Below are 40,966 nucleotides of genomic sequence, written 5' to 3' on the forward strand. Positions count from 1 at the left end.
TTAATTGGGTCAACAGGTAAAAGATGAGTAAAATTACTCATTGACAATAGTGCTTTTAGCTTAACTTGTGAGTAATGTTACCGAGGATATGTTCGAGTTCTGAAGAGAGTAGATAAAAAACTTATTATTTTTAATTCTCAATAAATACTATGTAGCTTTTTTGAAGAAATTATGAACTGACTTAGAGAGTAAAGTTTTGTAAAGAAAAGAAAAAAAAATATATGCGCGCTTACTCAGTAATACGGACTTTTTAGCACATTTATAAAAATTCGATAAAGCAATGGTGAATAATAGGTCGATTTTTATAAAAATTTAGATAATAACTAATCGAAGGAGTAAATCGTAGGATACATTTAAAAGAACACAAAAAGCTCAAATTCTTCAATAAAGTAACCTACGTGAATCAGGAAGATGTAGATAGATTAGCGGCCCAAAATTTATTTCCCTCCCAGGGGGATTTAGTGGCTAAATTCAGCAAGATCGATTTACCCAAAACCATTGAAATGGGCGATCGAGGTAAAGTCAATGTGAAGCTGACAAATCAAGGTTCCGCACCAGTTACAGGCCCCGTCACGGTCAAACTCTACACTTCCACAGACGAGATTATCGATCGCGCCCCAGACGGCAAATTAGTCAACGATTGCTTGAGACTGTTGGCGAATGTCTGAGGGGTGAAACCCCTCAGACATCGCCGTCCTGAATAGGCAGAATGATTGTGTAATCACGCAGCATATTAAATAATCTATTATGACTCTTCACCCCCGCAACTGGTCATCGATTCCAGAAATGACAGCAACTGTTGCACGAACCTCCTTTCCCAAAGGAAATCCATATATGAAAATGCGCGACGAACTCGGAGTGTTGTACGAAGATACTGACTTTATCACCTTGTTTCGAGCCGACTGTGGTCAAAGTGCTTTATCACCAGGGCAATTAGCATTAATCAGTGTGATGCAATTTGCCGAGGGATTGACTGACCGACAAACAGCAGAAGCAGTGAGAAGTCGTATAGATTGGAAGTATGCTTTGGGACTAGAAATTACTGATAGCGGCTTTGATTATTCAGTTTTAAGTGAATGGAGAAGTCGGTTAATTGCTGCGGGACGTGAAAGTCAATTACTCGATAAAATGCTAGCACATTTTCAAGATAAGGGATGGCTCAAAGCCAGAGGGAAAGCCAGAACAGACTCGACCCATGTCATCGGAGCCATCCGTAAAATGAACCGCCTCGAATGCGTTGGAGAAACTTTACGTCATGCTTTAAATCAGCTAGCAACTGTGGCTGATGAATGGTTATTAACAGTAGTTAATCAGGATTGGTCTGAGCGTTATGGCACGAGATTTGAGCAATATCGCTTGCCGAAATCTGAAACCGAAAAACAAAGCTTGCTATTGACTATTGGCTGTGATGGTCATCACTTATTGTCGGCTTTGTATGACCCTTTGAGTCCTGAATGGTTACGTCAGCTCAAAGCTGTAGAAATTTTACGCTGTGTCTGGATACAGCAATATGGGTGGTCGTCCGGCAAAGTTTATTGGCGATCAGCTGATAATTTACCGCCCCACAAGCAGTTAATTACTTCCCCTTATGATATCGAGGCTCGCAATCGGACAAAAAGAGATACCAATTGGACAGGTTATACAGTACATCTTACAGAAACTTGCGATCGAGATTTACCTCATCTAATTACGAATGTTGAAACGACACCTGCAACCATTGGAGATGTCGAAATGACTCAGGTGATTCATCAAAGTTTAGCTGATAAACACTTGTTACCACAAGAACATATTGTTGATACTGCTTATGTTGATGCTCAGCACTTGCTCACGAGCGAAACACAATTAGGTATTGAGCTCCTTGGCCCTGTACCGCCTGACTCTAGTTGGCAAGAACAAGCTAAGCTGGGCTTTGAGCTTTCTTGTTTTAAGGTCGATTGGGAGCATCGCCATGCTACTTGTCCGCAGGGCCACATCAGCAAATCTTGGCATCAACGCTCGGATAATTATGGCAATCCGACCATTCAAGTACGCTTTCGTCGGCCCGATTGCGCTGCTTGTCCTGTTCGCTCTCAATCTACTCATTCGCCGACCCATGCCCGTGTTCTGACTCTCAAACCTCAACCTCTTTATGAAGCTTTAGCCAAGGGTAGGGCCAGACAACATACCCTCGATTTTAAGCAGCGTTATGCCTTACGGGCTGGTGTTGAAAGTTCCCTATCTCAAGGAATTCGTGTTTTTGGTTTGCGCGACGCTCGTTACATGGGTCTTGCCAAGACTCGTCTACAACATATTGTGACTGCTGCGGCGATGAATCTGTCAAGAATGTGGGCGTTTTGGCGTAACATTCCGATTGGCTTGACCCGTGTGTCTCGTTTTTCGGCTCTTTTTCCCTCTGCCTCATTGTAGTTTTTTTTCCATGATTATGGGATGTTTGGTTTCACCCTTTTTTAATTCGCCAACAGTCTCTTGCTTGCTAAACTCCACTGTCCAACAAGTCAACCTGCTTCCGGGACAATCCACAACCGTTAAGTTGAACTATGCCAACATGACCTCGGTTGGGGCTCCGGGGGCTTGCAACCTGATTGCCGAAATTGACCAGAACAACAACACCAAGCAAATCTCGAAACTGGTTTCGGCAATCGGAAGCGATGTCGTCCTCGACTGGAATGCGACCGCTTTAAATGCGATCCAAGCTGAAGGGAAAGCAGGACGGGGCGTGCCACCTACTGTAGGGTCGCGCCTGATGGCGATTACTTCCCTCTCAGTTTACGATGCGGTGAATGCGTTCGATCGCACTCACACGTCCTATGCTGTCAACACTCCCGCCCCCGTTGGCGCATCCGAGGAAGCAGCAGCAGCAGCAGCAGCCCACAAAGCGTTAGTAACACTGCTGCCAAATCAAACTCAATTATTCGATCGACAACTCGCCCGATCCTTAGCAGAGATCGACGACACACCGCAAGCCGAGGCCGATGGAGTCGCCTTTGGGAACTTCGTTGCTGATACCATCCTCGCCTCCCGCGCCAACGACGGTTCCAGCAACAATGCCCCTTACGTTCCCCCAGAGGGTGATTACGTTTGGCGACCGAATACCGAAGGCCCCAACAAAGGCGCGGCACTCGGGCCAAACTGGGGCAAAGTCAAGCCCTTTGCTATCCCCAACACCGCAGCCTTTGCCCCGAACGGTTTAGATGGCGTACCGGGAACCGATCGCTTCGTGCAAGACTTGGAAGAAGTTCGACTGTTGGGGGGGAAACAGAGTACCGCAAACACCACCGTGACGCGGACTCCCGACCAAACCGAAATCGCGATTTTCTGGGCGGACGATCGCGCCGACACTTTCCGGCCTTACGGACAATTGAACCAAATTGCTGAAGAAGTCGCCATGCGCGAGGAAAAAACCGTCCCGGAAAATGCCCGCTTGTTTGCTGAGTTGAACGTCGCTTTGGCCGATGCTGCAATTGTGGCTTGGGATGCCAAGTACAACAGCAAAGTCATTCAACCGCGCCCTGACGATTTGATTACCGGCGGGTTTGCGACCAAAAACGGCATTTCAGGAACAGTGGCTGACCCGGAATGGGAGCCCCTACTTAATCCCACGCCGCCGTTCCCAGATTACATCTCTGGACATTCGACTTTTGGCGGTGCATTTGCCGGGGTGATGACCAACTTTTTTGGTGAAAACTATTCTTTTACGGCAGTTTCCCAAGAAATGCCCGGTGTTACGCGCACTTACAACAGTTTTTACGATGCTGCTTATGAGGGTGCCATCAGCCGGATTTACGGCGGCGTGCACGTGCGCGAGGCAACGATTGATGATGCGCTGCCAACTGGTTTAGCAGTGGGCAATTTCGTCGCGCAAAATCTGTTTAAAACCGTAGGCTGAAACCTTTTTTTAGCAAGTGGCGATTGAAATCGCTTCTTGTATCTTCACGCATCCTGTAGGGGAGGGTTTTACCAACAATATTGAGGACCGCAAACAATCTTGTAAACCCGCCCCCACACAACCGATAACCCAGATTAACCTGATGTTCGATCGAATCCAAAAAATGTAGATTCGGATTTGTCGTGTTCGTGGGGGCGGGTTTATTATATTGTTGCTTTCTGACATAGATGATTGGTGAAACCGCCCCTACACTTAACTCGTGACTAATGACTACTGACTGATGACTAATTTAAAATCGCTGCTTTGTACCGAGTATAAATTTGAGGTCGCCGGAGTCGCTAACAGCCATATCTAAGCGAATTAATCCAAAGGACGATCGCACCCTCACACCCACCCCAACACCCGCCCCAGTCCCCGGTTTGTCCCTGACTACCGCCGGTTTCCCCAACACGCTATCTCCCGTTCCCAAATCCGACGCAAAATCAACAAATATCACGCCACCAACATCCTGACCCACAGGAAACCGATATTCGCCGGAAGCTAAAAAATAACTCCGGCCACTGCCAATATCCCCGCTATCGTAACCCCGCACAGAATTGCGGCCGCCGAGGCGAAAAGCTTCCGTTGGTGGCAAATCCCCAATTACCGTACCCCCTTGCAAGTTAAAAGCCAGCATTTCGGGCAAGGCTTCGGACTCGCTGATGCCCAACAAAGTTACTGGTACATACTGTATATAATTCGCTAACAGCCTGTTACTCACAATATTACCTCGACCCAAAGGTATCGACTGCTCGGTGCTGAGGCTGAGAATCGAGCCGCTGGTAGGGTTGAAGGGATTGTCCCGCCGATCGAGCATCGCACCAAAAGAAACAGTGTATAACTCGTCAACGCCACTGCCGCTGAATGTGAGAGGATTGCCGAGTTCGTCACGGCGGGCGATATTTAAGTTGCGATCGCGCGTACTGATATTTGTATAATTCAGTCCCAAAGTCGATTGCCAATCGCCCAAAGGTCTGGTAAACCTGAGATTTCCCCCCACCCGAATTTCCCGAACTCGGTTCCCGTTGGGCAAATCAATATCTTTGTTGAAAATTTCCGATATTCTACGATCGCCAAAAGCTCTCACACTGTATCCCAAACGGTCTTCGGCGGCAACGTAAGGGCTGACAAACTGGACATCGTACTGGATACCTCGGAGGCTGGGCTGAAGATCCACCGCCAGCCGCTGCGGGGTTGTACCGAAAGTTCGATCGGTATAGGAAAGAGGAACCGCAACGCCAACATCATCACTCAGACTGGCACTCACGCTAAAAGAGCGAGCCGATCGCTCTTGAACGTTGTAGATTACATTAACATCCGTGCCAACTTCTTCGATCGAAACCGTAACCTTGTCAAACAATCCCAATTGCTGCAACTGCTGCAAATCCGATCGTACAACTTCCCGGCTGTAGTTATCCCCCGCCTTGAGTTTGAGCTCACCTCGGATAAAATCTTCCGAAATTCGGCCCTCAACCGGATTCCCCTTTCTATCAACAGCTTCGCCTCTGGAATTGACAAAGCGAATTTTCACCTCAGCAACGTAAACGCCCTCAGCATTGCCCGCTTGACTGATTTGTAGAGTACCGCCTAGCTGTCGGGCGTTGCTGTTTACTGCTTCGGGGATTTCGGCTTGTGTCGCGATCGTCGCCGGAGTTTTTAACAGAGATGTAAAATCTTTATTGTGGCTCGACTTGAGTGATATCAATTCCGGTTGCACCGTCAGGTGATTGTTGACTGTTGACTGTTGACTGTTGACTGTTGAAGGAGGGGTGGAAAAACTCAATGGTTGAGTGTTAACTGTTGACTCGATTTGATTATTTTGATGCAACCGGAAACGATGTGAGGGCGATTCCCTAGGGGATAGCTGGGCCGCGCGTACTTCTCCAGAAGCTGCGATCTCATCGGATGTCGGCAAATCCCGCACAGTTGGGTTCACCTCATCCGATTGGTGACTATTTAAGACTGGAACCGATAACAAATGTCGCTTGTCATCGAGTCTAGATCCCCCTAAATCCCCCTTAATAAGGGGGACTTTGAGCATATTTCTTGTCCCCCCCTTATTAAGGGGGGTTAGGGGGGATCTAGACTTCGCTACAAACAAGAGAGACGGTGGGTTTAACGTTAAGTTATCACCAATGACCTCATCCTCCTCCCTCTGCGCCCTCTGCGCCTCTGCGGTTCCCTCTCTAAACTCCGCCTCAGTCGGTGCGACACTCGGATCGATCGCCCGCGCTGCCAATTCGCCGCCACCCAGCGCCGCCAAAGTCAAAAATGCAATAATCGAACTTCGCATAGACATTAAATTTAAAGCACACCCAACGCATATTACCCAAAACCGGGCCCCCTGCATAATTAGCCGAAAAGAAACCCGGTATTTTTGAGGCTACCGGGTTTCTGGGATGCTGAAATGTGGGAAAGTTCGATCGACCGCGGGCGATCGTTAAATTTGTTTAAATAGCTTGTCGAGAAACACGTTTCTCAAAATGAGCCTGAGTCTGCTGCAACAGTTGTTCGCGACTATCCTTAGCGGTGGTAATGGTAGGGAGCAAGTTGCGAGCTTGTAAAGTCATGTGAAGCTGTAGGTGTGCTACGTACTCACTGACATCTTCGCGAAGAGAGCAAGCCGGGTACTGTTTTAAAGTAGAGTTCAAAGTGTTCTCCTGCTTTGGGTTTGTAGTATTTTCTAATAATCATAGACAATATCATGGTCTATTTCTAACTGTGTACTCCGTAATGAAGTTTAACCTTTGGACTGCTTTTTTGTTACAATCCTTTACAAAGGTCTCTTACTTATCAGGAGTCGATCGCCCATACAGTCTCAAGCACTTGCAGGAAAAAATCACACATTAAGTACATTTGTCAATAGCAGCAGCCAAACAGCAGCCTACCTGGACATCTGGTGCGGCAGACCCTTATTGATGCTGCATGGTTTCTTAGGATAAAAGACTTGCTGGCTGCCGTTAATTGAGTTATTACAATCTCAATTTCGGTGCATCAGTTTAGATATGTTAGGTTTTGGAGAATCCAGCAAACCAGAAATCCGCTACGACGTAGCTGTAGAAGTTGCTTTTGTGCGGCAAGCTGTAGAACAACTAAATATCGAACCCTGCTGCATCATCGGACATTCTTTTGGCGGTTGGGTAGCATCTGCATATTCCCTAAAATATCCTAATTCTGTCAGCAGTTTAGTATTAGCAGCCCCAGCCGGAATTCGGAACGATAGTTTTTGCGGTCAATATGATGCTTTGCGGCCGCTGTTGTGAGAAACCCCAGCCGTTGATTGGGCTTTGCAGTTGGCAAAACCTTTTGCTAGTTTAGCTGGAAAAAGTGAGAAATTGCAGCAAATTTCCGGGTGGCGCAGGGAGTTAATGTCTCAACCAGTAGCAAGGTCATTTTTAATGAGTCGGATGCGGCCGGAAGATGCAGTTGATACAGTAGAAAAAGAAATTCACAAATTGCAAATTCCTACCTTAGTTATCGCAGCAGATAGTGACGAAACAATTCCTCTATGGCACTGTGAAACCTACGCTAATCAGATACCGGGGGCAGAGTTAGCAATTATTCCCAATGCTGCTCATGGTTTGCCGCAAACTCAAGCTCAAATTATGGCGAAATTGACTTGTCAATTTTTGAATAATTAAGAAAAACTGTGCAAGAAGCCGAATCCTAAAAATTGTGATAAGCCAGCAATTGCAAATAATTGTGTTTTAGTATACTACTTTATTAGGAAATACAGAATATATTGATTAGTGTATTGTACAATTATTTTTATGGCTCTTAAATCTTGTGTCAGCAGGAGCTACAGACATTTAGTTGAGTCGGGGGTATTACCAATGGCAGCACTGAGCAACTACTTTAATCTGGAACAAATTACGACAGCCAGAAAAATTAGTGCTGCGGTAATTAACATCAGCGGCCGCCAGCGAATGCTTTCCCAACGAACGGCTTTTTTTTGCATGAGGTTAGTTTGCTCTCAGAATGGGGTAGAAAGAGCCAAACTGCGGGGGAATTTGTTAGAGGCGATCGAGCTTATGGAAAAATCGCACCGCGACTTAATTAATATTGGCAGCAGCATCAACTTAGTGAGTCCCCCTTCAGCCACCCTCAAGGCAATGTATTTTGAGCCACCACTGTATTTAGACAAACAAGTGCGCGCATATATCGATCGAATAAAAGCATTGGTGCAAGTTCCTGATGCCGAACTCATGCTGGAAAACCCCCACCTGCTGTACATTGTCGAAGCAGCGGGCTGCGACTTGCTAGAAGCTTTCGATGCCGTGGTGAGTCAATACCAGCAAGAAAGCGAAATCGAACAATTTGAAATCGACCTTAAACAGGTTGAACTTTATCAAGAAAGTTGTGCTGCTACCTCGAAAGCGGAAGCTCAAGCCGCCCAGCTCGATCGCGCACTTTGCGAACTAAAACAAACTCAAGCTCAACTCCTCCACAGCGAAAAAATGTCTTCGCTGGGGGCGCTAATGGCTAGTATCGTCCACGAAATTAATAACCCAGTTAGTTTTATTTACGGCAACTTGAGCCATGCCGCAATTTATACTCAAGATTTGTTGCACCTGTTGTGTCTCTATCAAGAATGCTATCCCAATCCCTGTCCCGACATCACAGCTAAAATCGAAGAGATAGATCTTGATTTTCTAGTTGAAGACTTGCCTAAAGTTATCTCTTCCATGCAAATGGGTTCCAATCGCATTCGCGAAATTGTCAAATCTATGGGCAACTTTTCGCGAACAGATAACAGTAACATGACCATGTGCGATTTGCACGACAGCATTGACAGCACCGTGTTAATTTTGCGAAACCGTCTCAATTCTCAAATCGACCGTCGCGACATTCAAGTAGTTAAAAATTATGGAAAATTGCCTCCTGTAGAGTGTTATTCAGGACAACTAAATCAAGTATTTATGAATCTAATTACCAACGCGATCGATGCTTTGGATGAGGTATCACAAAATCAGCCCTATGCTGCGCTAAAAATTTTGATCACCACAGAATTAGCAGGGCCAGATCACGTAAGAGTGCGGATTGCTGATACGGGAACCGGAATGACACCACAGATAAAAGAGCGAATGTTCGAGCAGTTTTTCACCACCAAGGAAATCGGTAAAGGTACTGGTTTAGGATTGTCTATTGTCTACAAAATCTTAGTAGAAAATCATCGAGGATCGCTTCGGTGCGAGTCGGAACCCTGCAAGGGAACCGAGTTTATCATTGAACTGCCGATCCAGCAAACTTAAGCAATTTACTAATCATCCAAATTTATCTATGTTAACTGTGGCACGGGCGTCCCGCCTGTGTTAACTGTTTGTGGCACGGGCGTCCCGCCTGTGTTAACTGTAATTAAAATTTACACATATCCTACGCTAATTCGAGCTTCAAAGTTGGCAACAGCTTTTCTAAATTTCTGAGAGATTTCTGTTGCCAGGGAACATCATTTGAACCCAATACCAAAAGTTGAATCGTTTTCTTTTTCCGAACGGCAATGACAAACTTCGACAGCATACTGATACCAGAACTGTTAACAAATTCCAAATTTTTTAGGTTCAAGGTAATAGTAGGCGGTTCGGGATTGGCCACCTCATCTAACAATTCGACTATTGGCGCATACTCTGCTGGGCCGCTCAGGCTGAGTTCGCCTTGGAAAGTGACAGTGACTGATTCTGGATCGTACTGAATGCTGTAATCTTCACCTTTAATTTCTTGAATGCCCATTGTGATTTTGTTTCCTGACTAATATATGGCGATCGCACAAGAGAGTAAATATTGAAATGCTAGAAACTAGACCCTAATTTGAACCACAGTCGTAACAATGATGGTATCACTATCCGGCCTGGGCTCGAATTTCCAACCTATCTTAGCTGAATAGTCATTAATCATCGTCAGCAATCCCAATCCCGATGTATCACTTTCCGATTCCGCATTCTTTTCAAGCTGCTGCAAATAAAGTTCATTGGGATCGGAAGCCAGAATTTCTTCAATAAAATCCTTCAATTTATTTCCCCTTTCTGGCTTGACACTATTACTGGCAAAAATTACCGCCGTTACCTCTGTTTCACCAATAAAATGTATACCAAATCTGACCTTGTAATTGGTATCATCGTTATTAAATTTAATCGCATTTTCTAACAGTTCGTTGGCTACGTAGCTCACAGCTCCCTTGCTTTCTTTTATCCGTTTCTCGCTGCTAGCATCTTCCTCATCCACCGGTAGAAAGCTAGACAAATAATCGGCTACAAAATGGGCTGAAAGCCTGTTGTTGCGCCAGCGCTGTTTGATCGGGCGAGAACTGGGAGTAAATGTCAGTTCTAGGGAGTCGTGTTCAGGAGGAAATTCTTCAATGAATTCTCCAAAGATTTGGGTCATTGTTTTTAAGCTGCCAGATGTCATGATTTTTCTCCCTCCAATTGATGTATTAATGTCACTTTTGGGTGAATTTCCACACGCCATTCCAGTTAGCAGGAATACTATCTTTTAACAGCGATTGGATGCGTTTTAGGTAAAGTTGACTGGGCTTGTCATCTGGATTTAGCGCTACTATGTGTTCAAAACAAACTATGGCATTAGCAAAATTTCCCTGACAATATTCTTGGAGTCCCTCCTCAAATATAGGCAAAGTTTGAATTTTGAGCGATCGCACTGGTTCTACTTCAACATCTAACACCTCACAAACTGTAATGGCTTCTTGTCTACCTTTGACAATAGCCCGATCCAAAAAACGGATATGATACTTTTCGGGTTGACTCAAACGTTGTACCACATCTCCAGAAATTAATAAAGATACGCCATAATACTTACTCAAACCTTCCAGACGAGCGGTGAGATTGACATGATCTGAGATCGCATCGGCTTGCATCCGATTCGCATCTCCAATAATCCCAACCATCGTATCACCCACATGGATACCAATGCCAATCTTTAGCGGTATATCCCCATTTATTTTACGGCTTTGATTGTATTTTTGCAACTGCTCCAATTTCACAATTCCTGCCTGAATAGCATCATCCACGCCATCAGGAAAAACTGCCATGACTCCATCTCCAATATACTTGACAATAAAACCGTTGTGCTTACGAATTTCGGGACTAACTTGCTGTAAATAGTTATTGATAAAGTCAAAGTTTTCTTGAGGAGTCATTTGCTCCGCCATCGTGGTGAACGAACGCATATCGGAAAACATAATTGCCATCTCTTTGCTCACGTGATCTCCAAGCTGGAAATCAACCATGCTCTGCTTGCCGAGAAATTGGAGAAATTCATCGGGAACGAAACGTCCGTAAGCCTGCAAAAGTTTCTCTAATTCTTGTTCCCGCGCTTTCACCGTTTGCACCATATGCGAAAATACCTGTGCCAGTTCTCCCAGTGCATCACTGCGCGCTGCCACATCTGACAATATCTGGGGTTGAAAGCTATTGTTTTTTACAGCAATAGCTGCATCTATAACCTTTTTTACCTGCTCGATGTAAGTCTGCATCTCTCGATTTTTATGACGGATCTGGTTTTCGAGATCCGTCGAGTGTTGCGTGATAATTTCTACCAAGGTTTCATAGCTATTTTTTTCATCCTCTACTTCCTCAAGTTTTTCGCTCAACTCCTGTAGCTGGGTATGGAGTTCTTCTGGAGATTTAGATGGTGATAAATTTATTTGTGGTTTCATAATTTAAACTTCCGAATCGGGAAGCGCAAAATTGTTTGACTCGCTCGCTGTAAAATATTAGAACTTACACACGCGGAACTCGAAATCCTGTTTCTGCTTCGAGGCTTGGCCACTAAATCCAAGCTCCCTCGTAGAAACCGGGTTGACGACCGTCACTCATAAATTATGCACAATATTGCCCTGTTGCTTCAATACTAGCAAAGTAATGTCATCAAATACCTTTTGTTCTCCCATAAAATTTCGCAAATCAGCAATGGTGGCTTCCTTGATTCGTTCGGCGCTCAAATGCCAGTTTTGAGAAACCACTTCACAGAGTCTTTCGATACCGTAAAATTTTTTGTGTATGTTTCTAGCTTCGGGGATGCCGTCAGTATAAAGCACCACCCCGTCCCCAGGTTCTAAGTCTACTAAAACATGGCTAATCCAATCGGAAATATCCTCATCTAAGCCGAGCGGAAATCCTAAATTCATGGTGTCTATCCGCTGGATTTTACCACCTTTCCTGACCACAAGAGTTTCCTCATGTTGACCGCTGATACTAATTGTGCGATCCGCATAGTTGAGCAAAGCTAGTGTCATATTTTTGTCTGAGTTCATGCGCTGGACATTTTTATAAAGAGTGCGGTTGAGGGTATCTAAAAAACGCAGCGGGTTGGATTCTTGCATTTCCTGAAGAGTGCGGACAGCAGCTTGAGTCATCACCATCAAAATGCCACTTTCTAATCCGTGACCGGTGACATCACCAATACAAATTGTGACAACCCCGTTAGTACAAAGTACGTCGTAGTAATCACCACCTACTTCCGAGGCTGGCTCCATAAATCCGGCAATATCTAAATCTTCAATGGCTGCAAGTTCCGCCGGTTTTGGCAGAATCAACTGCTGCATTTGTTTGAGCATATCGAGCTCGGAGCTCATGCGGAGGTTTTCCGCTTTCAGGCGCTGGTTGAGAGCAGCAATTTGTTTAGTGGCTGTGGCGAGTTCAGAGGTACGTTCTTTGACTTTATCTTCTAGCGTTTCAAAGGATTCTTGCTGTTGTCTCGCCATACTGTTAAAGGAATTTCTTAAGGTTTCAATTTCCCAAATCCGACTGGAAGCAACGTTCTGGTTAAGAGCACCTCCTGCTAGATATTCTGAAGCTTGAGCAATTTGGTTTAGGGGGCGAGTAATCCAGCTAGCGGTGAAAATACCCACTCCAACAGAGACAATGAGAGCGACAATACACAGCAAAATGGTCTGCCGAGTGTTAGCATAAATTTGCGCCATAAAGTCCGCTTCAGGAACTACTACTACAATCAGCCAATTGAGGCCGTACTTATCAGTTAGCGGAGAAACTTGGATAAATTGCCGCTCACCGTTCAGCTTAAAGTCAAGTTGAACAGTTTGATCGATGTCTTCCAAACGCTTGAAGTTACCCTGCAGATAAATCACACTTTGACGCATCAGCAGGTTGCTGCTTTCCTGTGCTTTGATCCGCTTTGTATCGGGGCCTTTTCCCACCGAAAGAGGCTGTTCTTTAACCGAGGTGGCTATTAACTCACCCTGGGGTTCAATGATAAATACTTGACCGGAATTGCCCACCCGTAAGGTTTGCAGGAAGTGGCGAATTTGATCTAGTCCCATCTGGCAAGTCAGCACGCCAATTAGTTTCCCTTCGGCATCATAATAGGGTAGACTCGCATTAATTTGCAGCGTACCGTAGCCAAAATTAATATAAACTTCACTCCAAGCTGCCTGTTTCTTCTCAACAGCTACTCTGTAAAAAGGGCGCGTGCGAACGTCATAATTGGGCGTGTTTTTTTCGATTGTTGTCGGGTTTCCATTATCGTCAAGGTTGTAATATATCAAGTCGCCGCCCCCAGGAATCAGTTGCTGGGCAAGCTGAGGTTGTTCAAGTCCAACCAGCCGATTTACCCAACCCACACGCAGGTACTGACCTTTTTCGTTGGCAATTCCCGCGTGACCGATCGACTTAAATTGCAGAACTTGTTTCCAAAAATATGGTCTAGCTTGCTCCAAATCGTCAAAATTCAACACCCCCAAAGGTACAGCATCCTGATTGATCTGATTCACCAGTGGCGGAGCTTCCAAATAGGTTTGGACACGTTCGTAAACTCTCGCACTCACTTCCTGCCGCAACTGACTAACAATATCGTTGACTATCTGCTCTCCGTTTCTGTAAGAGAGAAAGCCAACGCAGCCAACAGCCGCCAAAATTTGGAGAACAAAGGGAACTACCAAGACATTGCGGAGCCGGAATTTGCCCGCCCTGGAAACGATCGCACTTTTTTCTAAAACCATTGTTAAAAACACTCCCAGCGGGCAGTTTACAGCATACTCAGAAAAAGAGACAATACAATCGAGCCTAAAATATCCGAGCGCGAGTTACTCAGAACAGTTTTGAATGTATTTAATAGCGATCGACAATGTTATCATATCAAAAACTCAACAAACATCAACCAATCTGCGTTCATCAGCGCTCATCAGCCTGCATCAGCGGTTTAAAAAAGAAATAAATACCAAACAAAAATGCAAATTACCCAATCCCTCCACGCCGCCCTACTCATCTCCAACCTGGAAAAATCCCAACACTTTTACAGCACCGTACTAAAACTGCAAAAAATCGATCGAAACTTAAAATTTCCCGGAATCTGGTATCAAATCGGCGACTTCCAGCTCCACCTAATTTTAGGTGCAACAATTATCCCAGATGCCGTAGACCATGCCAAATGGGGACGCAACCGACATCTAGCATTTTCTGTTGCTAACTTAGAGGCAGCCAAACAACAGTTAATCGCTCACAATTACTCGTTTCAAATGAGCGCGTCAGGTCGATCGGCATTATTTACCCAAGATCCAGACGGCAACATCATCGAACTCAGCGAGTAACAGATGAAAATCATCGCTTATTCTTACACCGAACCGCTACTCGAAGCAGCACCCGCACCGGAAATTTGGGGTCAAGAAGTCGATCGCACCTATCAAGACTTAGGAGGGCGGCAGCAACTTCAGCAACTCCTCAAAGACTGCCAAACAGAACCAGTCAAATACTTATTAATTCAGCGGTTTGAAGAACTAGGCGACACATTGCAGCAAGTGTGTTCGCACCTCGCCCAACTCGAAAACCTCGGCGTCGAAATCATAGTACAAGCAGAAACAGAACCACGAAACCGCAAAAACTTGCTGCAAATCCTCGCAGAAATCCAGCGCAGCCAACACAGCCGGAGTATTCGCAAAGGACACGCGCGCAACCGCATCAAATCGCGAATTCCACCGGGTAAGGCTCCCTACGGCTACCGGCGCGGCAAAGATTGTTATACGATCGATAAAACCACCGCCCCCACCGTCAAAGACTTTTTTGAACACTTTTTAATTTACGGTTCCTTGCGAGGTTCCGTGCGGTATTTAGCCAAGAAATACAACAAAAAAATTTCTGTAAGTACCGGCCGCCGCTGGCTGACAAATCCCGCCTACCGAGGCGATTTGGAATATCAAAACGGTCAAGTAATTTCTAACACCCACGTCCCGATTATTTCCAGAGAAGAAGCCGCCCAAATAGACAGATTGCTGCGCCGCAACCGCTGCCTTTCTCCTCGCAGCGCTAGCGCCCCACGTTCCCTCGCAGGTTTAGCAATTTGTGCAGAATGCAAATCGCCCATGACAGTTGCCAAAGTCACCTCCTACCGCAAAGAAAAAGAATACCTTTATTTGCGACCAATTAACTGTCCAAAACAGCCTAAATGTAGCGGTCTTTCCTACGATGAAGTATTGCAATTAACCATCGCCGGTATTTGTCGGGATTTACCCGATGCTGTTGCTGGGTTGCAAATGCCGAATATGAGTGGGATTAAAGCAGGAATTGTCAGGGCGATCGCATCGAAACAAGAAATCATAGAGCAACTTTGGGCCCTGATTGACAGCGGCATATTAGACACCGAAACTGCAGAGTTTAGAGCCTACAAAATCCGCACCGAAATTGCCGAACTGCAAAACAAATTAGCGCAACTACCCCCAGTAAATTTGCGAGAAATTGCCCAAACAGTTTCCCTTCCCCAATTTTGGCTCGATTTATCAGAATCAGAACGCAGGTTTTACTTTCGAGAATTTATCGATCGCATTGAAATCATCCGGGAAAATAAAAATTGTAATCTGCAAATTATTTTCATTTTTTAAGGATTAGATCAACGTTCCTCCAGAGTTCCTAGGTTAGATGCCCGACTTCTTAAATAATTCGGGTATTTGGGTACTCTATTAGTTCGCTAGGAGTGGACTGCGTTTGACAATAATCAGTTTCACCCGCTGAATTATCTTTTGTACCCTTTAGCCAATAGGCGATCATCTCTCCTTTACCTTTAACCTTGATCGCACCTCTTTCCTCAAATAAATACCGATCTTTTAACAGTTCGTAAATAGCCGTAGTAACTTGAATATATCCCGGTAATCCTTGACATTCCATCCGAGAAGCAACATTAACAGTATCTCCCCACAAGTCATAGATAAATTTTTTAGTGCCAATTACGCCAGCAACTACGGGCCCTGTATGAATGCCAATCCGAATTTGAAATGGTTCGCCTTTGTCAGTTTGAAAATCAGCGATCGCTTCCTGCATATCCAAGGCCATATTCGCGATCGCTTCTACATGATCTGCCCTCGGCACCGGCAACCCCCCCGCTACCATATAAGCATCTCCAATTGTTTTAATTTTTTCCAAACCGTGTTTTTCAGTTAGTTGGTCAAACCTTGAAAAAATCTGGTTCAGTACATTTACCAATTCTAGAGGTAAAATTCTAGCAGCAATAGATGTAAAATCGACAATATCAGCAAAAAGAACTGTTGCTGAATCAAACCTCTGGGCAGGAGAACCCTGACCCTTTTTCAAATTTTCAACAATCGCTGCTGGTAAAATATTCAGCAATAAATGATCCGACTTTGTTTGAGCAAGCCGTAAAGCTACCTCCACTCCCTGCCGCTCTTTAATTTCGTTTTGCAAACGTTCGACAAGTTGTTGGCATTGCTTCGTTTGCTCTTTAAGTAACTGTTGTTGACTTTGAATTGTTAACTGATTTGCCACTCGTGCCAATACTTCTTTACCGTGAAAAGGTTTAGTAATATAGTCAACTCCTCCCACATCAAAGGCTTTCACCTTATCTAGAACGTCATCTAAAGCGCTTAAGAAAATCACGGGAATGGAACTGGTTTTTGGTGAAGCTTTCAACTTTGTGCATACCTCATATCCATTCATGTCTGGCATCATCACGTCCAGCAAAATTAGAGTCGGCGGAAACTCTTGCACTGTAGCGATCGCCCTTTGCCCGTTCAGCGCTTTACGAACCTGATACCCTTGTTCGGTCAAGATTGTAGATAAAAGCCGCACATTATCGGGCTTATCATCAACTACTAAAATGTTGGCTTGAGTTGTAGGATATTGATGGCTGTCCATGCGATCGCTCACGGTAGTTTGTCAAGATCAAAGATAGTAACACTTAAGAAGTTTACCTCAAAAAAAAAACGAAACAGTATAAATTCCGATTTCCCTTCCTAAAAAGAGATGGCAAGGAGACGGTATTGGGGCTTAATGTTAGGTCTTTTTTAAATAAAATAGCCTCCCAAGTTTAGATTAGTTGAAAACAGGTATTTTTACCTCGTCGCAACTGCTGACTGCGCTATCTCTATAATATCGTCAAATAGGAAATCCTGCACCAAAGTAGTTAAATATTCGGCCGCAAAAGCAAACTCGCTCGGCATTTCCTCAATCAACTTGACAATTTTATCGTCGCAACATTCATGAGCAGCATGAGATATTTTTTCTACCCACTCAAGAGGCATTTGACCGAGTTGTGACTCGACAGATTGATTGCTAGTCACTTCGCTAATTTCGCTTTCATTTTCTAGTTTTGCATCAACAGATTCCTCGTAAATATAGCGCACTCCTAAAAGTTCTTCCATTTTCGCAAATAATATCTTTGCATCGAAGGGTTTACGCATGAAATCATCGCAGCCTGCTCCTAAAATAGTTTGTCGTTCCTCTTCAAAAGCGCTAGCAGTAAGAGCAACTATTACAGTTTGTTTTCCGAGAGGATGAGCTTTAATTTGTCTGGTGGCTTCATAGCCATCCATGACAGGCATCTGCATATCCATCCAGATCAGGTGCGGTTGCCAATCCTCCCATACAGCAATAGCTTCTTGACCATCTCTAGCTTCTCGCACGAGGATGCCTAGTGGTGACAATAATCTCTCTATGACTAGGCAGTTATCGGCGCGATCGTCAACAACCAAAATCCGGTATTCTGGTTGATTCGGTGCTAAACTAATTACTTGTTTCTGCGGTTTAAGGATTTTAATTTCGCTTGGAGTGGCAAGGCTGATTTGAATATCAAATGCAAACTTACTTCCCAACTCAGGTTTACTGCTGACAGTAATATCTCCTCCCATCATTTGTACAAATTTGCGGCTAATTGGTAAACCTAATCCAGTCCCCTGCTGAGACTTTTGACCTGTTTTTGTTTGCTCAAATGGTTCAAATAACTTATTCATCTCTTCTGCGGCAATGCCAAGGCCAGTATCTTCAATTTCAAACTGAAGGCGTAACAATTCCGGGCGAAGGCCATTCGCGTCTACACAATCACAGTTTCCTAAGCTTTCGGACTGATTAAAACCAGTGCACCATCCGGTTCTTTTTGGTATAGCTGTGGTTTCAACCGCTAAGCTTTCGGAATGTTCACAACCCGCGTCGGCAAGTTTTGTTTGTGTGTCCGAAAACTCTGCATTTTCAGCCCCCAAACTTTCTTCTACCTTCTTTTTCACTCGCAAAGTAACGCTACCCCTCTCTGTAAACTTGATCGCATTTCCTACAAGATTAATCAAAATTTGGCGCAATTTACCTTCATCTGCAGTAACAAAGTGTGGTACACGGTCACCCACTTCCAAATTTAGCTGCAATTTCTTAGATTTAGCTTTTAATCGAAACATTTCTTCTAAGGTTTTTAGCAAGCGCATTAAATTAAAACTGCTTTCATTAAGCTGACTTCGACCCGCTTCAATTTTGGACATTTCCAAAATGTCATTAATTAGCGCAAGCAAGTGTTCACCCGCGCGATTAATAATTTCTAGGTGCTGCTGGTGTTGATTGTTGAGAGATGAATCGCGCACCATCACCTGACTAAATCCGAGAATGGCATTTAGGGGAGTCCGCAATTCGTGGCTCATAGAAGAAAGGAATTCGCTCTTGGCGCGGTTAGCTGTATCAGCAGCTACGACAGCTTTTTGTAATGCTGTTTCTGCTAATTTGCGATCGGCAATTTCTGTTTGAGCTTGTTCAAAAAGGGTGCATTGCTGGATAGCAATTGCTAGCTGCACGGAAATTTGCTTGAGAGATTCTATCTCAGAAGAGTCCCAATGCCTTTGACTGCGGCAGTGATGAGCAATGAGTAGCCCCCATAGTTTTTCACCTTGCAAAAGGGGAACGACGAGGTTAGCTTTAATTTCCAACTCGCTCAGTAAATTAACGTGGCACTCTGAAATACCTGCTGTATAAATATTGTCGATCGCACGAATGTGTCCCTGCTCGTAAACAGAGACGTAGCGTTGTCGAAAACAAGGGTCATTAATGTCAATTCCCAAAATCGGCATCGTACCGACGGATACCGACTCTACGGCTATAAATCCACTCCAATCTGGATTAAAGCGGTAAATAACTGTTCTATCAGTTGACAAAAACTGGCGGACTTCTTCCACAGCCATTGTCAGCACTTCTTCTAGGTTAAGAGAGGAACGAATGCGCTCTTGAATGGAATTCACTAGCCGCTCCCTTTTTACTTGTTGCTGCAAGGCTATTTCCGCCTGTTTTCGAGCAGTAACATCTACTCCATAACCAACACACTCTACAGGTATACCAGCAGCATCTTTGACTAACTTAACCTCATCGTATATCCAGCGATAACTACCGTCTTTGTGCCGTTCGCGGTATTCGTAGGAAATCGATTCTTTTTCCAATATCTGAGCGTATGAAGTATCAACAATCTCTCGATCTTCTGGATGAACCAAGCTATGCCAATCAAGGGAACCATCAAGAAAATTTCGGGATTCGTAACCAATCATTGAAACAATATTATCGCTGACAAATGTTACGTCATAATTTTCCCCTAATTTGCAGCTAAAAATCACCGCCGGAGTAGTCGCCAGCAAATATTGCAAGCGTTCGGTGACCGAACGCAAGTTTAGCTCGGCTTGCTTGCGATCGCGAGCTTCCATTGCTAAAGCTGCGATCTGCGCCACATAGCTAGCGAAGCTTTGTTCGTCCAGCGTCCAATTCCTGGTCGTTCCCTGATGTTCTAAACAAATTACACCCGCAATTTGCCCTTTATGGGTAATAGGAACATCTAGCATCGACGAGATGTTTAAAGGCGTCAAATAAGATTCGCTAAATTCTCGGGTGCGCGGATCAGTTTTGGCATCAACTGCTGCGATCGCCTGTTCTGTCTTCAAAGCTTGGAAATAGCTAGGATAGTCAGCAACTTTTCTTTCTCCACCGGCGCTGTGTTGATTGGGAGTCAGTTCGTAAATATCCGCACAGCACAGTGCGGATTTATTTTCCTGATAAAACCAAATACTTGCCCGATCGATATTCAGGGTACGAGTTGCCATTTGCGTAATCTCTCTCAACGCCTCGCTGATATTTCCCTCGTAGATACTAGAATTTTTTGCTAATTCGAGCAAACCATTTTGTTGTTCTGTTAACCTACTTTCTCGTTCACGCAAAGCGGATTCAGCGGCTACTTTTTCTCTTATTTCTGCTTCTAAATAACCATTAATTTCTGTTAACTGTGCGGTGCGCTCTTGGACTTTAATTTCTAAATCATCATAAGCGTGGCGCAACGCTAATTCAGCATCTTCACGCACCCCAATCTCAGTCTGCAACTTGCGATTTATGGCCTCTAATTCTTGGGGTGTTTTTAAAGACAAAAACTGGGGCAATAGTGTTACCATCGAGGCGGCGGTGAAGCAGGAAACCAGTGCAGTAATTCCTTTTTCAATCCCCGACAGCCAATAAGCGGAATGCCACAACGTCCAAATGTCTAGCAAGTGACCCGTCCCACACAGAATAATAAATGCACCAAATAAAGCAAATATTCCTAAAAAAGGAACATCGCGCCGCTTGAAGATAAAATAAATTAGCATCGCCGGAATTGAATAGTAGGCGATCGCGATTAAAAAGTCCCCAGTTACGTGCAGCCACACTAAAGGCGTTTGCCAAAGATAGCAATGACCGTGAGGCATATACTGAGTCGGGGAAAAGATATTTTTGAGTGCTTCCCACATAATACTTGTTGTTGGCAGATAATATGGATTTGATGATACCTAAGTTAGGCAAAAAATAAAATAAACCGAAAATGGTAGCTGGATTCAGAATTATTTATTAACGCCTAAACCCAGCTTGTTCATAACAGCTTGCTTTTGGAGTAGGGGGCGATCGCCAAATTGCGATCGCAAAGGAATTTCAATGATAAACTCCGTACCTCTCCCCACCTCGGAAGTACAGCGCAAATAACCTTCATGGGCTTGAATAATCTGATAAGCAATTGCCAAACCCAGCCCGGTACCAGCACCGATAGGTTTCGTTGTATAAAATGGATCGTAAATTTTAGCGATCGCATCATAATCTATGCCAGTGCCATTATCAGCAATGTGAATCTGCACCCACTTGTCATCAACTAAAAGGGTGCGGATGCGAATTTTTAGCAGTGGGCAATAGGCGTTTTGTAAGTGGTCAGATAAATTATTTTCCCAATAGCCGTTGGTCGAATATCCCTCCTGTACAATCTGTTCTAAAGCATCAATAGCATTAGAACAAATATTCATAAATACTTGGTTAAGCTGCCCAGCGTAGCATTCCAATTTTGGCACATCTCCATACTCTTTAATCACTTGGATAGGCGGACGGTTTGGTTGTTCTTTCAAGCGGTGCTGCAAAATCATTAAAGTGCTATCGATACCTTCATGGATATTTACCTTTTTCATGTCGGCTTCGTCTAACCGCGAGAAAGTCCGTAAAGATTTAACAATTTCCCTAATTCGCTCTGCTCCAATTTTGATCGAACCAAAAAGTTTTTGCAGGTCTTTTAAAATAAAATCGAGTTCGATAGTGCGAATCTTGTCTGCAATTTCCGGCGCCGGAGTGGGGTAATAAACTTGATAAGCCTTAATCAATTCTACAAGCTCTTTAATGTATTCCTCCGCAGGAATCAAATTGCCATAAATGAAGTTAACAGGGTTATTGATTTCGTGGGCAACCCCAGCTACCATTTGCCCCAAAGACGACATTTTTTCAGTTTGCACGAGTTGAGTTTGAGCGCCTTTAAGTTGTTGCAGAGCGTTCTCTAAATGCTGAGTTTGTTCTAGCAGTTTAGCTTCCGAGTGCCGCAATGAATTTTCCGCCAAAGAGCGATCGCGATTTTCCTGTAGCAAAAGTTCATTAGTGGATTCTAAAGCGATCGTCCTCTCCATCACGCGTTTTTCCAATTCTAGCATTAATTCCGAGAGTGCTTCTTGAGCTTGTTTGCGATCGCCAATCTCATTTTGTAAAGCTACATTTGCCACCGCCAATTGATCTGGACTGGGAATAGCCAAGATTTTTGGGATTAGTTCCACCAGCACTGCTGCTGTACTTAGCGAAATCAGCGCCGTAATCGCTTTAAGAAAACCAGAGAACCAATAATTAGGATGCCACAGCGTCCATATTTCCATAATATGGGTAATCCCGCAGCAGACAATAAAAGAGCCAAACAGCATGAAAACCCAGTCAAAAGGCACGTCTTTCCGCTTATTAACAATATAAATCAGCGTGATGGGTATCAAAAAATAAGCCACGGCAATCAAACCATCGGACAAAATGTGCAGCCCCACTAATCCAGGCTTCCACAAGTAGCAATGACCGTGAGGAATAAAATAATTAGGAAAGATTTCATGAATCATTTGCATTAAATCAACTAGGTTATTTGCTAAAGTTTTTAAGACAGGATTACATGGAAATAAAAAAACCTGCTAGCACAAAAATAAGAATTATGCTTTTGGACTTAACGCTTGTGATGAGTAAATGCAGCGATCTGAAACTAATGTTAATTAACTTAACATCAATCGACTCAGCTTTAGCAAAGTCAACTGTCACATTTTTAATTCTGCCTTCACTACCAACTGTGACACCGGCATGACATTTTGGCCAACGATAAAGAAAAACTGAGCACAGATTCCTTTCCAGTAGGATCGCCAGCGCCCATTGAAATTAGGTTATAGCACTCTGCGATCCGTCAGGCAACGGGGAAATTACCAGATTTAACGCATTTCAAGGATTTCACTTAACGAAGAGAACCATTCTCCAAAGCCTGTAGAGGTGGGTTCACTCTTGTACCCTTGAAGAGTGCAGGCAGGTTAAATACACTCGCCCCCACCCCGCGAGGGAATTCTTGATTATTGACAGTGATAGTCTTCGGGGATATTTAACCGATTTGACCAATTACCCCCTGAAAAATGTCGCGACAGGAGCGTGTCGCAATCCAATAGGCGATCGATCTGAGCTTTACACTCAATCATAAGTGATAATATCAACGATACACTTATATGGTTATTGCCAGTTATGACGATAGATGAGGTACTACAGCTAACTCGTGTGCGATTACAAAAAGATTTATACCCAGTACAAGAAATCATACTCCGCCAAGTTTGGGAAGGAAAGACTTATACAAGTATCGCATCTGCCTCTCATTACGGAGAGCATTACCTGAGAAACATCGCCTCATCCTTGTGGCAATCTCTCTCTCAAATCTTGCAGACATCTATTAGCAAATCAAATTTTCGCTCTTGTGTAGAATCACGTTCCCTGACCGCAGAGGAACGAGAATTAATTGAATCCTTCACCCGCAGCCAATGCCTCGCAACACCTTTAGAATTTCCCGGCTCTCCCGTGCCCCTCGGTTCGCCATTTTATATCCCTCACCCGCTAATTGAAGAACTCGCCTATCGAGAGATTACCAAGCCAGGAAGTGTTCTGCGGATTAAAGCTCCCAGGAAGATGGGAAAAAGCTCCCTTCTCCTACGGATTTTAGATCGCGCGACTTCTCTTGACTATCGAACTGTAAGTTTAGATTTTCAGCAAGCCGAGGAAGCTGTCTTAGCCAATATCGATAAATTTTTACGCTGGTTTTGTGCCAACATCAGCCGTAACCTAGAATTACCACCTCTATTAGAGGATTATTGGGATGAAGACATGGGTAGCAAAGTAAGCTGCACCATCTATTTGCAACAATATATATTAGCACAAATAAGTACCCCTATTGTGTTAGCGTTAAATGAAGTAAATATAATTTTTGAGTATCCAAAAATTGCCAGAGAATTTTTGCCGCTGCTGCGAAGCTGGCATGAAGAAGCAAAGCGGATTGAAACTTTGGGAAAACTGCGATTAATCGTTCTTCACTCCACAGAAATTTATATTCCTTTAAAGCTCACTGAATCGCCTTTTAATGTCGGTTTACCGCTGCAATTGCCCTATTTTACAGAAGAGCAGATACTTGCTTTAGCTCAGCGTCACGGACTGGATTGGACAGAGGGTTCCGATGCCGATCGACTGATGGCAATGGTGGGGGGACATCCTTATCTGGTGCGGCTCGCTTTTTACCACCTCTGTCACAACAGTGTAACACTAGATCAGCTACTACAAGAAGCTCCGACAATAGCGGGAATTTATAAAGATTACTTGCGGAGTTTTTGGGCAACATTGCAAGAGTATCTCGAATTGGCGGTTGCACTTAAACAAGTAGTAAAATCGGAACACGGAGTGGAATTAGATCCGATAGTGGCTTCTAAATTATTTAGTATAGGGCTGATTCATATCGATAACAACCGCTGTACGCTAAGCTGTGAGTTGTACCGCATCTATTTTGGTTCGCACAACTTTATTTAGAGCCGGCTTTACAGTTTTTTTGCGTAATCCAAGATCCCCTTGAAAACTCGACGTTTTTTTGCGCTTAGAAATCGCTGCTATACAAACAAAGTCCGCCTACGTGCACTAAAAAAAAGGGATAAATCAACCATAATTTAGCATAGTTTATCATAACTTATATTATAATACAGCTCCAGCACCACATCCTTACCTCTAAATAAATTCCCTACATACTCAGCTTTAAACCCACCCATAAACCGCATGACCCAGGTAACATACCAAATTGGCGGCAGTCTCGCCAGTGATGCGCCTACATACGTAGTGCGGCAAGCAGATTCCGAACTTTATGAAGTCTTAAAAGCTGGGGAATTTTGTTACGTGCTTAACTCCCGACAAATGGGCAAATCTTCTCTCTTAGTCCGTACCCAGCACCGACTGCAAGCAGAAGGTTTTCAATGCAGCACGATCGACATGACCCGCATCGGTAGCGAAAATATCACTCCCTTACAGTGGTATAAAGGAATTGTTGGGGATTTGTGGCGCAGCTTCAATTTGTTAGGAAAAGTTAATTTAAAAACTTGGTGGCGCGACGAAGAAGAGGTCTCATTTTTGCAAAGATTGAGTCATTTTATTGAAGATATCGTGCTGGTCAATTTTCCTCACGAGCGGATATTTATATTCATCGATGAAATCGATAGCATTCTCAGTTTGGATTTCGCTGTCGATGATTTTTTTGCCTTAATTCGGTTTTGCTACAATCAGCGAGCGATTAATCCAGAGTATAACCGCATTACTTTTGCAATTTTTGGAGTAGCCACGCCAAGCGATTTAATTGCTGACAAAAAGCGAACTCCTTTTAATATCGGTCGTGCTATAGATTTGCGGGGTTTTGAATGGCATGAAGCCCAACTATTAGTTAAGGGATTAGAGAGTGCCGTCAGTAATCCTGATGCCGTTCTCAAACAAATATTAGCTTGGACTTCAGGACAGCCATTTCTCACCCATAAAATTTGCTATTTGGCGTACAGAGCCAGCCTAGAGACGGTGGGCGGATTAATAAATATTCCTCCGGGAACAGAGGCCTTTTGGGTAGATAGTTTGGTGCGATCGCAAATCATCGATAAATGGGAATCCCTAGACGAGCCAGAGCATCTGAAAACGATACGCGATCGCATCATGAGGAACGAACAACGCGCCGGAAGATTGCTCAGCATTTACCAGCAAATCTTGCAAAGTGTGGAAGTACCAACCGATGACAGCCGAGAACAAATTGAACTCTTGCTATCGGGTTTAGTGGTCAAAAAGCAAGGCTATTTGCAGGTAAAAAATATAATTTATCAAGAAATATTTAATATAGAATGGGTAGAGAAACAATTAGGGCAACTGCGTCCTTACTCCCAATCTTTCGATGCTTGGAGCGCTGCCAAACAAACAGATGATTCGCGCCTTTTGAGGGGACAAGCCTTAAAAGATGCTCAAATTTGGATGCAGGGAAAAAGTTTGAGCGATTTAGACTATCAGTTTTTAGCAGCTAGCGCGGAACTCGACAAGCAAGAAATGCAACTAACCTTAGAAGCAGAAAGGTTAAAAGAAGTCGAAAAAAATGCCAGACGGCAAAAGTGGTTTATTGCTGCACTCTCTTTAGCATTAGCGATCGCCCTGTTTCTCGGAACAGCAGCTTTTTGGCAATATCGTCGAGCTACCTTGAGTGAGGTAGAAGCGATCGCCACCTCCTCCGAAGCCCTCTTTACCTTAGAGCAAAAATTAGACAGCCTGATTGCCGCAATCAAAGCCAAGCGCAAACTGCAACAACTCGGCAGCGCAAATCCCCAACTAGAAAATCGCGTGCAATTATTACTAGAGCAGGCAGTTTATGGAGCTTCCGAGTTCAACCGCTTGTCAGGACATCAGGCGACACTGTATAGATTAGCAATCAGTCCCGACGCTCAGACAATTGCCTCCGCAAGTACAGATAACGAGGTCAAACTCTGGCAGCGAGATGGCACCCTGATTACGACTCTTCCCCACAACGGTATAGTGTGGAGGTTGGCTTTTAGCCCCGACAGTAAACTCCTCGCTTGCGCCAGTGGAGAGGGCACAGTTAAAGTTTGGCAGAAAGAGGGAACGTCTTGGCCGGGTCCCAAACTCCTACATACTCTTGAGGGACACAGTAAGGAGTTTAACGGTGTGGCGTTCAGTCCAGATGGCGAGACTTTAGCTGCATCCGGTGAGAATAACACCGTTAAACTCTCGGACAAAAACGGCAATTTATTAACCATTCTCGATCGCACCGATGCGGTGAGGAGCCTGAGCTTTAGCCCCGACGGGGAAATGCTCGTTAGCGCAAGTGCGGAGGGGACGATTCGATTGTGGAAAAAAGACGGCCCAGAATGGGCCTCGGTAAAGTTACTGCGAACGTTTCAAGCACACAGCGCTGCCATTTGGGAGGTCAAGTTCAGTCCTGACGGCAAGATATTTGCCTCTGCGAGCATGGATAAAACTGTTAAACTTTGGCCCTCCCATGCCCCGTCAGACGAAGAGTTACAGCCCCTGCGAACCCTTAAAGGTCACGCATCTGGCGTTGAGAGTCTAGATTTCAGTCCTGACGGTGAGATTATCGCCACAGCCAGCGGCGATCGAACAATCAAATTTTGGAGCAAAGACGGCAAGGCAGGCACGGAGGCACTGCCCCTACGAACTTTTGCAGGACATCGCAGTGCGTTATGGAATATCGCTTTCAGTCGTGACGGCAGTTTCATTGCTTCCCTGGGTATAGGAAATGCTGTCAAACTTTGGCAGCCGAAAAACATTTTTTTCTTGTCCCTGCAAGGTCACGACGCTGCTGTTTATGCGGCTGCTTTTGCTCCTGATGGTAAACTCGCCGCCACTGCCAGTACAGACGGCACGGTGAAACTTTGGCGGCCAGATGGCACGTTGCTGAAGACGCTTAAGGAGGGTACAGGAGGGCTTTGGAATCTGGCATTCAGTCCTGACGGTAAACTTATTGCCGCAGGGGGCGAAAAAACAGTTAAACTCTGGCACAAGGATGGCAGATTCCTGCGAGAAATCAAGGCACACAAAACTTTAGTTTACGGAATTGCTTGGAGTCCGGACGGTAAAATTTTTGCCTCCGCAAGCCCAGACGGCACGGTGAAACTCTGGCAGCCAGACGGCATTTTGCTGAGAACTCTACAGCTAGATGGCAGCGCCTTGTGGGATGTAGCCTTTAGCCCTGATGGGGAAACTCTAGCCGCCGTCGGTAGCAGTGGCGCGATCGCGATCTGGAAGCCCGATGGCACTTTGTTGCAGGTGATTGACGCTCATCAGGCTCTGACTTTAGATCTCAATTTCAGTCCCGATGGCAAGACGCTCGCCTCAGCGAGTATGGATGGCACCATCAAACTCTGGAAATTAGATGCCTCACCCACTGTTACTGACACCTCGGTTCCTCACAAAGCACTGCTACGGAGAACGCTTAAAGGTCACGCAGAGGGAGTGCTAGAAGTTTCCTTTAGCCCGGATGGTGAAATCATCGCTACGGCAAGTCTGGATAACACGGTGAAACTCTGGAACAAAAACGGCATCTTGCTGACGACGCTCACGGGGCATAGAGGTGTGGTGACAAGAGTTTCCTTCAGTCCCGACGGCACTTTCCTTGCCTCCGCCAGCTTCGATCAAACGGCGATTTTGTGGGATGTGAAGCGAATTCTCAATACAGATCCACTGGCTTTTGGTTGCAATTGGGTGCGGGATTATTTGCGGACAAATGCCGATGTGAAGGAGGAGGATAGACATTTGTGCGATGCAGTGGGCGATCGTCGCTAAATTATCCGAAACCATGAACTCTCAATTATGAAAGATTACTCTTACCAAATTGGTGGCAGTCTCACAACTGATGCGCCTACATACGTCGAACGACAAGCAGATATCGAACTTTATCAAGCCTTAAAACTCGGCGAGTTTTGCTACGTCCTCAACTCCCGACAGATGGGCAAATCTTCCCTTCTCGTTCGCACCTTCCATCGATTGCAAGCCGAAGGATTTCAATGCAGCACGATCGACATGACTCGCATCGGTAGCGAAAACATTACTCCTTTACAATGGTACAAAGGAATCGTTGGGGATTTGTGGCGCAGTTTCCATCTTGTAGGAAAAGTCAATTTAAAAACCTGGTGGCAAGAACAAGAAGAAGTTTCTCTCCTGCAAAGATTGAGTCAATTTATTGAAGAGATTTTATTAGTCAAATTTCCGAACGAGCGAATTTTTATATTTGTCGATGAGATTGATAGTATTTTAGGCTTAGATTTTCCCGTCGATGACTTTTTCGCCTTAATTCGTTATTGTTACAACCAACGAGCCATTAATCCAGAATACAACCGGATTACCTTCGTAATTTTCGGAGTAGCTACACCCAGCGATTTAATCGCTGATAAAAATCGGACACCTTTTAATATCGGACAATCGATCGATTTGTCAGGATTTAGCTTAGACGAAGCGCAACCATTAGCGAAAGGGTTAGAAAATGTCATAGCCAATCCGCAGGCAGTTCTCAAAGAAATCTTAGATTGGACGGGAGGACAGCCATTTTTAACGCAAAAAATATGTGGATTAGTAGTAAAGATGGCGGGATTAGCCCACAGCGGTGATTTAAAAATACCACCGGGAACCGAGGGATTTTTTGTGGAATCATTGGTGAGAGAAAACATCATCAATAAATGGGAATCGCAAGATGAGCCAGAGCATTTAAAGACAATTCGCGATCGCCTTCTTGGTAACGAACAACTCACTGCACGTAGCTTAGGCATCTATCAAAACCTCTTACAATGTGGTGAAAGTGAAGCGGATGATAGTGGAGAGCAGATCGAACTGCTGCTATCAGGTTTGGTAGTAAAACAACAAGGTTGTTTACAGGTAAGTAACCCGATTTATCAAGCAGTTTTTCACCTACAATGGGTAAAAAAACAGTTAGAGCAACTGCGTCCTTATTCGCAAGCTTTCAACGCTTGGATCGCTTCAAAACAAACCGATGAATCACGATTGTTGCGCGGACAATCGCTAAAAGACGCTTCCTACTGGGCCCAGGGAAAAAGTTTGAGCGATTTGGATTATCACTTTTTAGCCGCTTCTGGTGAATTAGACAGGCTGGAAGTGCAGCAAGCACTGGAAGCAGCGAGGCTTAGAGAAGTTGAAGCCAGACTCACAGAAGAACGCAAGCGGTTAGTTTTAGAGCGAGAGACAGCGAAGCGGCAGCGAAGATTTCTTGGGGCGCTCAGCGGAGCGCTAATAGTTGCGATCGCCTTTGGCATTCTTGCCCTCTGGCAATATCATTACGCGATCACCAGTGAGCAGCAAGCCCGCATCAGCGAAATTCAAGCCCTCACCTCCTCATCGGCAGGGCAATTCGCATCCCAACAGCGATTAGATGCCATCGTGAGCGCCATCAAAGCCAGACGCAGGATCGACAGCCTAGCTAATTCCAGCTCCCAGTTGGCATCTCAAGTTCAACAAGTGCTGCAACAAGCCATCTATGGAACGGCAGAATTCAATCGCCTGTTGGGGCATTCCAGCCCGGTTCTGGCAGTTGATGTCAGCCCAGACGGTCAACTCATCGCCACCGGCGGCGGCGACCAAACAGCCAAGGTTTGGCAACGGGATGGCACCTTGCTGCACACTCTCCAACACACGATCAGCAGCGTCTACGCCCTTCGTTTTAGTCCCGACAGTCAGCGCCTGGTAACATCCAGCGTGGACGGCAACATTTATCTGTGGAGTCGGGAAGGCAAACTGCTCAAAACCTTTCAGGGACACAAGGCTGCGATCTGGGCGATCGCCGTGAGTCCAGACGGTGAGCGCATCGCCTCCGCCAGTGAAGACAGCACCATTCGCCTGTGGAGCGTTGATGGCAAACTGCTCAAGACTCTGACAGGACATCAAGGTGCAGTTTGGGGTGTTGCCTTTAGCCCGGATGGAAACCTGCTCGCCTCTAGCAGCACAGATAATACGGTCAAGGTTTGGACTCTAGATGGCGAACTGGTGAGCACCCTGGAAGGGCACAGCGCCACCGTTTGGGACGTTGAGTTCGCTTTACTTGCAGACAATAGCGGTGCAAAACGTCCCGCCATCATCTCTGCCAGCGCTGACAACACTGTCAAAATCTGGCAACCCGACGGAACCCTGCTACGAACTCTTAGCGGTCACAGTTCGGAAGTGTTTGAAGTCGCCGTCAGCACAGCAGGTGATGTCATTGCTTCCGCCAGCGCCGACCAAACTATCAACCTTTGGAAGCCGGACGGGACACTTTTGAAAGTCCTCAAAGGGCATCAATCGGGAATTCGCGGGCTTACTTTTATTCCTAACAGTCAAATGGTTGTCTCCGCTAGCGACGACAATACAGCCCGACTGTGGAACCCGATAAACCCCTTCTCGAAAGTCCTTTATGGACATGGCGGCACGATTTGGGATGTGGATTTCTCCCCCGAAGGTCAGATGCTAGCTTCCGCCTGTTCCGATGGCAGTTTCAAACTCTGGGCGCGAGACGGCACGTTGCTGAAGTCTTTTGCCACAGATAAGGCTGCCGTTCGCTCTGTTGCTTTCCTCTCTGGTGCTAGCTTTGCCAATCCTGCGATCGCACCTTTCCTTGCTACCGCTAGTGAAGATAAAACAATTAAATTCTGGCAGTTCGACGGGACGTTACTGAAAACCATAACAGGCCATGAAGCTGGAGTTTGGGATATCTCCCCAAGTCCAGATGGTCGGCTACTGGCTTCTGCTAGCAACGATAAAACTGTGAAACTGTGGAACAAGGACGGCACTTTGCTGAAAACTTTCACAGGGCATCGGGCCAGGGTTTACGATGTGGACTTTACCCCTGACGGACAGAGGCTGCTTTCAGCCAGTAGCGACAGCACTGCTCGGTTGTGGAGTGTTGACGGTAGGTTTTTCAAGACTCTAGAGGGTCATCGCAGCCCTGTTTGGGAAGTTGCCATCAGTCCAAACGGTCGCACTTTGGCAACTGCCAGCAGGGATGACACGATTAAACTCTGGACGATCGATGGCGCATTACTCAAAACCCTCCAGGGAAATACTAGAGGCATGATGGCAGTTGATTTCAGTCCTGACGGTCAAATGCTGGTGGGGGGAGGCTCAACTGGCGCACTCAAACTTTGGAAGGCAGACGGGACAGAAATAACGACGCTAACCGGACATGAAGGGAACGTTTGGGGAGTTGCGTTTAGTCCTGATGGCAAACAAATTGCCTCAGCCGGGGACGATCGCACTGTGATTTTATGGGATCTAGAGCGTATTCTCAAACTCGATGAACTTGGTTATGCGTGCGATCGCGTGCGAGATTATTTGCGAACAAATGCTGACGTAAAGGAGGAGGATAGACATTTGTGCGATGCCGTGGGCGATCGCTAAATTATCCGAAACAATTAACTATTAATTATGAAAGATTACTCTTACCACATTGGTGGCAGTCTCACAACTGATGCGCCTACCTATGTCGAACGACAAGCAGATATCGAACTTTATGAAGCCTTAAAACGAGGCGAGTTTTGCTACATTCTCAATTCGCGACAAATGGGCAAATCTTCCCTTCTTGTTCGCACCTTCCATCGATTGCAAGCCGAAGGATTTCAATGCAGCACGATCGACATGACCCGTATCGGTAGCGAAAATATTACTCCTTTACAGTGGTATAAAGGAATTGTTGGGGATTTGTGGCGCAGTTTCAATCTGGTAGGAAAAGTTAATTTAAAAACCTGGTGGCAAGAACAAGAAGAAGTTTCTCTTCTGCAAATATTGAGTCAGTTTATTGAAGATATTTTATTAACCGGATTTGCGGAGGAGCGAATTTTTATATTTGTCGATGAGATTGATAGTATTATCAGTTTAGATTTTCCGGTAGATGATTTTTTCGCCTTGATTCGTTATTGTTACAATCAACGAGCTATCAATCCCGAATATACCCGCATTACTTTCGCAATTTTCGGAGTAGCTACACCCAGCGATTTAATCGCCGATAAAAATCGGACACCTTTTAATATCGGACAAGCGATCGATTTGTTAGGATTTAGCTTAGAAGAAGCGCAACCATTAGCGAAAGGGTTAGAAAATGTCATTGCCAATCCGCAGGCAGTTCTCAAAGAAATCTTATATTGGACGGGAGGACAGCCATTTTTAACGCAAAAAATTTGTGAATTAGTAGTAAGAATGGCGGGGTCAGCCCACACGGGGGGTTTAAAAATACCACTGGGAACCGAGGGATTTTTTGTGGAATCGGTGGTGAGAGAAAACATCATCAATCAATGGGAATCGCAAGATGAGCCAGAGCATTTAAAGACAATCCGCGATCGCATCCTTCGCAACGAACAACGTGCCGGCCGATTGCTCGGTATTTATCAGCAAATTTTACAAGGCGTAGGGGCGGTGCCCCCGTGCCCGCCCGTCCCAACCGATGACAGCCGAGATCAAATCGAACTATTGCTATCGGGTTTAGTGGTAAAAAAACATGGGTATTTGCAGGTAAAAAACCTAATTTATCAAGAAGTATTTAAGAGAGAATGGGTAGAAAAACACTTAGGGCAACTGCGCCCTTACTCCCAACTATTTGATGCTTGGATCGCTTCCAAACAACAAGACGAATCGCGACTGTTGCGCGGACAAGCGCTGAAAGACGCTCAATCCTGGGCGCAAGGTAAAAGTTTGAGCGATTTGGACTATCAGTTTTTAGCCGCTTCTGGTGAATTAGACAAGTTGGAAATGCAGCAAGCACTGGAAGCAGAACGAGTAAAAGAAGTCGAAGCACGACTGGTAGAAGAACGCAAGCGCGTAGCTTATGAAAGAAAGACAGCACAGCGACAGCGCAAGTTTATTGCAGCGTTGAGCGGGTTGCTGATAGTTGCGATCGCATCCGCCATTTTCGCCCTCTGGCAATATTACCGCGCCGCCAAAAGCGAAATACAAGCCCTCAGCATCTCCTCCACAGGGCAATTCGCCTCCCAACAGCGATTAGACGCCCTCGTCAGTGCCATCAAAGCCAGACGCAGGCTCGATGACCTCCCTAATTCCAACCCCCAGTTGCGATCGCAAGTTCGGCAAGTGCTGCAACAGGCCATCTACGGAACGTCAGAATTCAATCGCCTGACGGGGCATTCCAGCGTGGTTCTGGGCCTTGATGTCAGCCCAGACGCCCAACTCATCGCCACCGGCGGCGGCGACAGAACAGTCAAGCTGTGGCAGCGGGACGGTGCGCTGCTGCACAACCTGCAACACCCGGCTGCTGTCTTCGGGATCAAATTCAGTCCCGATAGCCAGCGCCTGGTCACATCCAGTCTCAACGGCAGCATTTATCTGTGGGATCGAGACGGCAAACTCCTCAAAACCTTTCAGGGACACAGCGCTGCGATATGGGACATTGCAGTCAGTCCGGGCGGCGATCGCATTGCCACTGGCAGCGAAGACAGCACGATTCGCCTGTGGGACTTTAATGGCAAACTGCTGGAGACACTAAGCGGACATCAAGGTGGGGTTTGGGGTCTTGCCTTCAGTTCGGATGGAGACCTGCTCGCCTCTAGCAGCACCGACGGTACGGTCAAGGTGTGGACTAAGGACGGCAAAGGAGTGAGAACTCTGGAAGGCCACGCGGCTGCCGTTTGGGACGTTAAGTTCGCCTTCCTCGCAGACAGTGACGGCACAAAACGTCTCGCTATTCTCTCTGCCAGCGCTGACAACACGGTTAAAATCTGGCAACTCGACGGAACGCTGCTACGAACTATCGGGGGTCACAGTTCGGAAGTGTTGGAAATTGCCGTCAGCGATTCAGGCGATGTCATTGCTTCCGCCAGCGCAGACGGAACCATCAATCTTTGGAAGCCGGACGGGACGCTTTTGAAAGTCCTCAAAGGGCATCAATCTGGAATTCGCGGCGTTATCTTTATTCCCAACACTCAAATCGCTGTCTCCGCCAGCGACGACAATACCGTCCGGCTGTGGAACCCGACAAACCCTTTCTCGAAACTCCTGTACGGGCATAGCGGCATCATTTGGGATGTGGACTTCAGCCAGGACGGTCAGATGTTAGCTTCAGCTAGTTCCGATGGCAGCTTCAAAGTGTGGGCAAAAGACGGTACGTTGCTGAAGTCTTTGGCGGAAGACAAGTCTCCCGTTTACTCGGTTGCTTTCGTCTCTCCTGCTAGCTTTGCCAAAGAAGATATCTCGCCTGTACTCGCTTTTGCTGGTACAGACAAAACTATTAAACTCTGGCAGTTCGACGGGACGCTGCTGAAAACCATAACAGGACATGGGGCTAGCGTTTGGGATGTCTCCGTCAGTCCAGACGGTCAGTTCTTCGCTTCTGCCAGCGACGACAAAACCGTGAAACTGTGGAAGCCAGACGGCACTTTGCTGAAAACGTTCACAGGACATCAGGCTAGGGTTTACGATGTGGACTTTACGCCCGACGGAAACAGGCTGGTTTCTGTCAGTGCAGATGGCACAGTTCGGTTGTGGAGTTTGGACGGTCGCTTGAACAAGACTTTGAAAGGTCATCGTAGTGGAATTTGGGAAGTGGCTGTGAGTCCAGACGGTCGGACTTTGGCAAGTGCGAGCATGGATGACACGATTAAACTTTGGACGATCGATGGCACGTTGCTGAACACCATCAAGGGAAATACTAGAGGCATGATGGCGGTTGATTTCAGTCCCGACGGTCAAATGCTGGTGGCGGGAGGTGCATCTGGCGCAGTCAAACTCTGGAAAATTGACGGCACGGAAATAACGACGCTAACCCGACATGAGGGGAATGTTTGGGCGGTGGCGTTTAGTCCCGATGGCAAACAGATTGCTTCTGTTGGGGACGATCGCACTATCATTTTGTGGGATGTGGAGCGGATTCTCAAACTCGATGAACTGGCTTATGCGTGCGATCGGGTGCGAGATTATTTGCGAACCAATGCTGATGTGAAGGACGAGGATAGACATTTGTGCGATCGTATTAAAACCGAATAATATCAAGTCCGCTTGATTAGGAATAATAGATTAATATGTGTGGCTATAGCCTCAGAAGATTAGAGTATAATTATCATGTTTTGCTACTTTTTATTGAAATATACTATAATACCAAATCCGGCTTAACTACTCCCTTTATCTCTCAGTCTGCAGAGGCGGACTTCGTTTTTGTAGGGGCAATCGCCCCGTGGTTGCCCTGGTTTCAACCGCCGAAGGATACGCAGAATAATCGAGGGTATAGCCAAACCGGATTTAATTATAATAACTACAGAGTAATGAAATCGCTAGCGGTGAGAATACCGGGGGTAATATTGTTAAGCTTCGCCAACAATTGATTGGTGTCCGTCACAGTAATCAAAGTTTGATTGTTGCTGGAAGTAATACTGAGTTGATTAAAATTCAAATCAGAACTCAGCCCAATTAAATCCTCTCCCTTGCGGAAATCATTAATGATGTCGCTACCCGAACTTTGATTGAGGAAAAACACATCATTTCCCGAACCACCAGTCAATGTATCGTCTCCAACATCCCCGGAAAGGAAATCTGCACCGCTGCCACCACTGAGAATATCATTACCTTTGCCGCCGTACAGGGTATCGTTACCGATGTCGCCACAGAGCACATCGTTTTCATTGCCACCCAACAGCAAGTCGTTGCCCTCACCGCCATCGAGACTGTCGTTTTCTTTGCCTCCGTACAGGGTATCGTTACCGATGTCGCCAAAAATCAGGTCTGCACCTTCATTGCCAAAAGCAATATCGTTGCCATTGCCGGCATTAATTGTGTCATTTCCTAAGTTCCCTAAAATGTAGTCGTCACCATCTTCACCCAGCAAGATATCGTCATCTTTACCGCCGAAAATGCTGTCGTTGCCAAGGCCGCCGGCAACTGTATCATTTCCTAAATCTCCCCTCAACAAGTCGTCGCCCTCACCACCAACAACAGTGTCATTATCTTTGCCAGCGTAGATGGTATCGTTGCCAGCGTCGCCAGAGATGAAATCGCTGCCTTCATTGCCGAAGATTGAGTCGTTATCTGCTGCGCCGTCAATGTTGTCATTGCCGCCCATGCCGTAGAGAGTATCGTTGCCGGCTTGTCCGTTAATTGAGTCGTTGATGACACCACCCATGATGAAATCGGTAGTGTCGCCGCCGTTGATAGTTTGTTGGACGGGGTTGGGGGTGATGGTGGCAGGATCTAGTTGCGGGGCGTTGAGGCTATCGAGTAGGCAATCATCTGCAGGCGGAGTTGGCGTGGGAGTCGGAGTCGGTTCCGGTGTGGGAGTCGGAGTCGGTTCCGGTGTGGGAGTCGGAGTCGGTTCCGGTGTGGGAGTCGGAGTTGGTTCCGGTGTGGGAGTTGGAGTCGGAGTCGGTGTGGGAGTTGGAGTCGGAGTCGGTGTGGGAGTTGGAGTCGGAGTCGGAGTCGGAGTCGGAGTCGGAGTCTCAGTGGGAGTGGGAGTTGGAGTTGGAGTCGGCGTGACTGTAGGGTTCAATTCATAAGCGCCAATATCAACGATCGCACTTCCGTTATTATCACCATCTTGAGGGCGACTCACACCGCGCTGATCCTCCGCCGGCGCGCCCGCACCAGTACCCGTATCAATTGCCGGACTTCCTACTAGCAGCGGCAACACAAAAGCGCCGTTAATATTTTCCAAACGGCCGAGTAAGGGGTCTGCGATCGTCACATTTGCCGTAACATTACTATCATTAGGATCGGCCGTCGTCAGTTTAGCGGGAAATTGAAGATTGTTTCCCCCATCGATGAGCTCCCGTCCAGTGTGCTGCCTAGTTTTAAAAGGATTACTTGCCGTATTCCTATCAAAAATCGAATTCTTGACAGTAATTGGCGATTTCACAGGATCGTTAAAAGTAGCAATACCTCCCGAAAATTCAGCGGTATTCTTAGCAAAAGTCGAATTGACGATGTTAGTCGAAAAGGAATCTCTGTTAGCGACAAGCATTCCTCCGCCCTGCTTAGCAGCGCTGTTGCCGGAAAATGTACTGTTGACAATGCTGATATTTCCATTCTCTCCTGACCACAAACCGCCCCCATTATCTTCAGCTTGGTTATTAGCAAAAGTGGAATTTGTTACCGTAAGTTCGGTGTTTCCGTGACGAATTGCGCCTCCAGAACCTCCAACTCCGGCTAGATCCTTAACAGCTTTATTGTTAACAAAAGTGCTATTTTCCAAGACCACTTTATCTTGCAAATAACCAAACAGAAAGGCTGCACCTCCTTCTCTCGCTCCGATATTGCCATCAAAAACGCTGTTGCGGATAGCAATAGTTCCAGCAACGGGGCCGGGGGTTGCATTCGGTCCTGAAGCATTAGCGCCATCGACGTAAACTGCCCCGCCAACGCCTTTCTCTGTGCGGTTGCCTGTGAATTTAGAGTTTTCGATCGTCATGCTGCCCAACAGGTTATTAACAGCACCGCCGTAGCTGCCTTTGTTGTTGGTAAATTCGCTATCTTTGATAGTCAGAACACCGCCGCTTTTAGTAGCGATCGCGCCGCCACCACGTTCGGTATTATCCGCTAGCGAACCGTCATTGCCGCTAAACTTGCTGTTAATTACATTTGTCGTGCTGCGAAAACCCGTGTAAATGCCGCCACCAAAACCGGCCACATTATTATTGACTTGACAATTTTCTAAAGTTAAAGTGCTGCTACCTCCTGTTTGAATGCCACCACCGGCGCTAGTTGTCTCATTATTCGGATCGGTTCCAGAAACTTTGCCATTGGCAACAATTAGGTTTTTGAGAGTAACATTTGTTGCACCTTCTGTGCGGATTACCCGCGAAGCATTGTTGCCACTGATGGTTAAATTGGTTGCACCAACGGCATCAATTGTCAAGTTTTTGTTGATGACAAGTTGACCGTTCGTTAGAGTAATTGTTTGACCCGCAAGAGTGGAGGCAAATTGAATGGTATCGTCGGCTGCTGCAGAGGCGATCGCATCTCTCAATGAACCCGACCCGCTATCATTATTGTTGGTAACGGTAATAGTCTTTAAAGTCCCTTGATAATCCGCCATTGCCTCTGGAGTCAAGGCTAGCGGTGCTTCAATATCACCCTTGGCAAACTCCAAATTCCAGTTACCACCGCGGCCAGTGCGATCGCTAGATGCTGCAATATCAGCCCCGGTTAACTCGCCCAGGCGATCGACAAAATCGCTTCCCGAACCCGCAGCCACATCGCAACCATAAAGCACAATATCTGCTTTGTCGCTTAGGGCATTTCGCCACCCTTGCAACTGGCTTTCATATTGCGGCAAATTATCCGCATTTAACGTCGCAGAACCTAGCTGCAAGCTGCCAGAATTGCCGTGAGAAATAATATGAACTTGGTCTACAGTTTCCCCAGCAGCAGAAATTGTTTGCAGTTTCGCACTAATTTGCTCGACTCCGTTACCATTTTTATCTAAAATGACGATCTCTGCACCGGTAAGCACGCCACCCGCAAGAGTTTGATAGTCATCTAAGTCGGGATCAATGAAGACAATAGATTTAGAACCAGTATTGCGGAGAACAGATTGTGAATCCATGTTGGTGGCAAAAGTTGAACTCATTTGGCATACCCATGAGAATGTTTACTATTTGCTGGTAGATTCACCTTGAAAGCGGAAGGCTAGAGATGCAGAAGGCAGCAGGCAGAATTAATATCATTTCCGGTTACACCGGAATGATGTTGACTGTTGACGGTTGACTGTTGACTGTTGACAGTGAACGCCGTGAACAGTGAACTCGAATTTACTATTCCGATGCTAACGGATTTGATATAAAACCTCGGTGATCCATCGGGGAGATTAAAATTTAGGGGAAAACTTGAATTTTCTCCGTAAGTGAAATCCGACACTTGTCTCCCAAATCAGCTTAAGCTGTGTGAAAGTTGCGATTTTTTTAGCAATTAAATGGAGAGGATTTAATGTAAATAGTCGGATACGGGGAACCTCTCTATGTAGATTTGCCATGCACACCCTTAGCCAGATAAGTAGTGCATCAAACCATTTGGAAGCCTTGGTCAGGGGAAATTTAGAAAAGATTTTCTGGGTTCCGAATTCCTGAAAATTGCTCTAGCTAGTACCTGATACATTCACATTAGATAAAACCAGGAAAAATGCCTAAAAATTTGATTAATTTAAGTTTTTCCCTACCTGGAAAAAGTTCCCAACAATCTGAAATTTAGTGGTTGAGAAAGCTGGCTTTATTCGGGTACTACTTATGGCTAGCTAGCTCAGGATTGCAATAGACTGATGTGCCTCATTCTAGGTGTGGGCGATCGGCAATAAACAAGATTTATTACCGATCGCTGTTAAAAAGAATCAGATCGATCGCTCCTCTTCGTTGGCGTAGCCCCCATAGGGGCGGACTGCGCTAACGTCATTCCCCAAATTTCAGGAGTTTGAGAGCTTTCTTCACCACTTCTAAGCGGGCGGGCTGCTGATGGCGCACCCTACCCCAGGCAGTTAGATTGTTACCTGAGTGAAATCGCTAGCGGTGAGAATACCGGGGGTAATACCGTTAAGCTTCGCCAACAATTGATTGGTGTCCGTCACAGTAATCAAAGTTTGATTGTTACTGGAAGTAATACTGAGTTGATTAAAACTCAAACCAGAATTCAGCCCAATTAAATCCTCTCCCTTGCGGAAATCATTAATGATGTCGCTACCCAAACTTTGATTGAGGAAAAACACATCATTTCCCGAACCACCAGTCAAAGTATCATCCCCAACATCGCCACTAAGGAAATCGTCCCCAGCACCGCCGCTGAGAATATCATTAGCTTTGCCGCCGTACAGGCTATCGTTACCGATGTCGCCACAGAGTACATCGTTTTCATTGCCACCCAACAGCAAGTCGTTGCCCTCACCGCCATCGAGACTGTCGTTTTCTTTGCCTCCGTACAGGGTATCGTTACCGATGTCGCCAAAAATCAGGTCTGCACCTTCATTGCCAAAGGCAATATCGTTGCCATTTCCAGCATTAATTGTGTCATTTCCTAAGTTCCCTAAAATGTAGTCGTCACCATCTTCACCCAGCAAGATATCGTCATCTTTACCGCCGAAAATGCTGTCGTTACCAAGGCCGCCGGCAACTGTATCATTGCCTAAATCTCCCCTCAACAAGTCGTCGCCCTCACCACCAACAACAGTGTCAGGATCTTTGCCAGCGTAGATGGTATCGTTGCCAGCGCCGCCAGAGATGAAATCGCTGCCTCCATTGCCGAAGATTGAGTCGTTATCTGCGCCGCCGTCAATGTTGTCATTGCTGCCCATGCCGTAGAGAGTATCGTTGCCGGCTTCTCCGTTAATTGAGTCGTTGATGACACCGCCCATGATGAAATCGCTATCCTCGCCGCCGTTGATAGTTTGTTGGACGGGGTTGGGGGTGATGGTGGCAGGATCTAGTTGCGGGGCGTTGAGGCTATC

At 45.8% G+C, this 40,966-nt stretch carries 23 protein-coding genes; 12 read left to right on the forward strand and 11 right to left on the reverse strand.

Going from position 1 to position 40,966, the window contains the following annotated elements; translation table 11 throughout:
* Positions 1 to 398: 398 nt before the first annotated feature.
* The 3 genes from QUB37_RS23575 to QUB37_RS23585 all read left to right on the forward strand — a co-directional run bounded on the left by QUB37_RS23575 (position 399) and on the right by QUB37_RS23585 (position 3,886).
* Positions 399 to 668 carry a hypothetical protein gene (locus QUB37_RS23575; RefSeq protein ID WP_333166781.1) on the forward strand — a complete coding sequence of 90 codons (270 nt, stop codon included), beginning with the start codon at positions 399 to 401 and terminating at the stop codon, positions 666 to 668.
* 79 nt (positions 669 to 747) lie between these two features.
* Positions 748 to 2,406, forward strand: coding sequence for an IS1182 family transposase (locus QUB37_RS23580; protein ID WP_333166783.1), 1,659 nt, complete (start codon positions 748 to 750; stop codon positions 2,404 to 2,406).
* A 64-nt stretch (positions 2,407 to 2,470) separates the two neighbouring features.
* Complete coding sequence (locus QUB37_RS23585; protein WP_333166785.1) at positions 2,471 to 3,886, forward strand: vanadium-dependent haloperoxidase; 1,416 nt, start codon at positions 2,471 to 2,473, stop codon at positions 3,884 to 3,886.
* Positions 3,887 to 4,175: 289 nt separating this feature from the next.
* Here the strand turns inward: QUB37_RS23585 and QUB37_RS23590 are convergent, their stop codons facing one another.
* Entirely contained in the window at positions 4,176 to 6,218 is a 2,043-nt protein-coding gene (locus tag QUB37_RS23590) for a BamA/TamA family outer membrane protein (protein WP_333166787.1), read from the reverse strand.
* Positions 6,219 to 6,375: 157 nt separating this feature from the next.
* Entirely contained in the window at positions 6,376 to 6,576 is a 201-nt protein-coding gene (locus QUB37_RS23595; protein ID WP_006634481.1) for a hypothetical protein, read from the reverse strand.
* A 303-nt stretch (positions 6,577 to 6,879) separates the two neighbouring features.
* Here QUB37_RS23595 and QUB37_RS23600 point away from each other — a divergent pair, with 303 nt between their 5' ends.
* From QUB37_RS23600 to QUB37_RS23610, 3 genes are all read left to right on the forward strand, one after another.
* Positions 6,880 to 7,188, forward strand: a complete 309-nt coding sequence (locus tag QUB37_RS23600; RefSeq protein WP_333166820.1) for an alpha/beta fold hydrolase — start codon at positions 6,880 to 6,882, stop codon at positions 7,186 to 7,188.
* A gap of 30 nt (positions 7,189 to 7,218) precedes the next feature.
* Entirely contained in the window at positions 7,219 to 7,566 is a 348-nt protein-coding gene (locus QUB37_RS23605) for an alpha/beta hydrolase (protein ID WP_333166790.1), read from the forward strand.
* Positions 7,567 to 7,695: 129 nt separating this feature from the next.
* Positions 7,696 to 9,177 carry an ATP-binding protein gene (locus QUB37_RS23610; RefSeq protein WP_333452475.1) on the forward strand — a complete coding sequence of 494 codons (1,482 nt, stop codon included), beginning with the start codon at positions 7,696 to 7,698 and terminating at the stop codon, positions 9,175 to 9,177.
* Between the two features lie 121 nt (positions 9,178 to 9,298).
* Here the strand turns inward: QUB37_RS23610 and QUB37_RS23615 are convergent, their stop codons facing one another.
* The 4 genes from QUB37_RS23615 to QUB37_RS23630 all read right to left on the reverse strand — a co-directional run bounded on the left by QUB37_RS23615 (position 9,299) and on the right by QUB37_RS23630 (position 13,895).
* Positions 9,299 to 9,652: a slr1659 superfamily regulator gene (locus QUB37_RS23615; RefSeq protein WP_333166793.1), complete on the reverse strand. Its 354-nt coding sequence runs from the start codon at positions 9,650 to 9,652 to the stop codon at positions 9,299 to 9,301.
* A 66-nt stretch (positions 9,653 to 9,718) separates the two neighbouring features.
* Positions 9,719 to 10,327 (reverse strand): DUF6272 family protein, encoded by a 609-nt coding sequence (locus QUB37_RS23620; RefSeq protein WP_333166795.1) that lies wholly within the window; start codon positions 10,325 to 10,327, stop codon positions 9,719 to 9,721.
* 31 nt (positions 10,328 to 10,358) lie between these two features.
* Entirely contained in the window at positions 10,359 to 11,594 is a 1,236-nt protein-coding gene (locus QUB37_RS23625; protein WP_333166797.1) for an adenylate/guanylate cyclase domain-containing protein, read from the reverse strand.
* Between the two features lie 156 nt (positions 11,595 to 11,750).
* Positions 11,751 to 13,895 (reverse strand): SpoIIE family protein phosphatase, encoded by a 2,145-nt coding sequence (locus QUB37_RS23630; RefSeq protein ID WP_333166799.1) that lies wholly within the window; start codon positions 13,893 to 13,895, stop codon positions 11,751 to 11,753.
* A gap of 228 nt (positions 13,896 to 14,123) precedes the next feature.
* Here QUB37_RS23630 and QUB37_RS23635 point away from each other — a divergent pair, with 228 nt between their 5' ends.
* Both QUB37_RS23635 and QUB37_RS23640 read left to right on the forward strand, forming a co-directional pair.
* A complete protein-coding gene (locus tag QUB37_RS23635; protein WP_333166801.1) occupies positions 14,124 to 14,483 on the forward strand; it encodes a VOC family protein in 360 nt (119 codons plus the stop codon).
* Between the two features lie 3 nt (positions 14,484 to 14,486).
* Positions 14,487 to 15,767, forward strand: a complete 1,281-nt coding sequence (locus QUB37_RS23640; RefSeq protein ID WP_333166803.1) for a recombinase family protein — start codon at positions 14,487 to 14,489, stop codon at positions 15,765 to 15,767.
* Between the two features lie 49 nt (positions 15,768 to 15,816).
* Here the strand turns inward: QUB37_RS23640 and QUB37_RS23645 are convergent, their stop codons facing one another.
* The 3 genes from QUB37_RS23645 to QUB37_RS23655 form a co-directional block, all read right to left on the reverse strand.
* A complete protein-coding gene (locus tag QUB37_RS23645) occupies positions 15,817 to 17,034 on the reverse strand; it encodes an adenylate/guanylate cyclase domain-containing protein (RefSeq protein ID WP_333166822.1) in 1,218 nt (405 codons plus the stop codon).
* A 197-nt stretch (positions 17,035 to 17,231) separates the two neighbouring features.
* Positions 17,232 to 20,912 (reverse strand): GAF domain-containing protein, encoded by a 3,681-nt coding sequence (locus QUB37_RS23650; RefSeq protein ID WP_333166806.1) that lies wholly within the window; start codon positions 20,910 to 20,912, stop codon positions 17,232 to 17,234.
* Between the two features lie 90 nt (positions 20,913 to 21,002).
* Positions 21,003 to 22,571, reverse strand: a complete 1,569-nt coding sequence (locus QUB37_RS23655) for an ATP-binding protein (protein WP_333166807.1) — start codon at positions 22,569 to 22,571, stop codon at positions 21,003 to 21,005.
* 685 nt (positions 22,572 to 23,256) lie between these two features.
* On the opposite strand from QUB37_RS23655, the gene QUB37_RS23660 reads away from it, so the two are divergent.
* The 4 genes from QUB37_RS23660 (at position 23,257) to QUB37_RS23675 (ending at position 35,535) form a co-directional block, all read left to right on the forward strand.
* A complete protein-coding gene (locus tag QUB37_RS23660) occupies positions 23,257 to 24,546 on the forward strand; it encodes an AAA-like domain-containing protein (protein WP_333166808.1) in 1,290 nt (429 codons plus the stop codon).
* A gap of 240 nt (positions 24,547 to 24,786) precedes the next feature.
* Positions 24,787 to 28,350, forward strand: a complete 3,564-nt coding sequence (locus QUB37_RS23665) for an AAA-like domain-containing protein (RefSeq protein ID WP_333166810.1) — start codon at positions 24,787 to 24,789, stop codon at positions 28,348 to 28,350.
* A gap of 27 nt (positions 28,351 to 28,377) precedes the next feature.
* Positions 28,378 to 31,944: an AAA-like domain-containing protein gene (locus QUB37_RS23670; protein WP_333166812.1), complete on the forward strand. Its 3,567-nt coding sequence runs from the start codon at positions 28,378 to 28,380 to the stop codon at positions 31,942 to 31,944.
* Between the two features lie 27 nt (positions 31,945 to 31,971).
* The gene (locus QUB37_RS23675; RefSeq protein ID WP_333166814.1) at positions 31,972 to 35,535 is read left to right on the forward strand and encodes an AAA-like domain-containing protein; all 3,564 of its coding nucleotides are present in this window, start codon (positions 31,972 to 31,974) and stop codon (positions 35,533 to 35,535) included.
* Positions 35,536 to 35,800: 265 nt separating this feature from the next.
* On the opposite strand, the gene QUB37_RS23680 is transcribed toward QUB37_RS23675, so the two are convergent.
* The gene (locus QUB37_RS23680) at positions 35,801 to 39,106 is read right to left on the reverse strand and encodes a DUF4347 domain-containing protein (RefSeq protein ID WP_333166816.1); all 3,306 of its coding nucleotides are present in this window, start codon (positions 39,104 to 39,106) and stop codon (positions 35,801 to 35,803) included.
* Positions 39,107 to 40,003: 897 nt separating this feature from the next.
* On the reverse strand, positions 40,004 to 40,966 hold a 963-nt coding region (locus QUB37_RS23685; protein ID WP_333166818.1), incomplete at its 5' end, for a calcium-binding protein.

Origin of the sequence: Microcoleus sp. AT3-A2 (assembly GCF_036705685.1) — a bacterium.
Taxonomy (GTDB): Bacteria; Cyanobacteriota; Cyanobacteriia; order Cyanobacteriales; family Microcoleaceae; genus Microcoleus.

What these genes read in the sequence shown, in the direction of transcription:
- QUB37_RS23655 (WP_333166807.1), bottom strand. Translation starts at nt 22,571, where the DNA reads ATGCAAATGATTCATGAAATCTTTCCTAATTATTTTATTCCTCACGGT.
- QUB37_RS23645 (WP_333166822.1), bottom strand. Translation starts at nt 17,034, where the DNA reads ATGGACAGCCATCAATATCCTACAACTCAAGCCAACATTTTAGTAGTT.
- QUB37_RS23675 (WP_333166814.1), top strand. Translation starts at nt 31,972, where the DNA reads ATGAAAGATTACTCTTACCACATTGGTGGCAGTCTCACAACTGATGCG.
- QUB37_RS23665 (WP_333166810.1), top strand. Translation starts at nt 24,787, where the DNA reads ATGACCCAGGTAACATACCAAATTGGCGGCAGTCTCGCCAGTGATGCG.
- QUB37_RS23580 (WP_333166783.1), top strand. Translation starts at nt 748, where the DNA reads ATGACTCTTCACCCCCGCAACTGGTCATCGATTCCAGAAATGACAGCA.
- QUB37_RS23625 (WP_333166797.1), bottom strand. Translation starts at nt 11,594, where the DNA reads ATGAAACCACAAATAAATTTATCACCATCTAAATCTCCAGAAGAACTC.
- QUB37_RS23620 (WP_333166795.1), bottom strand. Translation starts at nt 10,327, where the DNA reads ATGACATCTGGCAGCTTAAAAACAATGACCCAAATCTTTGGAGAATTC.
- QUB37_RS23635 (WP_333166801.1), top strand. Translation starts at nt 14,124, where the DNA reads ATGCAAATTACCCAATCCCTCCACGCCGCCCTACTCATCTCCAACCTG.
- QUB37_RS23590 (WP_333166787.1), bottom strand. Translation starts at nt 6,218, where the DNA reads ATGCGAAGTTCGATTATTGCATTTTTGACTTTGGCGGCGCTGGGTGGC.
- QUB37_RS23670 (WP_333166812.1), top strand. Translation starts at nt 28,378, where the DNA reads ATGAAAGATTACTCTTACCAAATTGGTGGCAGTCTCACAACTGATGCG.
- QUB37_RS23610 (WP_333452475.1), top strand. Translation starts at nt 7,696, where the DNA reads ATGGCTCTTAAATCTTGTGTCAGCAGGAGCTACAGACATTTAGTTGAG.
- QUB37_RS23640 (WP_333166803.1), top strand. Translation starts at nt 14,487, where the DNA reads ATGAAAATCATCGCTTATTCTTACACCGAACCGCTACTCGAAGCAGCA.
- QUB37_RS23630 (WP_333166799.1), bottom strand. Translation starts at nt 13,895, where the DNA reads ATGGTTTTAGAAAAAAGTGCGATCGTTTCCAGGGCGGGCAAATTCCGG.
- QUB37_RS23615 (WP_333166793.1), bottom strand. Translation starts at nt 9,652, where the DNA reads ATGGGCATTCAAGAAATTAAAGGTGAAGATTACAGCATTCAGTACGAT.
- QUB37_RS23650 (WP_333166806.1), bottom strand. Translation starts at nt 20,912, where the DNA reads ATGTGGGAAGCACTCAAAAATATCTTTTCCCCGACTCAGTATATGCCT.
- QUB37_RS23680 (WP_333166816.1), bottom strand. Translation starts at nt 39,106, where the DNA reads ATGAGTTCAACTTTTGCCACCAACATGGATTCACAATCTGTTCTCCGC.